This is a genomic window from Lysinibacillus sp. GW247-5R2A (assembly GCF_059424475.1).
In genome coordinates, this window is the sequence record NZ_JBWKZL010000002.1 from 115,343 (window position 1) to 173,013 (window position 57,671).

The following is a 57,671-nucleotide window of genomic DNA, read 5'->3' on the forward strand; positions in this document are numbered from 1 at the left end:
ATGCAAACAATTAAATCCGCCTGTTTGATACTTTAATAGTAAAGGTGTCGGTCTCGTTTGATTAAACTCCTCACAGGTTTTCAAAAAATCTTGAAGCTGTTCTGGATACTGCTCTGTTTTCTTTAAATAGCTCAGCCACCGATTAGCGGTTTTCGCTAATTCTAAATAAAAAGACTCTCTTAAATGCTGGAGGATGTCGGGTAATGGATACGAAAAATATTTGTACTCCCCATTTCCAAAGCGATATCTCGTCATATTGATTGTCGTTCTATAGGACTCTTCCTCCCCATACATTTCCATGAAAAATTCACATTCCTCTTTTGTTAAAATTGCTGGAAGCTTGGCAAAACCTTGCTCATCTAATTCATTTTGAATGGACTCCCAATCTAAGCTTTCGACACGTGCCTTTATGTCCTGTATCATGTTATCCCTCCTATTTGCATTCTTGATAATTAACACTATAACCCCATCAATCGAAAAAAATAAGGTGTTTAGAATGTAATAGCAAGATAACAAAATTATGAAAGGTGATGATGTGATAAAGTAAAAATGACAGCACTGTATTTTGTAAAGGAGAATGAAAAAATGATATGGCATGAAGTCAAGAATGGTATTGCCATTACCCTACCTGAACATTTCAACATGAATGCCAATCTAGGCTATCTATCAAGAGAAAAGAATGAATGCATGTATGAAATAGAGAACGATAGTATTACAAAAGTGATAAGTATCGGTGGAATTCGGTCCTTAGTACAGATAAACGTCATTAATAATAAACAAATGATTGTTCAATTCTTAAATGAATCTAGCCCTATTGAAAGGTGGCAACGCGAAGAGATTGTCAAATTTATTGATGAGTGGTTTGATCTTAATAACGATTTAACACCCTTTTATGAATTGGCAAAAGAAGATTCTTTACTTGAAGGACCTGCGCGAAGCTTCTATGGATTACGAGTAATTGGCATTCCTGATTTATTTGAAGCTTTATGCTGGGGAGTTTTAGGCCAACAAATTAACTTAGCCTTCGCGTACACCTTAAAGAGGCAATTTGTAGAAAAATTTGGCGATTTCATCGAATGGAATGGCAAAAAATATTGGGTGTTCCCATCGTATGAAAGAATTGCACAGTTAACACCCTCAGACCTTGCAGATATTAAAATGACGGTGAAAAAAAGCGAATATATCGTTGGCATTGCGAAATTAATGGCCAGTGGAGAATTGTCGAAGGAAAAATTAATGAAAATGGATTTTAAAGATGCTGAAAAAAGCTTAATTAAAATACGAGGAGTTGGTCCTTGGACAGCCAATTATGTTTTAATGCGTTGCCTTAGGTTCCAGACAGCCTTTCCAATCGATGATGTGGGTCTTATTAATTCCATAAAACTATTACAAAATATGAATCGAAAGCCGACGAAAGATGAAATCTCGGAATTATCGATGCCATGGAAAAACTGGGAATCCTACGCCACCTTTTATTTATGGCGTGTTCTTTACTAAATAAACTCTATTTGAGACCAATTATAAAAAGCATGCTTTGAACAAATGAATCAAAACATGCTCTCTGCGTCTTCGCTTCAAAGCTCAGAGTAAGGCTGTAAATCTTTCACACATTCCATCGTTGTCTTTAAAAACGCTTTCACAGCGGGAAGGGATTGCTTCTTTGATCGAGTAATAATGCTTATTTCACGGGAAGGTTCGGGTAAGAGAGGTTTTACAATGGTACCTTGTAAATTATAGGGTAAAGCTAGCTCTGGCATGATGGAAATGCCTAACCCTTCCCGTACCATAGCAATGATAGTTTGATTATCTTCCACATTAAACTGGATGTTTGGGGAAACTTCCTGTTCCTTTAAAAATTTCATTACACTTACCTCACATCCTAGCTTGGGCATAATAAAAGCCTCCCCTTGAAGATCTTCCACTTTTACTTGTTCCTTGATTGCAAGATGATGATGAATAGGTAATGTGAGGACTAATCTATCTCTTAATATAGGAATTGTCTCCAAATGATCCAAGTGGTTACTTAAAGACGTGAAACCTATATCCACTTTCCCCTCTTCTACCCAGCGCGTTATTTGATCATAGCTGCCCTCATAAAAGTTTATTTCAATGCCCTTAAATTCTCCTCTAAACCTTGATATGATAGTAGGCAACACTTTGGATGAGAAGCTTGAAAAGCTACCAATATTTATTTTTCCATTTTGTATACCTAAAATGGAAGCGGTTTCTTGTTTTATGCTTTCGGCTTCTGATAGGATATTTCTCATATGTTTTATAATCCGTTCGCCACTATCAGTTAATGAGATTCCATTTCTCCCTCTATTCAAAAGTGTAATACCGAGTTCTGATTCTAAAGAAGCGATATTATGACTGATTCCGGATTGTGTCATCGCCAATATTTCCCCTGCTCTTGTGAAGTTACCCATATCAACTACTTTGACGAATATTTCTATTTGCAACAGGTTCACAATAAAACCCCCATGTACGATTAATCTTTCCATTCGACTTCCTCATGTTGATGATCAAAAACATGAATTTTACTTATTAATTCTATCATAATACAATAATCTTAGAATAAAGGAGGAGATCGCCATGACTAAAAAGATAGAATTCTTTTATGTAGATGCTTTCACAACAGAAACTTTTGGAGGAAATCCAGCGGGCGTTATACCGAATGCAGAAAACTTAACAGACGAGGACATGCAGAAAATAGCGAATGAATTAAACCTATCGGAAACTGCCTTTCTTGTACCGACATCGAATGCTAATGCCAATTATAAAATAAGGTATTTTACACCTACCAAAGAGGTTGATTTTTGCGGTCATGCCACATTAGGTACAGCATGGTTAATGGCTACTAAGTACAATTGGATGGATAAGGACGATAAAATAGTCTTTGAATCCAATATAGGCCTAATTCCTGTAAAATGGCTGATGGAAAATAATCAATTAACGCGAGTATCTATGACGCAAGTACGTCCCCAAGTAAAAAGTATCGACATTAGCCCAGCAGTCGTTGCGGATCTTGTCGGTATACATGAAACAGACATTGATGATAGCTATCCAATAAAAATAGCGAATACAGGTGTCCCACATCTTATGGTTCCCGTGAAGACCCGTCAAGCAATTGACCAAGCAGAGCCTAAATTAAACGAGCTTAAAAAGATGAACAATGATTTTAACATATCAACCACCCACCTCTTTACTTTTGATACAAATGGGCAATTTGATATTTATACAAGAGATTTTTGCCCCAATATAGGAATTGATGAAGATCCAGTTACAGGTGCGGCAAACGGAGCATTAGGCGGTTATTTATATCTTGAAAATATACTAGCTCAACAAGAAAGACATCAATTAATGATTGGTCAAGGGCATACGATCAATAGACCTGGAATTCTTTATGTAACGATTACACCTGATGCCGAGAACGCTATTATTGAAGTAGCAGGAGCAGCAGTTGTTTCCATTGAGGGGATAATATTTGTATAAAGAGCACTATATGCATTATTTTCGGAATTTTTAGTATTTATTTTTTTAATAAAATAAACTTCTCTAAATGCTTCGCTTTTGCGCATTTAGAGAAGTTTTATTTTTTGTTGAAAACACATTTTAAAGTCAAAATAGGTACCTCAAACCATTACCAATCATATCAATGTGGTACTACTATAACTCTCCACAATTTCTAGACCCATCTCGAACAAAAAGTACACTTCATGATAAAGCCTAAACTTTTTGTTGCCAAGGTTTGATCAAATTGATATTAAAAAAAGAAAAGAGCATGTTTTGGACATAAGTTTGATCCAAACACGCTTTCACTTTGCATAATTTCACCATAGCTAGAGCGTCTCATCCAATTTCTGAATTTTGGAGTGGGACATTAAATAGACATTGCCTAAAATGTCGATGTTACCTTCCTTTACACGTACAGCGCAATCCTTGTTCGACGCATATATATTTATTTCTTCCGATAAAGCAGACAGCTGGTCTTGCACCAACTCCATGTTATTTTCAAGATCAAAATGCGATAGGACGGAAAAATTGTCAAGACCGATTCCGTCATATAAAGAGTTTTTTTCAACTGGATAGCCAAAGTTTTTCGAGCATAACCATTTAGCAGACATATTGATGGCTCCTGCGCTTGCCCCCATCACAACCGCTGTGCTTTTTTTGATTAAATCCGACAATTCATAGTCTAGTAAAAACTCATTTTGTTTAAGCGTATCTCCACCTAACAAAAAAATGGCTGACGCATTTAGTATAAAGGTTTGGGCATCTTCCTTCTGTACGTGATCATTAATTAAATGATAGTCATCGAATAGAATACCTGCTTGGTCAAGCCATGAGCGTTCAGTAGCACCCTCCTCTTCATACAAAAATGGATTCGAGCTAATCATAGCAAGCGATTTTCTATCAGTGATATCCTCCTGTAACACCCTGACTAGATTCTCTGGAAAAAAATCATTAAACCAACCTAAATAATAGTGTGTTTTCATATGTACCTCCGTTACTCATTCTGTTTCTTGCCACCTACACAATACGCTCAATATGTTCTGCTTGTGGTACTAATAGTAATGATTGTGAATTAATTTTATCAAATTATTCCAAATAATACATTCTCAGTTACCCGCTTCATAGGTACATCAACTATAACTCTTTGAAGCATATATGAATTCGGATTGGAAATCCGCCAACTTGCCATCCCCCTCACTAACAAGTTTAAGTAAAAAAGCTGCCAATGACAGCCACACACTTTAAACATCCGTTATGTTTAAGTAAATTATCGTCCGTCATACCATGCCAGTGCTTTTCGTTTCCTTTAAATCTCCATAAAGCTTTATTTCATTAGGATATGATGTTAAATAATCCCGAAAAGCAAGATGCCTTGTGATTTCACCGCTTCCAATCTGATAAAAATAAACGTAATGCGTGCGATGGTTCCCCCTTTTTGAAAGTATCTACGCGGTGCTATTCCATTTTCCCCTTTAGCAACATACCCAATTTTTTGCATCTCTAAATTGAATGTATCAACGAGATGAATATCATTCACAACAGCCATAATGTCTACGATTGGTTTAGCCTTTAACCCAGGAACAGTTGAAGCCATTGCTCATCGTACAAGCTGAAACTAGTTTTTGCAAAGTATTTCCTCCTAAACACTTCATTAACCACCACTTCATCCATAATGTTCGTGTTTTACATTAAATCAAATGTGTCCAGCCGATGAGCAAATCGCATTTACTCATTAAAAACACGAACGATTATCGATTATAGCATCATTATCGCGCGCTTTTCGTTCTCTTCATCGTTATAGTAGTTAAGCATTTATATGATCTTTTAAGAATTGTATAAAAGGTTGCTCAGCTAAATCGGATTTCCGCGAGCAAATAAATAAACTTTGCTGAATATTTGCCTGCTCAATATACACTTGAGCTAATTTTCCACTTGTTATACTTTCAGACACACTGTAGGACGGAGCTAAAGTCATACCGTATCCTGACTCCACTACTTTAATGGATTCATGTAAGCCCTGCATTTGAAGTCCTAGTTTAGGTAATGGAGCATTGAACGTGTAAAAAATAGACTCCAATAAATCGAGTGTCGAGCTGCCGCGTTCCCGATATATAAAATCTTCATTCGATAATTCATTCATGGAGACCGTTTGATTGGCTAAAGGATGTGAGGGATGAACGACAAACCAAAACGGGATATCTACTACCTTTTCAAACTGTAAATCGGTATGACCGATTTTACTTTGCACGACAAAACCAAAATCTACTTCATAATTCAGAACTTGGTCTTCCACAGATTGCACATTGCCTAACGATACAAAAAATTCAATATGAGGATGAGCAAGCTTGTACTTAGCGATGATAGGCGGAAGTATGTAATTTATAGGGATATAAGACGAGGCAATATGTATTTTGTCTGCCTTGGCTAAAAATTTACCAAGCTTTTCATCGATTTGTGCTTCTAAGTAAAATAAACGCATGCCTTGCTCGTATAAAAACTTCCCCTCTGGAGTTAATTGAATGCCACGCCCTTTGCCTTCAATCAATTTAGCCCCTATTTCATTCTCTAATTTCCGAATTTGTATGGTAACCGCAGGCTGACTGAGTAGCATACTATTCGCTGCTGCAGTAATTCCACCAAGTTTGGCTACATTCGTAAAGATTCTCAAAGCATGTAAATTCATGCCATTCCCACCTTTCTATCCATAAATTATATTTATGAATAAGCAATAAATATATATTTGTTTTATGTATAGTTTATCAGTAATTTAAGGATAGAGGTGATGAAATGGAAATTTTACTACAGGAATGGTTATCAATAAAAGGGTTTATTTTATTTACGATTGGTTTACTCGCGGCCATAATAGGAGTTCTGTTTGGTGCAGCAGGCTTTATTTTGATGCCTTCCTTATTACTCGTTGGCATTCCTATTCATACAACGGTCGCTGTTAATAAATTTGCGACAGGAATATCAGCCCTATCGAATGTAGTTTCATTTGTTATAACAGGACGTTTGTCTGTGAAAAAATACTTTTCTTTCATGATAGTTTCTTGCTTAGGAGGTGTCTTAGGTGCAATATTTGCAATCCTCTTATCGGAGCGAATCATGAACGTGGTTGCTTGTATAAGCTTAATTTTCGCATTTATGATGGTTCTTCGCAGTAATCAATGGATTGTAAAAGATGTCAAGGAAACGGAGGAACAACGTATTAACAAGCTTGTTCCATTTGCAATTTCAATATATGACGGAGGTTTTGGACCAGGCTCAGCACTTATGAATATAACCTATTTCTTAAAAAAACAACACCATTATTTAAAAGCAGTGGAATTAACAAGAATGATTTCGTTATCAAGCTGTACAGGCGCTTTCCTCTTTTATTACTTTACTGGCATTGTCAACTGGGGCATTGCTATTCCTGTTTCACTTGGCTCAATTGCTGGCTCTTTCTTAGGCTTAAAGATTATTCCCCATATCCAAACAAAATGGATTCAAATTATATTACCGATTATTTTTTTATTCTTAATTGTTCAAGTTGTGACGGATTTAATAAAATAAATGTACAAGTCCTACCCTTTATATCCAAAATTTAAGGACATAAAAGGCAGGACTGCCATCATGAATAAAATTTTAAAACAATGACCGTACCCTCACCAGGTGTACTAGAAGCAGCTATTTCCCCTCCATGGGCTACTGTTAATTGTTTAGCGATGCTCATGCCCAACCCCGAACCACTTGTATTTTCCTCTGAATTCGTACCACGATAGTAGCGTTCAAATAATTGATCTAACGTGGATGAATCCATTCCAATACCATTATCCTGAATACGAACAGTGAAGTAATGATCACTTTCCTTCTGCACAATAATAGCAATTCTCGTATTTGTCGGATTATGCTTAATAGCATTAGAAATCATATTATCAATAATACGCGTAAACCATTTCATATCAAGAGGGTATGATATCGGCTCATCAGAAGCATGAAATGAAATATCATAAGAAGTAAATTGCGGATCATTTATAAAATGAATAACGGCTCTTCGAATGACTTCGTTTACTTCTTGCGTTTGACGAACCATGGGCAATGCATTGTTTTTTAGGCGATACGTTAAGCTTAAATCATCGATTAATTCAGACATAAAGGTTGATTTTTCACGTAATGTTTTCCCAATCTGCTGAAACTCTTCTTGTGACCAATTGTAGGGGGCTGATTCAAGGACATGCGCATATCCATTTATAGAAGATAAAGGTGTTTTCAAATCATGAGAGACACCAACAATCCACTCTTCGCGAGTTTGTTCAATTTGTTTACGAAGCTTTTCGTTCTGCTTGAGCTGCTGGTTCAATTCATTCAAGGAATCATTAATTTCTCGAAATAACCGGAAGGACCGCTTCTTCTTACCACGACGATTTAGTGATTTATCTTTTTTCTTAACCTCTTGCTCGTGATAATTACCATCCGCTAATCGTTGAATAAAGTTAACAATATAGAGAACGGGTTGCCCAAAACGTTTACCGTACCAAAACGCTGTGGCGATGATAAATAAAATAAGGGCTACTCCATATAGAAGAAATGCTTTTCCTAAATAGGTATTATGCTTACCTTCCCCCACCTTTCCTGCAGCGAATGGTACTTCAATGACCCATGTCTGCTGTTTCTCTGCATCAAAATGTATATATTGGCTGCCATTATTTCTAAGCTGATCAGCCTCATCCCCAAGTAAATGATCGAGTGAAAGTTTTGCTTGAGGATTTTCCACATGCCCGTATTGTTGGAGGATCTCCCCATTCGCTGAATAAATGGCTAGCGTTCCGTGAGTTTCTTCCAATAGCCGCTCCCCTTGCTGAGAGAGGCGCTTTCCATCCCATTCAATTGGAAGTTTTTCTGCTAGCTGTCGTGCAGGACGTTTTTGACCAACTACAACAAAATAGGTTTGTCCACCCTTCTCCTCCTGGCTAATAATGAGCTCGTATGGGAACGGGATGCTTTTTTGCCAAAAGGCTATTAATTGACCAGCTTCGTAATGCGTTGGAACATCAGATGGTAGTTTGGAAGAGGCCAACATATTTCCGTGAGCATCGATTACTTGTAGCCATTCCTCACGCTTTTCTATAGCAGAAATTTTGTTAGCCTCTAACGACACATGGTCATTTTCAATTGAAAATGTTTGCCTTAAAGTACTATTGCTACTACTTGATACATGCTGTGTGTCAGGTTTACTTTCTAACTGCAATCCAACGTACACTAAAAAAATGATGGTGCCAATTGCTAAAGCTACTAATACAAAAATAATTTGTGAAATAAAGGTAAAGGCAAGTCGACGACTAATTCGATTCATACCAATCCCTCTTTTTGAATTAATTTATAGCCTAGTCCTCTAATGGTTAATAACAATTCGGGGTCCTTCGGGTCCTTTTCTATCCTCTCACGTATACGGCCAATATGTACGGTAACCGTATTATCATCCCCAAAGCTATGATCACCCCAGACAGCTTCATATAACTGACTTTTCGTAAAGATTTGATTGGGATGCTTGCAAAAAAAGAGTAGTAATTGATAGACCTGAGCGGGACAAGAAATGACTTGTCCATCCACCATTAATTCCCCTGCACGCTCATTCACCTGGAATCGGCCAAAATCATAAATGAACGTATTTGAAGATAGGTGCTGTGGTTTTTCCTCCTCATATAATTTAACGCGGCGTAGTTGTGCTTTCATTCGAGCGACTATTTCTAATGGGTTAAATGGTTTTGTAATATAATCATCCCCGCCCATCGCAAAGCCCGTTAATTTTTCTAAGTCTGAGTTTTTTGCTGTAATAAATAAAATCGGGGCATCTGTGGTCTCCCTAATAAATGGACAAATATCAAAGCCGCTCCTATCTGGCAGCATGACATCCAATAAAATCATGTCGTATGGCTTTTTATTACATGCATTTAACGCTTCTTGAGCAGTACTTGCACGATCAATTTGTCGAAAGCCCTCTTTCGTTAAAACCATTTGTAACATATCTAAAATAGCTGATTCATCATCAACTAGTAAAATGGCCACATCTTGTAAATTCATATTTAAAACCTGTCCTTTCCCGTCTAGCATGGAATTCATTTTAACATGTTTTTTCCAATGAATAATACTGCTAGTTTGTCACTACTACAAAGCGAATATAAACAGAACATAAACAACGTTCATAAAAGTTTATTAAGATGTCATCTACCGTTTCGGCTTACGTAAAAATCAGCCTTTATACTCTAGAGAGTGTTAAAAATATATTTCTATTATGGAGGAACCACTATGATTGCTATTTGGAAAAAGGAGTTTATTCAATCATTTCGCAGTATCTTTTCACTTATAACGATTGGCATTTTTATTGCCGTCTCCTATTATTTATCTGATTTTGTCACAAATAGTAGTCTCCTTACTGGCATTAAATTTGCTGAGGCTGGCTATGTAAGTGGACTGGTATTTCTAATTTATATAATGGGCTTTTTATTTATTTTTTCGTTATTTCACGACACCATTAATAGGGAAACGGAAAGTAGGACAATTCGGTTCCTAGTAACGAAAACATCCCGATCTTCTATTATTGTAGGCAAATTATTAGGAATTTTTTCATACTGGTTTATTTGCTTATTAGCGTCATTTAGTATTATCGCATTCTTTTCTCATGAATTTTATATTAAAACATTCGGTAGCTTATTTGTTATGCTAGCGTACATCGTGTCGTTATGTGTGCTACTATCCTGTCTCATTCCTAAGCGATCTATGTCCATGTTTATTGGACTACTAATTAGTATGGCTATTCCTACATTCGGTTTATGGAGCCTTTTTTCAGAAAAACTCTGGTTAAAAATCATTAAATATATGACTCCGTATCATTATATGCTTGAGGGCGGAACATGGGGATGGCTCGTTGTTCTGTTATTTGCAGCTATTATGGTAGGAGTCTCGATACTTAGTCTTCATAGGAGGGATTTGTAATGACCGTAATTGAAACAATGGATTTAAAAAAATCCTATCACAAGCATTTAGTTGTACGGGGCATCGATTTACAAGTACAGGAGGGAGAAATCTTTGGCTTCTTAGGAAGAAATGGTGCAGGGAAAACAACTTTCATTAATATGCTTACAGGGATTGTCCTTCCAACAAGTGGGCAATTTCGAATTTTAGGAGTACCTAACAATCAGCTGGATCGTGTGAAACACAAAGTGGGTGTTCTACCAGACTATACCGAGTTTTATGGCAATGATACAGCTCTGGAACATCTTCAATTTTTTGCAAAGTTACAAAAGCATAAGGTAACTAAACAACAATGTGTGGATTTATTAGAGCAGGTTGGCTTAAAGAATGCGGTCCATGTTAAAACAAAAAAATTCTCGTTCGGAATGAAAAAGAAGCTAGGGGTCGCTCAGGCTGTCATCGGAAATCCAGATTTAATTTTCCTAGATGAGCCTACCTCAGGGATGGACCCGGAATCTGCGTTAGAGATGCAAAAATTCATACGAACATTAGCCAGTCAAAACAAAACTATTTTTATGACATCTCATAATTTAAATGAAGTGGAAAAGCTATGCAGCCGGATTGCTATTATGAAAAACGGCATTATTTCAGGTCTAGGAACCATCGATCAATTACAAAAGCAATTTCAGACAACGATTGAAACAACGATTAAGCTCTTACCTAAAAATGACACGTTGTACCGTCATGCTCGCGAAGAAATCGAAGCTTGGACGACGATTAACTATTCGGATAACCAACATATTACTGTGGCAATACGCGATGAATCCGATATTGCTAGCATTGTGCATTCCTTATGTAAATTTGAAACGGACATTTTTGATATTCAAACGAATCGGCCTTCATTAGAAGAGATATTTATGAAGGACTAACAATACGTAAGCAACTGCTTTTAAAGGAGTTGCTTACGCTTCGTTCTTTCGGTATTTAATGGAGTCCAACAAAGCAGTACATGACTATAAAGATCAGCATAAAGGTTAAAACTGCTCCTAGTACATTTTGATTATACGTACTTTTTCCGTTTATTAGTTTCTTTAAAAAAGTAGTGAAATTTAAAAAATATAAAACTCCTAATACTGGTATGACAAACAACGGTATAAATAACATAACGTACTCCCCCTTTATCATGAAGAATTGCCTCACAAAATAATCAAATAAGCGATATCTTTAGTTTAATAAAAAATGGTCCCATACCTTTTCATCCACCCAGAAAAAACCTTCGTGCGAGCAAGCTGCAAATAAACATTGCTCATCTTCATAAAACATTAAATCCTCTGGTAATTCTGGCGTAATCCAACCAAAAAGTGAGTCGCTACGCTCCTTCAAAAATTGAGCAGTTGTATCGTTTAATAGAAAATAATAAACAAAAGCCGTATTTTCGCCAAGCGTTGTCGTCTCCCATTCATTTTGAACCTTTCTTTCGATAAGCTGATTTTTAATAGGAGCCAATAGCTCATCAACAGCCGCTAACCGTAATTTTTCATTTTCCATCAATTGTCTGTTCTCAACAAAGGCAAAGCGTTACATCGTTTCGCTAGTATATCGATAAGATGTTGATAGCGTTGCCCCATAATATTTTCAGTAATCATCATCAATTTTCATTCCTCCACCTTCTCTATACTCAATTCAAAGCGCTCTATTTCAATCAAATGCCCTAAAAAAAAAGAGCTGCGGGTAGCAACTCCATGATTTTGAAAGAAAGCCATTGTAAAAACACTAAGTGATTATTTTTCCTACCCTTTGCTTGTCATAACGAATGGATGCGAAATCATCAAAGCTTCTGTTGATTAATTCCTGCATCCATTCGTTCTTTTTAGAATGTGTAACGATTACACTTACCCACATCATCTGCATAAAATTCAAAAAACTAGGTCACATTTTTATACTCATGATAATACATGGAATACAAATCATTTAATGTCACTTTCCCAAATGCAAAATCCACTACATTTCTCTCCACTAAAAAAGAGGTAAGCGAACTTAATAAAGCGGCCTCAGAGCTTGGTAAATGAATTAATGTTATTCCATTTGTCAGTGTTTGAAGCTTTATGTTTGGAAACAGCTCGTACAGTTGTTTTTCAGTTGCACTCTCCATATTGTTCACGCGAATCGTTTTAATGTGCGCTTGACTGAAGCCTTCTATTATTTGATTCGTATCCACTAGTTTTCCTTCGTTAAATAAGAAAATTCGATCTGCATATTTCTCTAAATTATCGAGTAAATGAGAGGCAATAATAATAACCTTTCCCTCCGCCTTTTTCTCTACTAATATCTTCGAAATAATTTCTACATTATTTGGATCAAGTCCGTTCATCACCTCATCCATCATCATAATGTCCGTATCCGTAACTATTTGCATAGCAAAGCATAATCGCTGACGCATACCGAGGGAATACGTCCCTGTTTTTTTATTTACATAATGTCCCATATTCAATATTTCGATGGTTTCATCTATCAGTTTTAAATCGGATTGCCACATTGTTGCAAACATTTTTAAATGTTCGCGCCCACTTAAGTGATTATACAAGTCACTTTGGTCTGGCATCATCGACACAAAACTATGAATTTTTACTTCATTTGATTTATTCGAGTAGCAAAGTCCATCTTTAAATACTACTTTCCCTTTCATAGGCTTTACATAATTCATTAACACATTCATAAATGTGGATTTCCCTGTTCCATTTGGTGCAACAAGTCCAATCATTTCTCCTTGCTCAAATGTCATTGAAATATCATTTAACACTGGTTTTTTCGCAAATTGCACAGTAATATTTTGAATATCAATCACCTGTGTCCCCCCTATTTAATTAGCTTATAACGCCTATTCATAACAGTAAGCAGCATGAATAAAATGATGACTACAGCTAAGGCAAGTAACAACTGTAATCCTAAATTGAAATCTAAAAAATCGTTCATATAATAAAAATTTCGTTGTTTTGAAACAATTTGTCCGACTTGAATATAAGAAGTTGGGTAGATTTGAATATCCCAAAAGTAACCAACATATCGGCTGAAATAAAACTTCTCGCCAAAAATAAGGAGTAAGCCAATGGCAAAATTCATCATCTCATTACGGAATAGGATACTGCACAATAATACAACGTTGATGATGACCATAAACCAAGTTAAAAGCAAAATGAGAGTTTGTCCTAAAAACATTCCTAAAGTCATCGGTTCAAATTTACCTTCCTGACGCCACTCGAGATGAGGAGCATACATCGGAGATGGTAAATTGAAATTTCCAAAGCCGGATTGTAAGCCTATAATAATGAGCCCCACTATAAGGGGTACAAATAATACTAAACTCCCTAGTAGAACAACGACCATTTTCACTAATAGCTTTTTCCAATCGCTAATAGGGAATCCTTTGATAATGGATGGATGACGTCGATCTTTTGTGACAATATCAATGGCTAAAAGTAGGACACACACAATTAAAATAACAGGTAGTAATCCCTTTAATAAACGCTCGAACGTTTGAAGCGCTGTTCGCTGTTCGAAAATTTCCGTTGATAATTCATACTTTGCGTTCGCATACGTATCATAACGGGCTGCCTGCTCTAAATAAGCATAAAAGGCATCATCTTCTGCATAATCATTATTTTTTATAAAATACTTTGAGTTATAGGAGAATGAATCACTTTTGTATGTAATCGCATTCGTAAAGTAGTACCAATCACGAGTTACCTCTGCATATTTTTTTAGATTCCCCTCATCTAATGCTTCTAATCTCGCTTTATCTATTGGATTAATTTGCTTAAATATATCAATCGCAAAGATGATGGCCGGATGTAGTCTATATATGTTTTGACCCTCCAACGAATCTAAAAATTCCTGCCGTGTTAAATAGCGAGCCTCAATTTCTTCATATTCGACTTGTTCAATCGGATTATATGCGGGTGCTATTTTAAACACATAAAAGAAGGTTGCAAAAGCTAGCAAAAAATAGATGGCTAAGTTTTTCTTATTCGTAAAAAATTGTTTGAATTCAAATTTGAAATAACTCCACATGCTAATGAGTACCTCCCCTATGCCCTTTTGATTTTTCCTATTGAGAAGAACGTTTTAATAGCGAATAACATTAAAATAATACAGATCAACAATATGATTAATCCTAGATTCATCGTAATATCAACAGGCTGTGCTAAATCTACTGGTACGCCTCGTAAAATATCATTGAAGTTCATGAAATTGAAAGGATTATAGGGAAATACACTAATTAATGATGGGAAAATCATCGGTAAAAAGAACAAGATAAAGTGTACGAATAATGTTAAATACATATTTTTCAGTAATACATTTAATATAATCGACAGCAGCATGACAAAAATGGAGATGACGAACATATAGCCAAGGCTCATCGCGATATATTGGACGGAAGAGATTAATACAGCATCTCCTACGTAAATTCCTACAGGATCTAATGGGTTACCAAGACCATGTATAATCCATAAAGGACTAGCGCAAATAAAAATGAGTAAAAAGCTTGTTAGGATGGTTAATAAAGAAATCATACATTTGGATAAAATATAGGAATCAAAACGAACAGGAAAACCTTGAATTAAACTAAAATGCTCAAAATCATCTAGCAAAATAGAACTTGTTTGGAAGCTAATAAATATGTACCAGCCCGCACCTACATAACTAAAGAAAAATAATAAGAAAGGTATGTATTGAAATAAGTCGGTTATTGTATCCCTTCCCGCATCATTCATCCATTTAAAATAAAGATAGTCCATCGAATTTTGTAATTTAGAGGGTAATAATTCTGCGATATCATGGTATCCTTCTAATTGGAATGCCTCTTGTCTTAATTCAGCAAGCTGAAGGGAAGACTCATAATACATGGATTGTCTGTCCATCGTTAATGTGGCTATTTGCAATGCAATCTTACTTTTCTGCTTCGTTAAATTTTTAAATATGTCGCTGCCATCACCGGTTTCCGAAGCATCCTTTACTTGAAACTTTGATAGGATAGCCTGTGTTGAATAATAATCGCCCTTTTTCTCAATAAGCTGATTACCAACGGCTTGCGCCTTTATATAAAACATAAAGCCAAAAACGATCATTACAACAGCAATTAGTGCAACTAAATTTCTTCGATTTGCTCGCTCAATCACTAGACCTACTTTTAATGCTTTTAACACTGGCATCCTCCTCGCCTTTAATTGTGAAAGTCTTTAGAATACTATGATAATGCTTTGTGGATATTTTTTCAATTTTTTGTATATTAAAGGTTATGAATAGTGCGAATTAAAAGATGGCTATTTATGTTGGATGGATAGCAAATATAATATGAAACTAAAAACTCTCATTACTTTTTAATAGCTGAACTCTTTAACCATTCTAAGTATTTTTCTAGTTGCGTTTTTTAGTTTGTCATTTTAGTAGTAATGATCTAGTGTGTGCTTTTAATTAAAAACGACATAAATAAAAGGACTGCTGTTGACAGTCCTCAAATTTAAAATGGCTAGTTCATAGCCAGTATAATGAAACCTATTTCGGAACCCTATTTTTTCTGCAATTGCAATAGAAGGTTTGTTCATATCCATACAATCCCAATAGGCAATCTCTACGATCATCTGATTTCCCTACCTTTTCTACAATGAAAGTTCCACTGCTACATAGGCTACTCTGTTAATTATCTTCCACCACTAACATTTATAATCTCACCTAGAATATAATTGGCGGCATCAGAAGAAAGGAAGGCAATAACTTCTGCTACTTCTCTAGCTGTTGCAGCTCGTTTAATAGGTACAGTAGAAGACAGTCGCTCAAGACGATGATCGCCAGGAGCGAATTTATCGTGAAAAGGTGTCTCTACTATTCCAGGCGCTACCCCGTTCACCATAATTCCATAGTCAATTAGCTCTCTGGACATGCCAATTGTCATTGTATTTATGGCCCCTTTTGCAGATGCGTAATGGATACTTTCCCCTGCCCCTCCAATTCGTGCAGCCGCTGAAGAGACATTGATGATTTTTCCGGATTTTACGGGAATCATATATGTTAATACAGCTTGGGAGCATAGGAGAACACTAGTGACATTTAATTGAAACGTTTCCTCCCATAGCTCCTCACTCATATCCATAAATGTACTTTGGCGGATGCCACCACCTGCGTTATTTACTAACACATCAATTGTGCCAAAAGAGGAAACCGCTTGTTCAACCATTGCGTTCACTTCTTCTTTATTCCTAGCATTAGCTTGAATGGCAATCGCCTCTCCAGCCTTTTCATGAATACGTTGGACAGCCTCCATGGCCCCATCCACATTTGTATGATAATGAATAATTACTTTAGCGCCCCGAGCCGCCATTAACTCGGCGGTAGCAAGCCCAATACCTGAGCTCGCGCCTGTGATGAGAATAACCTTGCCAGATAAGTTATGCATAGCCTCTCTCCTAATAAATTTTTTACATAATTATACATCTTTTAAAGAAGGTGTCTCTATATAATTTGCCACAATAATTATCACTCTTTTATGTTTGGATTTGACATTAATTCCTTGCTTATCATTTCGATGTCTTGTGAAAAAGATTTTTCTTGAAAGGCATCTGAATAAGTTTTAAGATCTGAGGATGCAACTACTTGTCGCAGTTTTTCCTCATAGGTTTGTACTAGATTATCAAACGTTGGACTTTTCAATTTCAACGCTTTGGCAATCCCTTGTATGATTTTCACTCGATAATAATCCTCTTTTGGCATTCGGGGAACATCCCATTCGCCATTTTGATTAATAAAAATCCTCCGAAGAGGCACTGTTGAGAAATCAAAGTACTTTCCATCTTGATCTGGTTTAGAGAATGGATCAATTAACAAAGAGGCATAACGAATATAGAGCAAATATTCTTGATGGATGGGCTCCAGCTGATTAAAATTCTCTATTTCCTGTCTATCAATACTTTCCGGATGCAAAGGATAATTATCAACCACCATAAACTTTAATAGATTGAGTGGTTGAATATGGAGATAATTCACAACTGCCATCATTTCTTTCCAATAATTTAGCATATGACGGATTGTTGTATACGTGATAGGACCCTCAGGATAAAGTTTATACACATATTTTGGCGTGTTTAGTTCATCAAATATAGCTTGTAATGAAAAATCATTCATTAACAAAGGAGGGTGTACATATAAAGAGATATTTCTTGTTTCTGCTTCGAGCGGAGATGGAACTTTTTTCAATTGAATTCCCAATTGGTTAAATAATGTACATAGTTCATCTACTATTTCTGATGTTGAATGAGTGGAACCAATATAAACCTTTTTCTTTACCCCTGTTGTCACTACTTTATTGGAAGGAATGTCATCCAACCATCTAGTATCTCCATAATAAGTTGAAAAACTAATGACCTCGGCATGTGGAGATAGATTCTTTAGAAAATTGGTAATTAAATGACTAGAGCCGAATGTTGGTGAAATTAAAATAAAGCAGCTAACTTCCTTTAACACATCCGTCTCTATTTCGGCTAATACAGAAATATAGGAATCTGTCGTAACACATAAAACAACGGTATCCCACTTGCCATTTATGGAATGATAGCCCTTAAATAGCTCATCGACTGTACTTTCTCCGGCTACAGGCTGATGTTGGCTGTTTTGAACGGAAACCTGGAGTGTCAGCTGATGTTGTATGATAGATTCAAAGACCATATGAGAGCGTATAGATTGGCGACCTGCAATAGCTATTTTACTCATAAAATACTGTTTAAAATTTACAGCTAATTGAATGGCTGTTGGCCCAGTTCCTAACAGCAATACTCGATTAAAATACGTCATAGCATTCTCCTCATTTATCATGGTTATTGTACTTTTGGGAGGTTGTATACCTCTCTATGATTTGCCGTTTGGTCATGAACATGTCTAGCCTACTCCTATTTCAGAGGATAAAGTTCAATATATGCTGTATCCTTTACTACTATTTCAATAGCTCCTGTGGTAAATAATACAAAAAAACCACCTACTTTTGCTTGGGTAAGTGGTTTTGCTATGGAAGATTATAGTCTAATCTTAACTTCTGTACCGTCCTGAGCTTTAACATCTACTAGCACGATCCCCTTATAATTTTTCAATTCCCTGACGATGGGCTTAAGGGTTTTCTTGTCAATTTGCGGGAATGTAAAGTCGAATTTTTTTCTTTCAAAATACTCTTTTGTCCATTTATTCACATTTTTTTGTAGCAATTTTGAGGATAAAATGACAATAGCCATGTCTAACATTGCGTATGGAACGGGAAGTGTAAAACGAACGTCTTTTGCTTTTATTTTTACAAACATCATTCGTCAGCCACTACTCAATGTAAACTGCAACGGAATCACCGTTTGCTGATTTGATATCAACGATTTGTCCATCTAATTCATTTTCAATAGCTTCCATAATAAGATTGATATCTAAATCTTTCACGTATTTTTCTGATTGAGGGATACTCGCTGCAATGCTGTGACCAGCCATTAAAACAACTTTCACTAGCTTGATGGGTAAATTAACCGTTACGTTATCATTTTCAGTTGAAACAATACGTACTTTTAACGTTTTATCTAAATATTTAGCTGGTTTATCTAAAAGCTTATGTCCCGCGTCATCTTTACCTTGCAATACTTCAATTAGTTCAGAACCTTTTTCTGCATCAATTTTCCCTTCCTGAACCATCGTTAATACTCGTGCAATTTCCTCTTTCATGATCTATTCCTCCTATTCTTCTTTTAAAAGCTTAATGGCTTCTTCTGCTGTGATTTCGCCATTTTCTAGCAGGGTAACAACATTCTTTTTGTCTACTTCATTTTTCTTCTTCTTCTGCTCATATCCAAGGGATGAAATAATATCTGTTAGCTTTCCTCGAACCGTTGGATAGGAAATTCCAAGTTCTTTTTCAACATCTTTAATATTCCCTCTACACGCTAAAAATACTTCCACAAAATGAAGCTGATCCTTTGATAAGGATGCCAGTTTCGATAATTCAAATTCATTTTCAATCGTAGTGTGGCAGTGAGAGCACTGCAACTTGGTAATTTTTAAAGTTTCACTGCAAACAGGACAATTTGTGATTACTTGATAGGCCATAATGAAATTCCTTTCTTTCAGTTGATTTGATTATATACCAAAGAATTTAAAAAGGAAATAACAAAAATTAATATTTTGTTTATAAAAATTAAAAATGTTAATTCGGAGTTTAAAATAATTAAGTTTTTATTTTATATATCAATATTCGTTGTTATTTAGGGACAATTACCAACTTGAAGGATGTAAGCCATTAAGGGGAACCATTCCCCTTTTCTTTAAATGATTTCAATCTTATCTGCATTTTATCTTTATCTCAAGCAATTAATCTCTAATTTGTAGGTGAAGAAAACTTGTACAAGACTATGGCTTACAAATTAAAAAATCGAGAGGAAGATCAAAATGTTAAAGAAGGTAAGTATTTTTCTACTAATGGGGGCAATTGCACTGACTGCTACCGCCTGTGTAGATAACAAAAAAGGCATTACAACTCCAGAAAATGCGGAAAACAAAATAATTTCGGATGATTTTATGTATGATTCTATTTTCAAAAATAGTTTATTTGTAGGAGATTCTATTACAGAAGGATTTTTCAATCAAGAATTAATCGATGATACAAAAGTGATTGCCGATAAAGGAAAAATAACAGTACTAGCCTTAGAAACAGATGTTGATGATGTGGTAGCACAAAATCCTGACCATGTTTTTATGAACTTTGGTATTAATGATCTACTCATACGAATGGACCTTGACGGAAAGCCAGTCAATGACCCCATTCAGTTTTCAATTGATCATTATTCTGCATTCATACAAAAGATAAAAAAGGAACTTCCGAGTGCACATATTCATATTTTATCTGTTACGCCTGTGACTGAGGAAGCTTTACAGGAGTATCCTCAATATAAACATATTGATGCGTATAATACAAAACTTCAAGCATTAGCCCTCACTGAAGAAGTAGAGTTCATTGATTTGTCTTCAATATTTGAAAAACGGAGTGATTTACATGTAGAAGATGGTGTACACTTCAAAGCTGATTTCTACAAGCTGCTCCTTGAACAATTGAAAACTTTTGTTCAGTAGCATTTCCTATTTAGGAGGAGAGGAAATTTGGTATTTAGTAGCTTAATTTTTCTATATGTATTTTTTCCATTAGCACTATGTTTGTATTATCTATCGCCTAAGACTTTAAAGAACTTTGTATTATTTGTTATCAGTCTTATTTTTTATGCATGGGGAGAACCTGTTTATATCGTTATGATGATTTTCTCCACTGTATTTGACTATATAAATGGTGTTCTTATAGATAAATATAAAAATAAACAGATTATTAGGAAAGTACTTTTTATCCAATCCATCATCATCAATCTGGCGATACTAGGATTTTTTAAATATTATGGCTTTGTCGTGGACAATATCAATACTATTTTTCACTTGGATATTGAGGTTGAAACGCTCCCCCTTCCTATTGGCATCTCATTTTATACCTTTCAAACGATGTCATACGTAATAGACGTATATTTAGGGAAAGTTCGTGCGGAAAAAAATATTATTGCTTTTGGTGCTTATATCACGATGTTTCCTCAGCTTGTGGCAGGTCCCATTGTAAAATATAGCGATATTGAACAATCATTGCATGACAGAAAAGTAACATTCGATCGTTTTGGCGAGGGGATGGAATTATTCATTCGAGGTCTTGCGCTAAAAGTACTGTTAGCGAATAATATTGGACTTCTTTGGGTGAGCGTTAAAACCACTCCTTTGGATGAGTTGACTATTTTAACAGCATGGACGGGTATTATTGCCTTCGCCTTCCAAATTTATTTTGACTTTAGGGGCTACTCAGCAATGGCACAGGGCCTAGGAAAAATGATTGGCTTTGATTTTCCTGAAAACTTTAATTATCCCTATATATCTAAAAGTGTAACCGAATTTTGGCGGAGGTGGCATATTTCCTTAGGATCCTGGTTTAGAGAGTATGTATATATTCCTCTTGGTGGGAATCGGGCAGGTATACGCCAACAGCTTAGAAATTTGTTCATCGTGTGGTTTTTAACCGGCTTATGGCATGGGGCTAGTTGGAATTTTGTTATTTGGGGTCTCTATTTTGGATTATTGATCACACTTGAAAAGGTATTTCTTCTCAAATACCTAAAAGGCTGCTTCCCCATAATTGCACATGTGTATACACTTTGTATTGTATTAATTGGCTGGGTAATTTTCGAATTCGATCATTTATCCGTTGCCATTGGTTATATCGGTACTATGTTTGGTGTTAACCAATCCATTTTATTGGATCATACCACTCTCTATTACTTAACAACTAATTGTCTGCTTTTTATCATTTCCGTTTTTTGTTCAACCCCCTTCCCTAAAAGGCTACTTGAACAAATGAGAAGAAATACAAAATGGCTAGGTGCCATTGGAACTCCAATCTTTTATGTAATACTCGCAGTTCTTTCCACTGCATATTTAGTAAACGACACATATAATCCATTTCTATATTTTCGATTTTGATCTTAATTTAGATGGAGGTGAATCGCTTGAGCTCGTATGAAAAACTATACAAGCGCATATTGGCATGTTTATTGTCATTATTTATAGGTGGCATGTTTTGTATAAATGTATTGACGCCCAATAGAACCTATTCTGACTCGGAAAATAGAATGCTAGAACAATTTCCACCGTTCTCGATTCAAAATCTTTTAGATAAAAACTTCACGCCTACCTATGAAAAATATATTTCGGACCAATTTTTATACAGAGATTTTTGGATAAGCTTGAAATCAAATATCGATCGAACAATTGGAAAGAAAGAATTTAACGGAGTATATATAGGGAAAAATGATATTTTACTGCAAAAATTTATTAGACCAGAAAAACAAGATATGAATAGTAAAATAAATGCCATTAATACTTTTCAACTTGCCAATCCAGCTGTGAAAACGCACGTCATGCTAGTTCCTACAGCCATTAGTATGCTAAAGGATGCCCTCCCAAAATATATTTCTTCGGAAGATGAGCTTTTTTCGATTAATCAAGTGAGAAAATCTTTAAATACAGACATACATTTTATCGATGTATATCCGCTTCTAAGTTCCAAAAGACAGGAAGAACTATATTATAAAACGGATCATCATTGGACAACCAAAGGAGCCTTTTATGCATACCTTGAATTAAGCAAAAGTTTGAATTTCAATCCTCACAAAAAAGAGTCATTTACCATAAATAAAATAACTCATCATTTTTATGGATCACTCTATTCAAAAACAGGCTTCAGCCATATAAAACCCGATAGCATTGAATTATATGAGCCAAAGGAAGCGATTGATTATAAAGTAGCATACATGGATGAAGGAGTAACCTCAAATTCAGTTTACGAGATGGAAAACATTAAGAAAAAAGATAAATATTCAGTTTTTTTCAATGGAAACCACCCATTAGTGAAGATGACTACTGAAAATACTAATGGAAAAAAACTATTGGTGATTAAGGACTCGTATGCCAATGCGTTATTACCATTTTTACTTCCTCATTATAGTGAAATCCATGTAATTGACCTTAGATATTTTAATGAGGGCGTTGCTTTATATTTACAAAATAACAACATCCATGAATTGTTGCTGCTATACAATGCCATGACGTTTTTTGAGGACCCTTCCATAACGAATTTATCTAAATAAACGAAAAGGAGCCTCTACCCAATGAGATTTTTAAAAATGAACTCTGTTTTTACCATTATTATTTGCATGATGATGCTAGGTGTCTTAAATGGCTGTTCTAGCAATCAAAACACCTCCGATAAGCTGCCAGCAGCGATAGAAATCGGAAAACAAATGCAACAGGCCATTCACTTAGAAGAAATGAAACAAGGCGACCAAAAGATGCTTCAAAAGCTATACGGCTTACCTATGGATGAAGTGGAAAGCTTTGTCCTTTATACCGCTCCTACCAACATAAAGGCAGATGAAATTGTAGTGATTCAAGTAAAGGATCTAAAACATATCAATAGTATTACGGAGAAGATGACCCATCGAATTGCAACAAAATCGAAAAGCTTCCAAGATTACCTACCAGAAGAGCATTTTTTAATAGAAAAACATATCCTGAAAACAAACGATCACTATATACTGTTAGCCATTTCGAAGGACGCCAACGAACTTGTAAAAGTATTTGATAAAGCCCTTAAATGATGTAAAATTGAAAAAACTATTCTTTCGTAATATAAGAAAGAATAGTTTTTTATTTGTCTAATTAAAGTATTCGATAATTCCATCTACTATACCTTGTTGCGTCTTCGCTTGAAAGGTTGGTGAATTCATTAGCATCTCATCATCTTCGTTTGATATAAATCCTAACTCCATTAAAATGGCAGGTGCAGAATTTTCTCTGAGCACATGGAAATCACTTTCCTGAACACCGCGATCCCGTGTAGCTATGTTTTGATTAAAAATCGCTTTTTGTACCATTTTTGCTAATTGCTTGTCGTTGTTTTTACTCGTTCCATAATGGGTAGTAATCCCTCTCACAGTGGTATCATCAAATGCATCATGATGAATACAAATATATAAGTCAGCGGAATAATCTTTAGCTACTTTGACACGTGCACGTAATTCTTCTTTCTGATTCGTTTCTGGGAGTAAGCTATTATCATCTTCACGTGTTAAAATAACGGTTGCATTCGTTCTCCCTTCTAGTTCCTTCTTTATATTGTGAGCAACTTTTAAATTCAAATCTTTTTCTATTGTACCTAATACCTCTCCTCTTGCTCCTCTATCTCCTCCACCATGCCCTGGATCAATGACGATTATTTTATCGCTCAAATGAAAGTCTTGTATAGGCGGTTGTTTTTCCGCTTTCAGATGTAGCACACTAATTCCTATTCTCATTACTAACAAAACAATTACCAGCCATATTACTATTTTCTTCATTTAAAAATCTCCTTATCCGTTTTCAATTCATTGAAAATAGTAAGGAAGATTGATCAAGATTAAATGCAGATATAATCAATATTTAATAAAAAAACGTGTAGATATAAAAAAACTCTACACGCTTTTCTTTAAAGAGAAGTAAAACAGAACACCATCTTTCGTATTCGTGACGCCATATGGAACACCATGTAATTCTAAAATATTTTTGGAAATCGCTAAACCAAGTCCTGTTCCCTCTTTAGCTTGTTGACGAGAGATATCACCCCTATAAAAACGATCCCATATTCTTACTAAATGATCTGGAGCAATATGTGCTCCCTTGTTTTCGATACATATTTTCACATGTTCTTCTTCAACCACCATTGAAACGAAAATATCTTTCTTTTCAGGGGTATAACGTATGGCGTTGCTAATAAAGTTTGTTAATACCTGTTCAATTCTAGGTTGATTTGCAACAACCTGAATAGTAGAAAGGGATTGATGAACATGTAATTGCTTTTTCGAAATGTCTACCGATAATTGGTCGATGATATATTCAATTATTTCATCCATATAGAAAATGTCCATGTCCATTCTATACGTACCAGATTCAAACTTTGCAAGCTCTAGCATATCAATAATCAACCTATCCATTCGGTCTATTTCTTTTGCCATTGCTTGAAAGTAATATTCCTTTTTATTACTAGCAACTCCATCTTCTAAAATGGAAATACAACTTTTCATTATACTTAAAGGTGTTTTTAATTCATGTGAAACGCCAGCAATAAATTCCTTACGTGTATTTTCTAATTGTTTTTCCTTCTCTATATCTTGTTGTAATTCGACAATATAACTGTGTAAGGTTTTCGAAAGTGTATTAATATTTTGCGATAGATGACCGATTTCATCATTGGTAGTAACAGGGATCATTTCAGAAAAATCCAAATCCGCAATTTTTTCTGTTGTTTTATTTATTTGTAACAATGGCTGCGCAATTTTTTTAGAGTAATAAAGTGAAACCAACACAATAAGGAGTAATACAAAGATAATTAAGTATACGTAGTAATCCTTTATCATTTGAACAGCTTCATCCACTGGTTGTAAAGATGTCAACGTAAAAACATAATTGTTTTCACCCTTTGAATCTTTTATTGGTTTCACGATGATTTTATAGCTTACACCATTCTCTTTAAAATCCATAATTTCTGTGGAATTAAAATGATGAGAACTGTCATTGGTTATTAAATCTACTTGAAATTGTTTGATTCTGTCGATTAACACATGATTCGCATAAATAAAGTTGGCTCCTACCATTTGCTCTGGTAACTGTACATTTGTAATATGGCCAGTCAAATATAAGGGTGAACCTGAAGCTCGAGAAGTTTGCTTCCCATAAAACAGCTCCGATAGTTGCCTATTCTCTAGAACAACATTTTCTTTTTCAATTGTTAAAATAGCAGGAAGTATTGTATTTCCTTGTTGGGCACCATCAATAATGATTCGATTTCCTTGCTCCAAAAAGAACGCTACTCTCTCTACATCTTCTAAAGCGATAAAACTATATAAAGGAATCTGGATTAAACGACCCGAAAATTCATTGTTTTGAGAGGATGAATCTAATTGTATTTCTAAAAAGAAGTCTTTTGCATTTTTAATATTTCCAGAACTATCTAACGTAGTAATCCATGAAGTATGATGAAGATAGAAATTCTCTTCCATTTTTCGGATTGCTGGAGTGTCAGACTCATTCTTTTTATATTCATTTTCGAAGGTTTGAATACTTGCTTTCACATCATTGACTTTTCTGTTCTCATAATATTGTTTAAAAAATAGAGTTTGCCCAATAAAAATAATAGCTAAAATAAGTGTACATAATGCGGTGGTCAGCAAAAATAATTTTAATACGATGCCTTTTTTCATAAATTCCCCTCGAATTTATAACCACTTCGAACAACCGTTACAATACAGTTTGCTTTTTCACCAAGCTTTTGACGTAAATTACGGATATGACTATTCACAGTGCGATCATCACCTGCAAATTCATACCCCCAAATTTTAATAATTAATTGTTCTCTCGTCAAAATAATCCCTTGATTTTGCATTAAATACGTTAATATTTCAAATTCCGTATAGGTCAGATTGATAATTTCTTTCTCTACAGTTACTGTACGTGAAGGCATATAGACGTGAACGCCACCGCTCGATAAAGTATCTTCGTTTAAAACATTTTCTGTAGAACGGTGGCGACTCTCTATTAATCGCTTTACTCTAGCTAATAAAATGGGTGGACTATAAGGCTTTGTTACATAATCATCTGCTCCAAGCTCAAAACCAAGGAGGGTGTCATCTTCATCAACACGAGCTGTTAGCATGATAATAGGTACATTGGATGATTTACGAACTCTTCGACAAATTGACCAGCCATCTAGCTCGGGTAGCATAATATCTAAAATTATTAAATGAATTTCATGTTCTTCAAATAGAGCTAAAGCTTCTTTTCCATCTGCTGCTTCTAGCACCTCATATCCTTCATTTAGTAAATAATCTTTAACAATCTCACGTAAAATATCTTCATCTTCTACAATTAATATGGTTTTCTGCATGGTTTCTCCCATTTTTTCTATCATCATTTTTATATGTATAGTGTGTTTTTCCTTACACTCATTGTATCAGAAATCATCCATAAACTTTGAACTTCCATGTAGAAAATGAAGTCCTAGTATTTCTCCCCATCTATGGTGATTGAACAGAACTATAGTTCCAATCTCAAATTATATGGTACCCTAATAGAGGAATGTTTATCGGATAGTTATAATAAATAGGAGTAAAATTACAATGATTTCAAGAGAAACATTAGAAAAAAATCAAATTTCCCTGTATGTATTTGTTTTATTACTGGCAGGAGCTATAGGGTTATTTGCTCCTAATATAGGCACGCGCTTGGACTTTACCCTTTCTTTTGTTATTGCGCTATTAATGTACAGCATGTTTTCACAAATTCCTTTCAGCTCTTTAAATGAAGCTTTTGCTAATGGTCGTTTTTTGGGGGCATTGCTAACGGTCAACTATATAGCGGTACCAATGGTTGTATGGCTACTAACGTTATTTTTACCAAACCACCCACCTTTATTACTTGGTGTCTATTTGGTATTACTGACACCTTGTATTGATTATGTCATTGTTTTTACAGCACTCGGTGGTGGAAATGAAAAAGCTATGCTGATTTCGACACCTATTCTTTTCATTACACAAATGCTATTACTCCCTCTCTACTTGTGGATATTTATTGGACATGAAGCAGCGGAAATAGTTGAAGCGGGCCCTTTCCTAGAGGCATTTTTGGAGCTCATCGTCATCCCATTAGTCATCGCTATTATTGTTCAGCTACTTGCTAAAAAATCTGTAGTCGGTCATACAATCATTCAATTTTCTGCTTGGCTTCCAGTTCCCTTTATGGCATTGACGTTATTTGTTGTTGTCGCTTCACAAATCGGGAAATTATCGACATCCATTGATTTGATTGTTAAGGTCATTCCCGTTTACATGGCCTTTATGCTTATCATGCCATTTATTTCAAAATTTATTGGCAAACGATTTAAACTTGATCTTGCATCTGGTCGAGCTTTAATTTTTAGTGGTTCAACACGTAATTCGCTTGTCGTTCTACCCTTGGCCCTATCTTTACCAGATCCAATACATACAGTAGTGGCTGCTATTATCGTTACACAAACGATTGTCGAAATTATAGGAGAAATCATTTATATTCGTGTTGTGCCCCATCTATTGTTACGCGAACAATAGGCTGATTTGTAATTCAAGAAAAAATTTGGTACGATGAATATACAATTATGAGAGGACTGATGGATGAACAATGATGAACTAAACTATATTTTAAGTTGAAATCAATCACTTCAAACTACAAAATATAGGATTAGTCTGTCCATTTTTATCAATCAGTTTATACTTTTTTCGTCATTTTCCTATGGCAAAAAAGTCCTTTATCAATACCTGTAACCGACTAATCCTTCCAACGACAATTGGGGGGATTTTTTTATTCTCTCATAGTTACATCAAAATTCTAAAAAGGAGTGTGGAAAATGAGCGATTTAGACACAATTGTTACACATGTAAATCTCCGTATAAGTCGTTAATATCCATCCTACTTATGCGGAGACATGGATTCCAGATGGATATGCCGACTTTGTATAAAAGAAAGAATAAAGGATTCCTATACAAAGGAGGAGTTATCATGTCAATGATACAAGTTCAAAATTTAACATTTTCCTATCCAGGTAGCTTTGATTCAATTTTTGAAGGTGTTAACTTTCAATTAGATACGGATTGGAAACTAGGATTTATCGGTAGAAATGGTCGAGGGAAGTCAACATTCTTTCAGTTATTATTAGGGAAATATGAGTATAGTGGGAAAATTAATGCTTCAGTAGATTTTACTTATTTCCCCTACCCTGTTGCAGATCGGAACAAATATACGTATGAAATTTTCGAGGAGATTTGCCCGCAGGCAGAGGATTGGGAGTATCTTCGTGAAATATCGTATCTACATGTAGAAGCTGAGGTTATGTATCGCCCCTTTTATACATTATCGAACGGAGAACAAACGAAGGTTTTGCTTGCTGCCCTTTTCTTGACGGAGGGTCAATTTCTATTAATTGATGAGCCGACTAACCATCTAGATACAGATGCACGAAAAATTGTCGCTAACTATTTAAAGAAGAAAAAAGGATTTATTTTAATTTCGCATGACAGAACGTTTTTAGATGGCTGTGTGGACCATATCCTTTCCATCAATCGAGCCAATATTGACGTTCAAAGTGGGAACTATTCTTCATGGAAGTTAAATTTTGATAGACAGCAGGAACATGAGGAAGCAACAAACCATCGTCTACACAAGGACATTGAAAGATTAAAGCATTCCTCGAAGCGTTCGGCAGGCTGGTCCAATCAAGTTGAGGCTTCTAAAAATGGGACGACGAATTCTGGTTCTAAGCTAGATAAAGGCTTTGTCGGACATAAGGCAGCTAAGATGATGAAGAGAGCGAAGCATATTGAATCAAGACAGCAAAAAGCAATTGATGAAAAATCAAAATTGCTAAAAAATGTAGAAAAAACGGAGTCATTAAAACTAGAGCCATTGGCATTTCAGTCAAAGGAACTAATAACTTTGACTGATGTATCTGTTCGATATGATGACCACATGATTAATCAACCATTAAGCTTCAAAGTTGAACAAGGTGATCGTATTGTTCTTGATGGAAAAAATGGAAGCGGTAAAAGTAGTATTTTAAAACTTATTCATGGAAACGACATACAGCATACGGGTACCATCCATGTAGGCTCAGGTCTTATTATATCTTATGTTCAGCAGGATACTTCCCATTTGAAGGGATCATTATCTGATTTTATTGAAGAGCATGGGATTGATGAAACATTATTTAAATCCATCCTTCGTAAAATGGATTTTGATCGAATTCAATTTGAGAAGGATATTGCTCATTATTCAGGTGGGCAAAAGAAAAAACTTCTTATTGCCAAAAGCTTATGTGAGAAAGCTCATTTATATATTTGGGATGAACCATTAAACTTTATAGATATCTATTCCCGTCTACAAATTGAAGAGCTCATCCAGAGCTTTAATCCTACAATGGTGTTTGTAGAGCATGACCAAGTATTTCAGCAAACGGTGGCGACCAAAATTATTTCTATGTAGCTAAGTATGGAAGCTGAAAACTGATCGTTTGTAATCAGTTGCTTTCCAGACCTATCGCTTAGAATAATAAAGCAATATAAAAAAGAAATCCCAAGGAAAAGGTGACAACTGCTTTCCTTGGGATTCTCTATAGCCTTATACTAAATTTGCACTAGCTGTAAAGCCTTCTTTATATCCTGTATATCCTTTGTTAAAACATTCTTTACATTTGATCCAAACCATTCTAATGAAGCATCTATCTCCCCATTTGAATCTATTTCTGCTAGGAATTCACCGTAATCAATGGCCCCTTCAAATAATGGAACCATCCCTTCTCGAGTCCCTGATGCAGCATAGACATTGTGTGGAGCAAAAACATCCAGTTGTGTGCGAGAGGCAATATTTTTCAAGTGAAAATGTGAAATATAAGGACGAAGTTGCTTCATGGCGACAATTGGGTCCATCCCTGATTCCCATACATGTAAAACGTCAAAGTTAACTCGTAAGCTTGAGTGATTCGTTTCTTCGAGTAACTGAATGGTTGAGGGTAGATTATCTGTCAAAGTATTCGGATGAGTTTCAACAAGCAAGTATTGTCCTTTTGACTCGAGATAATCACAGATCAATTCAAGTCTGAAAGTAAGTTCTTCTCTTTCCTTCTTACTCGTTTCTAAGCTGCCCTGCTTGCCGACAAAAGTACGAATCTTGTTTGTTCCCCAGCGCTCTGCAAGTGCAGATAACCTCTCTGTTTCAGCCATCATTTCAGCAACCGGTGCCTCTAATGGTAAATAATCACTAAGCATACTCGTTTCCAAACCGAAGGATCTTAGCCAATCTGCTCCATAATGAAGATCATCTTCTAAGTTCTTTGCATGAACACCCCAAAGCTCAATACCATGAAAGCCTTGTGCTTTGGCAAAGTGAGCTAATTGATCTATTGAATGAAGATGGTGTCGAAACGAGATTGTACAAATAGATAGTTTCATAACGTGACCTCTTTCTTGTGCTGTAGTGTTAACCATGCTTGAAAGCATTCTTGTAATCCTTGCTTAATCTTGAACTCAAGTAGATTTTGTTCTTCTAGCTTCACATAAATATCTTCTATTAATAATGGATCATGCGTCATCGCAAGTTTCATCACTCGATATTGAACCGTTGTATAGCCCTTCACTAAACGCTCAATTTCATCACACCATATGTCAAAGCCTTCCTCAGCACGGCCAAGTGCTTCCCAAAAATATGCAAATGCATGCTCATATGCATATTTTCTTATCGCTATAACTGGCAATTGTTTTATGGCAGCCGGCAGTTTCGAGATACTTTCTTTGTCATTTTCTGCAGTATGCTCATTAATTATTTCAGCAATGGCATCTGTCAATGGATTACGCTGAAGCTTGATACATGTATGAAAATAGGCCTCAACTGTCTCTGTAGTTGGAGCAATGATTGTCTCGGAATCAAAATAATAACCTCCTCCGACAGTTGGCTCTTGGATGGCAGCTATAATTCTTTCCTTCGGTAATACCCCCTCCCAGCGAAAATCAGGGTCATACATAAACCACTCTTCTTCATTTTCTGTCGATTCTAGCATCACATAATGAGGGAATGGACTTTGATGAAATTTATTCTCTCGCTCTGGAAGCTTTGATAAATCTAACATCACCATTACATGTTGCTGGGGAGATTTATGCTCTATTAACGCTAGTAGCTTATTTATATTTTCGTGTTTTGTTTGATTTTCGTCATACCATTTGTGAAGCTTAATTCCATAAAGCATTTCATACCATGTTTGAAAGAAATCATGATCAATTTCATCAGAGTGGTATGTAAGCACACCATTATCAAGCACATCGAAATCCGCATCCCATACCCCAAAATAATAAGGCCTATGATCGACGCCTTTGGTCTTCTTAATAACCTCACAAACACAGCTTACAAAACAATGAACTTTTATCATTTTTAGCCTCCGATTATTCTACCTTTTGCTGTTTTTCTAAGAAGTTTGCTAGTGTCCCTACTGTTTTGAAATCTTTAGGAACAAGCACCTCATCAGGAATGGCAATGCCAAGGTCCAACTCTATATGAAGAATGAGTTGAAGGACCATAATGGAATCCATATACAAATCCTCATTTAATCGGGCATCTTCATTAAAAGAAGACAATGTCTGCAACTCTAATGAATTTTCCATAATATCATAGATGCTCTTGATCAGTTGTTGCCGTGTCATATGGGTATGCCTCCAAGTTTTTTTCTACTTATTTTTCCATTAGGTAGCTTTTCGATTTCATGAACAAACACGAACTCCACCGGAATTTGATGTGGAGCAAGAAATTTCCGACACCACTTTCTTAGTTCTATTTGATCGATCGGTTCAGCAGACACATAGAGTGCGCAAACTCGCTCTCCTGATAAATGGTCTTGTTTCTTATATACGACTGCTTCGATTATTCTTGGCTCATCCATTAACACGTTTTCCACTTCTTGGGGATACACATTCAAGCCCGCTACATTAATCGTGTCATCGATTCTTGCAAGAAAAGAAAGAATATTATTGTCTAGATAGCCAAGATCTTTCGTATAGATTGTTTGTGTAGATGTTTCAATGATAATCTCACTTGGTGTTTGTTTGTCACCAGCTGTCACCTTCACATGAGGAAGAGGATAGCCCATTTCTTTCGGATCTTCCACATTAGGGTGAATCGCAACACAGCCTGATTCGGAGCATCCATACTGCTGAAGGACTTGGTTAGATTTCTCTCGTAATGATGTTAACCAGCTATGTGGCATCACAGTCCCTGACGTCATCACACGATCAAATTGTTGATCACTCGGTAATAATCGACTTAATGTATAAAGTAATGCTGGGGCTCCATAGAGTATGTGCTGAGGATATTCTTTTAGCTTTTTCAACATATATTTAGGATTATTATTCGTAATAATAACCGGCTTTGCTCCTCTTCTTATACAAGCAAGGACACCACAAATAAAACCATAAGAGTGAGTAACTGGGCAAGCAACAATAGAATTTGTCAAGGAATCAACAGGTAATGTCTGAACATAGCTTTCAATCTCCTCGTCCACTGAGCTCCACGTTCGTTCAATGCATTTCGGATCTCCTGTTGTACCAGAGCTCATTTGAACTAATACCCCTTCTTGGTTATTGGAAAGATTGGATAATTCGATAAAATCATCAATGGATTGGAACAATAATAGATGACTACCCGCTGTCGAAGCGATTCTTATGGCCCCCTCTTTGGGCGTCGCTGGATGGATTGGGACAACTGACCCTCCTTTTTCACGAATGAATAAACAAAGAGCTATATATTGGAAAATATCATCCGTACAAATTGCTAATCTCCGATTGTTACATTCCTTTAGATGAGGTAAACGTTCATATATATCAAACTGTTTTTCAATATCTTCTACTGTATAAAATTGATCATTGACATAAAACATCATGATTTCCCCTTTTCATTCACTTGTGCCAACGCATTGTTGACGATATGGCGAAAATTACCTTCTTCTTGATTTTGCACTTTCTTTTTTAGTAAGGATTCAACATAAATAGGTGTGCTAGTATGCTGAAGCTGTTCATTTCTTGCCTGGAAAGATGGAAAGCGTTCAAAGTGCTTCTGTATGCCGCCCTTAATTTGATTCCAAAAGCGTTTTTCTTCATATCCATATTGCTCTTCTAGCAAATTAGATAGCTCACTTAAATGAAACACGAATAGTGTATCCATCGCTAACTCACGTAAAGCCTCTACAGAAGACATCCAATAATAATGATCGGCAGGTGCATCTTTAAATCGGTCATGGATCATTCCAAAATCGGGAATGAGGTTTTGATCTGCTATGAATTCTTCCGTATATTCGATACTGTCATGGAAATCTCTCAGTACAACCCGAGTCGGCCACCCATTTTCATGCAATAAAATCATATTTTGCGCATGGGCCTCCACTGCAATTCCGTGAGCGACAAGTAGGTGCCATACTGGAATAACACTCACTTCAATCAAGCGTTTTATCCACGCCTCCGTTCCATATCGGCATAGCCAATCATCAATAAACGGACGACCATCTAACTCCATCATCATGAGTACCGTAAAGGGTACTGCTTCCTCTTCCTCCTTCATATACACACGCACACTTTCCCGCCATATGGTGCCAAGCTGACCTTCTAATTTACTACTATGCTTTGTGGCATGCGGTTCAAAAATAATGCCTGCATATTCTTCCAGGACAATAACAGTCTTTTGCAAATAGTCATCTGCTTGAAGTACCTGTTTAAGCCATGCAGAAATATGAGGAGCAGCACAAACAGCATGAGCATGTAACTTTCGTAATGAAGAGGTATTCACCATATTCATTGAGCATTTTAATTGCGCCTTTTGGGGATGTGAGGAATTCCATAATGTACGCACTGATTGAGTTGCCCTATAGTAATCTCCATTCACATCTAAAGGTATGAAATCTCTTTGTTCCATTAATTCAGCAAGCTCCTGTTTCATAGTACGCCATTGCCATGGATGAACAGGTAAGAACGTATAGTTTTCGAATGTGACATTGAAACTCGCAAGCTTGCTAAGAAGGTCGTCCCACAGTAAATGCCCTAGCTCTCTTTTCCAAAAGGTCTCTTCTTCTTCAAGAACAGCGATTCGTACATAGCATCTTCTCACTGCCACCCATTGAAGGGTGAATGATTGCTTTCCTTCAGGGCCATAGTCTATATGGTCGTCAATCGTAAAACCAGTTCTAGATTTAAAACAGGGATGATACGGATGTCCTTCCATAATTTCAGATTCTAATTCCTCATAGCTTGAATGTCTTCTCGATATCGGCATTTGGAGATGTCTATCATTCCAATCGCAAAGATTACTCGTTAAATGAAGCTCCTTCAGTAACCGAACTTTATCTTGACGACTCGTCAGTAATTCATCGACTAGTTCCTCAAATGTTGCCTCCTGTAACGTCTCATCCTTGCTTACTAGAAAAATATGATCTCCCTTTATTCGGATGCGATCAAATGCCATTCTTCTTCCCTCACAGCGAAAGGTGTATGTCTGTCCAATAAGAGTAAAAATTGAAGTCCATTGATCCAAATGTGTTTCTTCATAGTTGATTAGTCCCTCAAAGATCATCGCTTCTACAAGCTGCCGTCTAACACGTAGCTCTCCTCTTTTAGAAGCTAAAGGCTGTAGCTGCTGCATAATCTGCCTCCTCATACTGGCGAACAAATGGGTTTGGAATTTTCGTATATACGGCTTGTTCAAGTTCAGCTTCAAGTTCATCTACATCATGAAACCTTGTTAAAAGGTTTGCTTTGAAGGCAAGCTCTTCTTGATTTAGAATGTTCTGAACAAATACCTTCCCGAAACCTGTCAATTCGTTTTCTAATAAGTGCAGTTGTTCGATAGACCACTTCAAAAGAACATTTTCGTTAATAAGCTGATCCGCTCCAAATCGAGAAATAACAGGAAACAGTTGATTCATAAATAAATAATACGTAAATCTATCTTGAATAAGAGCATCTTCGTAAAACAGCTCTTCTGTTTCATGTAAAGATGGCTCTATTGCAAGAAGTACATCTTTATAGGCTTTTGATAAGTAATAACCTTGGTTATCGCGATAATAATATGTGGTTGGATAACCGGAAGAGATGTTTAATAGACTGTTTTGCTGATGGGCTTCGAGAGCGATCCCATGCTCATCATATAATCTTAATAAGGGTTCAATCGCACATGTCCAATAATCTTTAAACCAATCTAAACTGACACTCTCTAATGACCGGCGTTCAGATTGAGCAATTTTCATGATGAGCTGACATAGCTTTGATTTTTCTTCTAGCAGGGGCTCTTGCACAAGCGTAGCGATCATGCAGATTCCTTCATCTTGACCTGTAGGAAATACATTTGAGCGAAAAATAACCTCAAACCCTGATTCCGTCTGGTTTGGAAACTCGACAGTCATATAAGCAGGGTCATGAATCATCTGAAAGGATGGATGATTTTCTAAAAAATCTATTTTATTCATTAATCGAGCCATAGCAATCCCAGCTTTAAGTTCGTGAGTTCTATTGACCCTCAATGAATTTGTTATTTTGACAGGGATTGAAAACTTATACATCATTTCTTCCTGTGAGTTATAAACCGTTCTGATTGAAGAGGTTGCTGTATAAAAAGCGCCTAGTGCACCCTCGTATTGTATGAATCCTTCAGTAATCGCCTTTTTTACATATTGTTGCTGTAGAAGCCATTGTGCTTGTAGTGGGTGGACAGGAATGAAACAATCCTTCACTGACGCAACAAAATTAGGCTGTGATGTTAGTAACGATTGAACAATGTGATCACTCGCACTTTTTTCTAATACGGAGGCCTCCTTCACCATTTTACGGTCGACACGAAAATAGTGAAGTTGGAAAGAACCTTGTAACTCTGGAGCAAAACTGGTTTGTTGCCAATCTGCCATCCCTTGTCTACTTTTGGGTGTTGGATGAAGCCAATGACCGAGTAAGAGAGACTGCTCCGCTTCAATAAACGTACCGCTAGCTCCAGGTTGCTTATCACCTTCCAAACTCTTTTCAATATAATTGGCCATCGTTTGATAGCTCTCAATTATGCGAAGAATGAGTTCGTCAAAATGGGAAGAAAGATTAAGACTGCTATCCCTCTTAGCCATCCAATGTAGTTCCTGAATGAGCGTAATAAGGATCGATAATTTATCCTCGACAAGCCATTGTTTCTGTTTGGTACAATACTTCAACGGCGTACCAATTACCTGTCTTCCGACAAGAGATTTATATTCCACACCAAAGGCAAAACGAATGTTTTGTCTTGGTAACTCAAGCTCAAATATATGTGCCTCCGTAATCAGTGCTGATAGTCGTTGTTCTTTAATCCACTCCTCCTTTTTGACCCAATGCCCGCTTCTCACCTCTCGTATATAACAATTTATAAACGCCTGAAACGTTGCATTTTCTGCAATCTGCTTAGCAATCTGTTGCATGAAATAAACCAATCCTTTCACAGAGCCTTTTTACTATTAATTGATAATCATTATCACTCATTGTTAAAAAAATGAGTCTCCCTTATTAGAAAGACTGAGAAGTAAATGGAAACATTATTGAATACAATTGATAATGATTATCGTTTTCAATAATAATTACATATTATAGGTAATTTGGAAATGACTCAACTGTCTAAAGACCTATATGGCAATATAAACCATCGAAATAGGTAAAAGTATAGAAAATTACGTCGTTTTTTGTACCAGCAATAAAAAATTATTACTAATTAAAGGGTTTTAATGATAAAATATTACAAAGAAATAGAAAGAAGAGCTTCATTTCGGAATGGTTCTTATGGCTTGAATGTTTTTATTTTTACGAGCGATGGTATCTAGATGTTCATGCAGAAAAATATTAAGTATGTATAGAAAAATGGCAGAAATGTTGCGATATCAACGTTTCTGCCATTTAAAATTTAAATGAGTGTTTTTGTCATAATTAAATCTATTTGTTCTTCCTCACCCATGAAAAAGCTGTGCGCTCCAGTTTGAACAAAGCCTATTTTTTTATAAAAGCCAATGGCATTGTCATTTTTATCCCAAACCCCTAACCAGATGCTACTTTTATTTTGGGCTTCAGCTAATTCGATAGCCTTGTTCATCAGATATTTGCCAAGACCTCTTCCTTGAAATGACTGCCGAATATAAATACGCTCAATTTCAAGGGACTCGTTCCCCATTTGTTCGGATTGAGCATCATTGACATTCACCTTTAAGTAACCCGCAATGACATCATTGTCATAAATTAAATAGAATTCTGAAGCTTCATTACATAATTCCTTTTCCAGCCGATCCTCTGTAAATGCTTTTTCCAAGTAAGCAGTCATATTTTCAGGTGAATTCTGATCTTTAAAGGTATCATTAAATGTTTCAATACTCACCTCTTGGAGTTTTTTTAAATCACCTAAGCTACATTTTGCTAATTTGATTGACATTGATTACACTCCTTTAAAACTCTTTATAGATTTTATATTGCAAATGCAACAAAAAGAGTATATATTGAATGTAACTTAATTTTGTTGTATATGCAATAAAAATATGAAGGGAGGTTGTAAAAGTGAAATATGTTTTTTATGTCATAGGCATTTTTATCTTAACGCTGGGCATTTCTTTAACTATTCAATCCAATCTAGGTACTTCCCCTTTCGATGCTCTTTTAGTAGGACTATCTAAAAATATAGGGCTGACAGTTGGTAGCTGGGAAATTATATTGGCCATTATTTTAATAGGCTGTAATGCTATCCTAACTAAACAAAGTCCCGAATTTTTGGGCTTTATTACAGCTTTTATTACGGGAATTGGGATTGATATGTGGTTATCTTTGTTACACAATGAGTTAACACCTGTAGCTTGGTATAGTCAAGTTGTTTGTTTTGGTGTTGGTTTAGTTGTAATTGGGTTAGGGACTGCCACCTATTTACATACGAATTTTGCACCGATTCCTGTTGACCGATTAACCTTAATAATTAAAGAGCTAACGAAAAGGAGCATCTTTTTTGCAAGAACGACTATTTATATCCTGTTTTTAGTGCTGGCGTTAATAGTGAAAGGCCCAATTGGCTTTGGCACAATCATAACGGTTTTTTTGGGTGGGTTCATCCTCCACTTCTTTATGCCGATTACTGGTAGAATACTAGATAACATCCTACACCGCTCTACTCCATCTGAAAATGAAGAGCTCAAAAGCTAGTATTCTTGTTTTGAATAGGGGAATGTCATTTGATAATTTTTTTTTGCCTAGTAGCTGGCAGTTCCCCCATTTCTTTCATAAAAAAATCCTGCTACTAACAGGATTTTTCAACGACATCTATAATGTTACACTGTTTTCTTGAAAAAACTTTTTCTTATCCTCTTCTGTGAATTCTTCTAATGATTGATAGGTATAATGAGGATTTCGATCCTTATCAATGACAACGGAGCGCACACCTTCATAGAAATCCCTATGTCTTAAAAAGTTTCTTGCCAAAATGAAATCAGTCTTAAAGCATACTTCTACTGTTTTTTCACGAGCGTCAATAAGCTGCTGTAACGTAATTTTTAAAGAGGAGGGTGATTTCGACAGAAGCAAGTGCTTCGTGTCACGGGCAAATTCGCTTTGGTCTTGGTCTAAGGATTGTATGATTTCCTCTACTGTATGTTTTGAAAAATGGTGGTTTATTACTGTTTGAAGCTTCTCAAGTTCACTGTTCGCGGCTGGCTTACTAGAATATTTCTTTATTAGTTGGGTTAAGATTGCGTTTATATTGTTAGAATGCCAGTCCGTCTGTTTTACACTTTGAAGGAAATCAAATAGCTTATCACTCGTCATATAATGATCTGCCCCTTTAGCAAAAAGGACGTCTGCTGCTTTAATAGTAGACGCAGTTAATGCTAGGTAGTAACCAATAGAACCTGGCGCTTTGTTTAAGAAATAGCCCGCTCCAACGTCTGGAAAAAAGCCAATATTCATTTCCGGCATCGCCCATTTAGTCCGCTCTGTAACGATTCGGTGGCTTGCACCATAGGTTAAACCGACTCCACCTCCCATAACAATGCCATCAAGACAAGCAATAATGGGTTTAGGATAATGATAGATTGCCAAATCCACTTCATATTCTACTTCGAAAAAGTTTTCAGCCCCTTGTAATGCATCTTGACTGGATTGTGCTTGATAAAGTGTTTTGATGTCACCCCCAGCGCAAAATCCCTTCTCCCCAGCCCCTTGTAGTACAATAAGACAGATTTCATCATTCGCTTCCCATTCTTTTAATTTTTCTCTAATAGGGTTAAGCATGTCCGTGGAAAGAGAATTTAAAGCTTTAGGGCGATTCAATGTAATGGTTGCCGCTCCTCCATCTTCGACCGAAAATAGGACTTCATTTGCCATGTTGGACCCCTCCTTTAACAATGTTTAAAGTGTGGCTGTCTTTTTTCAATAAATGCCTGCACACCCTCTTTAGCATCATTTGTTAACAATAGCTCAGCAAAACGCGTTCGTTCAAGCTCTAGTCCTTGTTGTAAATTAACCCTCATGCTTTGAATTACACATTCAATTGTACGAGAGACACTTGTCATACTTTTACCCTCAACAAAGGACTGCGCAACAGTCTTAGCCGTCATCAAAAGTTCCTTAGGTTCTATTACTAGTTGGATAATACCGAGCTCTAACGCCTCGTCTGCATTCAATTGTTTACTTGTTAAAATTAATTGGAGCGCCGTTGCTTGATTTGTTATTCTGCTAAGTCGTTGAGTCCCCCCGAATGTAGGAAGTAGCCCAAGCTTTAATTCGGGTAAGCCGAGAATGGCTTGATTCGAAGCAATTCGGAAATGACATGCTAACGCTAGTTCGAGTCCTCCCCCAAGGGCAGGTCCATTAATGGCGGCAATAACTGGTTTCTTCATGGCTTCTACTTCATCGCATAGCGCTTGCCCTGCTTGAGCCATTTGCAATGCTTTTTCCTGTTGGCCAAAGGCTGAAACAAACTCCTTTATATCAGCCCCAGCGACAAAAAATCGGCCAGTACCTGTAATAATAATGGCACTTGTATCTTCATCCTCCGCTAGCTCTTGGAAAATACGACGCAGGTTTTCAATAGAGGCTGACGACAAAGTGTTTGCAGGTGGATGATCTAAATGAATAATAGCAATAGACTCCTCTTTCGTAACGTTTGCCAATGTATTAATCATGTTGCTCCTCCTAACTAATCATTTTTGGGTTGTCAATGAATGTTCTCGCAAGTACCCTTTTTTTCATAAATAGATTTTGCTGTAGTGTAATATTTAACTGTCGAATACTATTTAGCAAGCTTACTCGTTTTTGCTCATTGCTTTCAGCGGCCGTAATTATAGTAATCGCACTTTCTTCTATTTTGCGGTAACCCTCCTGGCATAATATGTCTGTCATCAATTGTTTTGTTTGCTCATGTACAGCTTTTTTCGACCTCAACCAAGCAGATTCCATGACATAGCTTTCCATGGCTATATCCGCCAACAAACGCATAAATTCTTGCTCCTGCTCGAGTTGAATCTGTGCATTCGTAATGACTGTAATTGCAAGTTGCATCAAATGCTTGGAGAGAAGGATATAATGGTGATTATTTTCTAATGGCTGACCGTGCATAAAATCATCTGCTATCGCGGTTGTTTGTATATTTTTTTTCCACAGCATTTTTGCCAATGTGAGGCGATTGATTTCATTTGTCCCTTCGAAAATACGGCTAATTCTTGCGTCCCGATACAAACGTTCCACATCATAATCTTGCATATAACCATATCCGCCATGTATTTGGACAGCTTCATCAGCAATTTTTCCAAGTGCTTCGGAACAATGTACTTTATGGAGTGCGCATTCGAGTGCAAATCCGGATATTTTCTGAACCACCGTTTCCTTACTTCCTGATGCAATAGCCTCATCCATTTTTCCAGCCGTTCGGTATGCAGCACTTTCTGCTCCATAAATCAAAACGGCCATGTCAGCAAGTTTTTCCTGTATCATTGTAAAATCAACGATAGATCGTTCAAATTGTCTCCGTCCCTTTCCGTAATTGACTGCTAATTGAAATGCCTGTTTGGCCGTTCCTATATTGGAAAAGGCAAGCTTTAGACGAGCCATATTCAAGATGTTCATAGCGACGATATGCCCTTTGCCAACCTCACCAAGAACATGATCGATTGGCACCATAACGTCTTCTAAAATGAGCGTTGCCGTTGAAGAGCCTTTAATGCCCATTTTCTCCTCTTCCTGACCTACAGATACCCCTTTAAAGGAACGTTCGACAATCAACGCAGTCATTCCATTATGCGTCTGGGCAAAAACAACGAAGACGTCTGCTAGCTGAGCATTCGTAATCCATTGCTTTTCTCCGTTTACTATCCATGCTGTACCATCCTCTGTTAATCTAGCATTCGTTTTGGGGCGCAGTGCATCAGAGCCTGCATCGGACTCTGTAAGGGCATAGGCACCAATCCATTCTCCAGATGCAAGCTTTGGTAAGTACCTCCGCTTTTGCTCCTCATTGCCAAAATAGACATAGGGTAATGTGCCCACCCCAGCATGGATATTGTAGGATACGCTGAAAGAGCCCCCAAAGCCCATTTTCTCTGCTACAAGACCGGAAATTGTTTTATTGAGCTCGAGTCCTCCATAGGCCTCGGGAATTTCAATAGCCAGTAAACCAAGATCACCTGCTTTTTGAAATAGTTGACGAGTAATCGCATATTGTTGCTGTTCAATAGATGAAATATTCGGTGAGACATCCTGTTTAATGAAGAGCTCAGCAGTTTTTGCAATGAGCTCTTCTTCATCATGAAAATCCTCAGGTGTAAAGATCGTCATATTGTCTTCTAGTTGATCCATATGAGTCCTCCTTGAAAGAAAGTACAGAAAAGCTATTCACCTCTCCTACTTTATTTCCTCCTTAGGTAAGATGGTTTTCGCTAATTCACGATCTAAATCCTCGAATTGATAGTAGGAAATCGTTTCATATAATTCGCTTCTTGTTTGCATATCCTCAATTGCTTCTTGTTGTGTTCCCGTATTTTTTATTAATTCAAACACACGCTCGTATGCTTTCGCTGCAACTCTCATAGACGTAACAGGATAAATGACCATCGAGTAGCCCATTTTTTCAAATTCCTTAGCGGTATAATAAGGAGTTTGACCGAATTCAGTCATATTGGCTAATAAGGGTGCATCTAACTCATGGGCAAATTGTTTAAACTCTTTGTCAGTTTGTAATGCCTCTGGAAAAATAGCATCTGCCCCAGCAGCAACATATGCTTTGGCTCTTAGAATAGCCTGCTCTAAGCCTTCAACAGACCTTGCATCCGTGCGAGCAATAATTACTAATGTAGGGGCTAGTTGTTTAATCGTTTTTATTTTTTGTATCATTTCCTCAATTGAAATAAGAGTTTTGCCATTTAAATGTCCACATTTTTTAGGAAGATTTTGGTCCTCTAGCTGTACGGCAGCAACCCCTGCCTCTACCATTTCACGAGCAGTACGGGCAACATTTAATACACCACCAAAGCCCGTATCAATATCCACTAGCATAGGTAAATTAGTAGCCCGAATAATATCACTAGCACGCTGAGCGAGTTCATTTGAATAAATCATTCCTAAGTCTGGTAGGCCTCTACTCGCTGTATAAGCGGCACCCGAAAGATACAATGCCTCAAAGCCAACTTTTTTAGCCATTAAACCAGCCATCGCATCATGTGCTCCTGGTATTTGCAAAATAGATGAACGAGCAATAAGAGCTTTAAATTGTTCAGCTAATTGTTTTTGTGTCTTCGCTTCTTGGACAATCCACGCCATTTTTAAAAACCTCCTCTTTATTGCATTTGTAATCCTTTTAAATTAAATAAATAGATTAATAAATTCATGGACAGCAATTTGTTCAAGCAGCTCTTTATTTGCACAAACCTCATTTATGGTATCGAGTTGTTTTTGAGAATAATGCGTACGAATGTTTTGCTGGAATTTATTAATGATCTGAGGGAATGCTTCCTCACGGCGGAAACGATGCCCTAAAGGATATTCACACTCAATTTGCTCGGATGATGTACCATCTTTGTAATAAACTTGAACAGCATTCGCAATGGATCGTTTATCAGGGTCTAAATAGTCGATTGTATATTGGCTTTTTTCCGCGACAACCATTTTATGTCGCAAGTCATCAATGCGCGGGTCTACAGCCACCTCATCTTCGTAGTGATCTGCTGTAATGTCACCATAAATAAGACCAATAGCTGTAATGTATTGAAGGCAGTGATCACGATCAGCAGGATTATGAAGTGGCCCTTCTTTATCGATAATTCGTATGGCTGATTCATGCGTCGTAATGTCAATGCGGTCAATTTCAGCTAGGCGATTTTTTACTTCAGGATGTAAATGAATAGCACATTCTGCAGCCGTTTGAGCATGAAATTCTGCAGGGTAAGACACTTTAAAGAGGACATTTTCCATAACATAAGATGCAAGTGGTCTCGCAAGCTTTAATGCTTGCTTATTAAAGAGCACATCTTGGAATCCCCAGCCTGGTGCAGACAATGCAGTTGCATAGCCCATTTCTCCCTTCACAGCCATCATTGCTAGTTGTACGGCCCTGCTTGTAGCATCGCCAGCAGCCCATGATTTTCTAGAGCCCGTATTAGGAGCATGTCGATAGGTTCTTAAACTTGAATTATCAATCCAAGCATTTGATAAGGCATTGACAATTTCTTGATGAGTGCCACCTAAAGCCTTTGTTACTACAGCTGTTGTCGCTATTTTGACAAATAAGACGTGATCTAAGCCAACACGATTTAAGCTATTTTCGAGTGCAAGTATTCCTTGTATTTCATGAGCTTGAATCATCATTTCTAAAACGTCTTTTATTTGGAGAGGTTCTTGCCCTTCCGCAACACGTACACGACTCAAATAATCGGCTACAGCTAAAATACCACCTAGATTATCAGAAGGATGCCCCCATTCTGCTGCCAACCAAGTATCGTTATAATCCAACCAACGGATCATACAACCGATATTAAAGGCACCTTTTACTGGATCGAGGACATAGGATGTTCCTGGAATACGGGTACCATTTGGAACGACTGTACCTGGCACTACAGGACCTAGAAGTTTTCTACATTCAGGATATTGTAAAGCTAAAATGCCACAACCTAACGTATCCAATAAAACATATCGAGCCGTTTCGTAAGCTTCTTCGCTCGTAATCTTTGTGTTTAATACGTAATCCGCAATATCAATAAGAAGCTGGTCTGTCATCGTTTTTTCATTCGTTTTAATCATCTATATCTTCCTTTCAAGGTATGAATTTGATATACTAGTATGCTGATGGGCATTGGTCAGAATGTCCATCAGCTCTATGGCGAGTTGTTAAAACTTGATTATACCGACAATTCTTCAAGGTTATGACGCTCGCCTATATAATGAACACGAGGTCTAAATAATCGATTATTGTCATGTTGTTCGATCACATGTGCACATAAACCGATCGTTCGAGAGCTAAAGAAAATAGGCGTATATAATTCAATTGGTAAGCCCAGCATGTAGTACACTGGCGCAGCGTAATAATCTAAATTTGGATACAGGCCTTTTTCCTCCACCATCACTTTTTCACCAGCTTCACACATGTGATATAAGCGGTCATCCCCTTGCTCCAAGCATAATTTATATAAAGCTTCTTTCATGATCTGCGCTCTTGGGTCCATTTTTTTCATATAGACCCGATGGCCAAAGCCCATTATTTTTTCTTTATTTTTGAGCTTGTTTTTCAGCATCGCTTCAAAGCCTTCCACAGTCTTAGCTTCAAGCAGCATATACATGACTGCCTCGTTCGCCCCACCATGCAAATTTCCTTTCAATGATGCGACGGCACCAGTTAGAGCACCATACAGGTCAGATTGTGTGGAGGCAATAACACGAGCAGCAAAGGTCGAATTCGGCATTTCATGTTCACTATATAAAACAAGTGATTGGTCAAAAATTTCCTCTTCTAATGGTGTTGGTTTTCTTCCAGTAATCATGTAATAAAAATTAGCACTATATGAAAGCTCACTATCCGGTTCTACTACCTCTTGACCATTTAATACACGGTAGCTATTCGCAACGATGTTGGGCATGCCACCTAAAAGTCGATATGCTCGAGTTACATTTCTTTCAGTCGATCGATCATTGATGTGCTGATCATACCCTGCTAACGCTGAAATTCCCGTTCTAAGGCCGTCCATAGCATGTGTCCCATTTGGTAATAAGTTGAAAATTTGAACAAGCTCTTGCGGAACGTGATAGTTTTCTTTCAATCTATCCTGTAAGTCAGCTTGTTGCTCAGTAGTTGGTAGGTTTCCTTGCAATAATAAATGGACAATATCTAAATAGGAATATCGCTGAGATAGTTCAATCAAATCATAGCCTCGTATAACAATTTGGCTTCCTACTACGTCTAAGAAAGACAGTTTTGTTTCCGCAGCAATAACTCCATCAAGACCTGGTGAATACGTTAACTCCATGGATTACAACCCCTTTGTTTAATCATTCTTGTAAGCGTTACCATTCAAACTCGAAAGAACAACAAAAAACAACTTCTACCCCTTTAGAAGTTGTTAATCTACAAAAGTATGACAGAACAAAAAGCAGTGAACTGACATCCATTCACAATCATCATACAGTAGCTAACACCTCCCTATCCTCGTAGGTCAATTGATGCTTATTTAGCGGCAGGTCTCCTGACTTATCATCAACATTCCTATAACACCTTCCCGTTTTGATGAACAAAACAGTGGCCTCGTTATGGAACTCCTACATACAGTTGCGGGACAGTGTTGGACTCACACCAACTTCCCTTTTAATCAAATGGAATCAAACCCATTTGAACCACCAAAATTTAGCATATTCAATTTGTCTATTTACCTTAACATAGAGGTTTCCAAACAATCAATATAGGTAAAATTCAGAAAAGACTGATTATAAAAAGCTATTTTTCATTTTTGACGAACTATTCTGCATATTTAAGCATTATTTCGCTCAAAAAAATATTGTTAATCAATCCCAATGGAGCTATATTTATGAAGTCTGCTTAAAAAAAGTGATTTGCTTGGCATTACGATGAAACAAGGAGTGACGGGATGGGCTATATAACAGAATTAAGAAAACTTATCGGTAATAGACCGATTATAAGCGTCGGTTCGACAGTTCTTGTTGTTAATGATGATAAGAAGATACTCTTTCAACATCGTTCAGATACGTTGGACTGGGGATTACCTGGCGGCTCAATGGAAATAAACGAAACATTAGAGCAGGTTGCTGCTCGTGAACTTTATGAGGAAACTGGACTCGTGGCTAAAGAGTTTGATTTTATCGGTGTTTTTTCAGGACCTGATTATTACTACTGTTATCCGAATGGCGATGAAATCTATACAGTCATTCACCTTTATAGAGCTAAACATGTAAGGGGTGTATTGGAAATGAAAGATGGTGAGAGCTTAAGCCTCACTTATTTCGGTAAAGAAGAACTTCCGAATAATATGGAACAGAGGACGGTCGCTCTCTTAAACAACCTTGAGGGCCAAATATGGGGGTTCGAAAGCTCCTTTACGAAGCTTTCCACATAACAATGTAAGAAATTTAATAAGGACTTTCTTCGCAAAGACATTCCAATTCATTGTAAAGTATTCTTGTGAATTCTTTGGCGAGGATGAGTGGGTAGAATCGCGTTGTATAGCTCAAGTGATGCAGAATGCTTAAATGGTTCACCTTTCATACTTTCTTCTACTAGCTCACCATTTTGCATGACTAGGATGCGATCTGAAATAAAGCGTGTAGCCTGTAGGTCATGAGAAATGAAAATGTAGGCAAGTTGCAAATCCTTTTGCAATGTCTGTAGTAATTGAATGATATGTTTTTGCAAAATCATATCTAAACTACTAATGGCTTCATCTAAAACAATTAATTTTGGATGTAAGGCAAGCGCTCTTGCAATGTTCACACGCTGTTGTTGTCCCCCACTCAGCTGGGAAGGATACTTTTCGGCAATAGATTTTTCTAACTCTACATGATCAAGTAATTCCTTTACGTTAAAATGTCTCTCAGCTGAGCTATAATGCTCGAAATTTAGGTACGGTTCGTCTAAAATTTGAAAAATGGTGTGCTTTGGATTTAAGGAATGATAGCTATTTTGAAAGACTGCTTGTAAATCTCTCCGTATCATTTTTTTCTGTTGGCTAGTGGCATCATAAAGATTAACCCCTTGAAATAGAACCTCCCCGGCTGTTGGCCTTTCCATTCCTAATATAATTCGGCCCAATGTGCTTTTTCCTGAGCCACTTTGTCCAACAATCCCTAAGCATTCCCCCTCCTGAAGTGAAAATGATACTTTCTGTAAGACAGGAGCATCCTGTCTTCGCTTGAATATGAACGGTCTATGTGCATAGCACTTCTCAATATTTCTCACTTCTAGTAGCTTCAATTTTTTCACCTCTAAAACATAATTCGGGATTGTAATAATTTCTTTGTATAAGGATGCTGAGGGGCATCAAAAAAATCATAGACATTCGCTTGTTCAATTAGTTTCCCCTTATACATCACGGCTACATCATCAGCAAGTTCAGCAATAACGCCTAAATCATGTGTCACAAGAAGGATGGCAGCCTGTGTTTCCAGGCGAATACGATCAAATAAAGTCAATACCTGCTTTTGATTGACTGTATCAAGAGCTGTCGTAGGCTCATCAGCTATGTATACCGAGGCTTGAATTGCCAATGACAAAGCAATCATCACACGCTGTAGCATTCCCCCACTTAATTGGAATGGATAATAGTGTAAAAGGCGCTCGGGATTAGGTAAATTAACTTTTGCCATGCTTTCAATAGCAATTTGTTTTATTTCATTTTTAGTGATAACAAAATGAGCCTTTAATGATTCACGAAAATGACCTTCAATGGTTTGAACACGGTCAAAGGCAGCCGAAGGATTTTGCATAATAATGGAAAGATGTCTACCACGATAAGCTCTCATTTGAGCAGCAGTTACCTTCAATAAATCCTGCTGATGGTAGAAAATTTGCCCTTTGGTAATTTGTGCACTAGTCGGCAAGGCTTGCATGATAGCTTGGCAAAGCATTGTTTTCCCACTACCGCTTTCCCCAATAATTCCTAACACTCGGCCTTGATAGGCTGTTAAATGAATAGAGGATAAAATATTCTGTTCTCCAATTTTGACCGATAAGTCTTTCACTTCTAAAATTTTCTTCATAGCTACCCCTTTACTGATCAGGCTTCTTCAAACTACTTGCTAAAACATTACATACTAGGACAACAAGGACAATAGCAAGCCCAGGATATAGCATTAATTCAGGATGTTGGCGGATATATTGCTTCCCTTCATTTACCATCATTCCCCATTCAGGGGTGGGAGCCTGCACACCAAGCCCAATAAAGGAAAAACCCGCAATCTCTAAAATGACCTTCCCCATATCTAATGCCACAATCGTTACAATTGGTGGCCAAACATGAGGGAGGTAGTGACGAAAAATTAATTTCGCACCTGTAGTACCACTGATTCTTGCCGCTAGAATAAAGTCTTTTTCATTCATACCAATAAATAAACCTCGGATTAGCCTCGAATAATATATAAGCTGTGTCAAACTAAGGGCAATTAACACATTTTTCAAGCTCGGTCCTAATACACCTAAAAGCCCAAATGCTAGTACAAGTGTTGGAAAAGCTAATAAAATATCGCAAACCCGAATAAATAGCGCATCTATTATACCTCTTTTTAAGGAGACCCATGCGCTCAATAATATCGCTACTAGAATAGCAATTATTTGTATGACGAGCGCCGCACCTAAAGAATACCGAATCCCTAAAAGCAATCGGGAGAAGACACATCTTCCTAAATGGTCTGTTCCTAATGGATAGTCCCATGAGGGTGCTAGAAATTTCTTAGAAATATCGACTGCTAAAGGGTCATGAGGCATAATAAGTGGGGCTAACAGTCCTAGTAAACCAATGATAATCAGTAAGGTGAGACTACTATATCTTCTCATATGTATACGTCCTAAGTTCACTTTACTCTCTCCTATCCTTCATCATCAGATGAGGATCCAATAAACGATGCAATACATCTGTGCCTAAATTGGCGAGCACATAGATAACAGCAATCACCAACACATAGCATTGTACAACGGGGTAATCACGATTCGTTATGGATTCTATTAAATATCGACCGAGCCCAGGCCAACTAAATACTTGCTCAACTATGACAGCACCACCTAGCAAATTTCCGAGTGTCATCCCAAACAAAGTTGATATCGGTATAGCAGCATTCCTCCCCACATGTCGGATGAGAATGACCGATTTTTTCAGGCCTCTAAGCTGTGCATACTTTACATATGGCTGCTCGTATTCTTCCATTATGGCAGAGCGGATAAACTGTGAGAACAATCCGATTGTGGGTAAAGCTAAGGAGAAGGCTGGTAAAACTAGATGTGCTACCGAACCTTTTCCATTTGTCGGAAAAATGCCAAGTTTTAAGCTGAAAAGATAGAGTAGGATAAACCCTAACCAAAATGTTGGGATGGATACACTTAGGACTGTAAATAATCGAATGATTTTATCGATAAAGGAATGCTTAAATAATGCGCTCACAGCCCCTAATGGAATACTAAAAGTTAAAATTAGGATAAATGCTACTAAAGCTAATTCAATGGTAGCAGGTAGCTTAGCAAATAGCTCATGTGCCACGGGTAATTTACTAACAAATGATGTCCCAAAGTCTAGCTGTAAAACGCCTTTTACCCATAGCAGATACTGCATGATAAAAGGCTTGTCTGTCCCTAATTCTTCTCGTAAAGCTTGTATAGCCTCTGGTGTTGGGGCTATTCTTGAGAGTCGAAGGATGACCTCTGCCGGTTCTACGGGTACGAAACGAATAAACACAAAGGTCAGAATAGATACGCCTACTAATACAAATGGTAGAGTGAGAATTCTTTTTACACAAAACATCCAAGTCGATTCGTACATGCCGTCACTTCCCATTTCATCCGATGATAAAAAGAGAGTTGTCATAGTTCGACACACTCTCTCTTTCATACTTAGTTTTCTTTATCCATTTGTGCATATGGAATGTCATATTCAGAAGCACGTGGTGCAAAATCCTTCATATATGGTTGATATATAACATTATTCGTTTCATACGATATTGGATAGAATAAAGCTTGATCGTGGAACATTGTTAAAATATCCGTATATAGCTGCACACGTTCCGCTTCGTCTTTACCGACTAGTAGTTGATGTATGTTTGTATCGATCTCCTGAGCATTTGGTAAGCCTAATTTTGCTTCATATACACCACTAGCATTTGGTGTAGCTGATTCATTTGCAAAGCTATGTGGATCAGTCGGCGGTCCATTTGTCCGCCAGAAGTTAATATCAACCTGATCATCCATTAATTTTTGCAGACCGACCATTACATCTGCGCCTTCAATATTTAACTGTACCCCTATTTTTGCTAGCTCGCCTTGCATTAACTCCGCCATAGGTTTTTGAATGGCATCAGTAGCAATATAGATTAAATCTAATGTAAGGGGTTGACCATTTTTCGAACGAATTTTTTCACCCTTCTGTAGCGTCCAGCCTGCTTCATCTAGCAATTTCTGCGCTTTTTCAGGATTATATAAAATGGGCGCCAAATCAATATTGGCATAAGGAATTGCATCCCAGAATAGCGTGTTTGCCACTTTTTCTGTACCATGTGTAATACTGTCTACCATTTGTTCTTTATTGATAGCATATTGAATAGCTTGTCGAACCTTGAGCTCAGCTAACGGTCCAGACTGTGTATTGAGCAGTAATGCTTTCGTAGACAACGGCTCAGATGTAGCAGTTTTATATTTGCCACTATCTCTTAAATACGTATAGTTATCTAAGCTAATAATCCCTCGACCATAAATGACATCTAATTCTTCATTTTCAAAGGCTAACGAAAGAGATTCCGAATCTGGAATAATCTTAACCTTTATTTTATCTACGAGTGGTTTTTCACCCCAATAATGTTCGTTACGGCTAAATACTGCATATTCATCTTTTTTATAGTCAGTTAATACCCATGGACCTGTGCCAATAGCTGATTGGATGGAATCATTTGTTGCATCGCCGTCTGGGAAGCCATTATCCCCTAAAAAACGGAATGGTCTAACAAAGGCTAATTCGTTTAACACAGGGTAATACGGTTCATCTAATTGCAAACGTATTGTTGAATCATCTACTTTGACGACCTCTTTTATATGGTTGACCATACCCATCCAGGAATGCATGTCACGATTCGCTAATACGGCATCAAAATTGCGAATCACATTATCAGCATTAAAGGCAGTCCCATCCGAGTAGGTAACATCCTTGCGTAAATGGAACGTATAAGCAGTTTTATCCTCTGAGATATCCCAACTTTCTGCTAGCTTTGGTGTAATTGTGCCATCATCGTTATACGCCACTAGAGATTCATAAACCATGGCTTGAGCAGTAATCTGATTTGGTAAATATGTATGGGGATTTAATGGCCCTACATCTAATGGCCATCCAATCGTAATCATTTTTTCATCTGTTTGTTCTGTTGATGCTGAATTTCCTTTGTCCTTTTCTGAGCTTGTACAACCTGCAAGAAAGCTCAAGGTCAAAACAAGCAGGAAAGGCAGTAAATACTTCGTCCATCTCATTTTTTGTCTCCTATCTCTATTCCCTGTTCATATCTACAAATTGAATAGAAAGAAGGCATAAAAAAACCTTATTCCACAAGAATAAGGACAGATAAACTTACAATACATAAGCTTCCATCCATCTCCCTATCTTTCGTAGATCATCAATGAATCTTCTTACAAGCAGGCATTCTGGCTTATGAATCATCATTTTGCTTCACCTTCCCAAGATAGAACTTAGTGGTAATTTAAACAAAACTCCTCATTTACAGCTGCGGGACAGCATGGGATTTACACCCATTTTCCTTTTAATTGAATGAAAAATACTTTCATTCAAACTTGTAATGCAATATTTGAAATTAGTAATAAACATAACATGCTGAAATGTTCACGTCAATTTTATTTTCTGAATATAATAAAACCTCCATACAAAAAGACCAGGTAGATAACCTGATCTTTCTTTAACTCCTTTTATTTTATTATTTTCGTTATCTTGATATAGATTCCTTCACTTCCTGACGTAATATTTTAGTAGCAGCTACCATATTAGCTAAAGCCGCGATTGTTTCTGGCTCTTTCCTTGTTTTTAAGCCACAGTCAGGATTAACCCAAAATTGATGTTTGTCTAGAACTTGTAAACTATCTTTCATAATGGTTAACATTTCGCCTTCACTCGGCACACGTGGGCTATGAATATCGTAAACACCTAATCCGATTCCTTTTGTATAAGGATTTACTTGAAGGGAAGAAATTAGCTCTCCATGGCTACGAGATGTTTCAATGGAAATCACATCTGCATCTAGCGCGCTAATGGGTTCTAAGAAATCGTTAAATTCGCAATAACACATATGTGTATGAATTTGTGTTTCATCCTTAACACTCGATGTAGCAAGCTTGAAGGCATTGACCGCCCAATCTAAGTAAGCCCCCCATTCTTCTTTACGAAGAGGTAACCCTTCTCGAAGTGCTGGTTCATCCACTTGAATAATGGAGATGCCTGCCGCTTCAAGTGCTTCCACTTCCTTGCGAAGTGCTAATGCAATTTGATAAGCGACATCTTTCCGAGAAATATCATCACGTACAAAGGACCAATTTAAAATGGTCACTGGTCCCGTCAGCATCCCTTTGACAAAGCGCTTCGTTAAGCTTTGAGCATACGCAGACTCTTTCACGGTAATGGCTGAAGACCATGCAACATCTCCATAAATTATCGGAGGCTTCACACAGCGAGAGCCATATGAAACGACCCATGCTTTTTCAGTAAAGGCAAAGCCCGTCAATTTCTCACCGAAATATTCGACCATATCTGTCCGCTCAAATTCTCCATGAACTAGTACGTCCATATCAAGATCCTCCTGCAAGTGAATCCAGCGCTTTGTTTCCAGTTCAATAAATGCTTCATAGTCATCATTCGACAATTGCTTCTTTCGCCAAGCATTACGATTTCTCTTCACCTCATCAGATTGAGGAAAGCTGCCGATTGTCGTTGTTGGGAATAGTGGCAGACCTAACGCCTGCTGCTGTATTTTTTGACGTTGACTAAAATCACTATGTCGCTCAAAATCCTTTGTTGATACGGATTGAGAGGCTTGCTGGATCATTTTATTTTGACGAATCGAATGATTTTTTAGTGCTTCAATGGCCTTCATACTTGCTGAGAAATTATGACGTAGCGTTCCGTCTTGATTTTTTCTATATTTAGTGAGCTCCATAATCTCTTCCATTTTTTCATCAGCAAACGCCAGTGCTTGTTTGAGAACAGGGTCCAGCTTCTTTTCAAGTGAAGTAGATATTGGTACATGTTGAAGGCTACTTGAAGGTTGAATCCACAATTCCTTCGCATCGCTAAGCTTTTCAATAGCTTGAATCGTGGCGTTAGCCTCCGCTAGGTTCGTACGCCATATATCACGACCATTAACAATACCTATAGCTAAAACTTTATCCTGAGGGAAACCAAATTGTCGAAGTGACTCCATATTCCCTTTATAGCCATGTACAAAATCTAAACCAAACCCTTCGACAGGCAAAGTAATCAATGTTTCATAGGAGCATAATGCTTCAAAATATGTTTGTAGCATTATTTTTGCTGCTGGAACAGTTGTCGCTAACTGAGCATAGATTTCCTGTACTAGCTTCCGTTCTGCTGAGTCAAGTGTCGTCACTAAAGAAGGCTCTTCTAATTGAATCCACTGAGCTCCTGCATCTACTAATTCTTGAATAATCTGAGCATAGAGAGGTAATAGCGCTACTAAATATTCAACCTGCGTTAATTTATTGTAGCCCTTAGTTAGCTTATAAAATGTATAGGGGCCAATAAGTGTCGGCTTCGCAATAATACCGAACGCTTCTTTTGCCTCTATAAAGTCGGCCAATACCTTATTTTCTGTTAGTTGCAACAGTTGCCCTTCATATTCAGGAACAATGTAGTGATAGTTGGTATTAAACCATTTGGTCATTTCACTAGCTACTGCTGAAGGATTACCTCTCGCTACACTATAGTAGGTATGTAAATCTACCCTTCCACCTTGCCAGTTAAAGCGCTTGGGTACTAAGCCAAACATTAAGGCTGTATCCAACATTCTATCGTACAATGTGAAATCTCCCACTGTCACTATATCGATGCCAGATTGTAGCTGCTTTTCAATCCGAGATAACCGAATACTTTTTAGGGTTGCCTGAAAATCCTCTTCCATTTGTTCTTGACGCCAAAATGCTTCTAACGCCTTCTTCCATTCACGATCATCTCCGATATATGGATAGCCAATGAGTGTACTAGTATAAGTCATATTTAATCTCCCCTTCATCAATAAGTTTATGGTTACTGGCTCTTACAAATTTGTGTCATCCCATGCTAGATTCAGTGGCTCTATATGAAAACCAGTGGATTTTGCTTTGGAATACAGAATAGTAGCATGAAAAAAAGCCATTCCCCTTCTCGGAAAATGGCTGCTTGGTAAAATTATTAAGACAAAAACAATACGAAAAAGTAGAATTTTCGCAAAATCTTTTGTTATCGCACAGTGCCTTTTTGGTCACTATTCACCACCTATTTCCACGTAGGTATTTGGTGTGTACTAGAAATTGGCAGGTCTCCTGGCTTCTCATCAACACGCCTCACAGCCTTCCCGGTTTCCCAGTGGCCTTTGTGATTTGCTCCGAATTACAGTTGCGGGACAGCGTCGGATTTGCACCGACTTCCCTTTTAAGCCAGACTTTCATCTGGCACCATTTCTTACACTCTATTCAGTTATGCCCCTACTATACCATATATTTCAGAATAGTAGAAATTGTTTTTACATAAAAATTTATCTATTTACTCTGTTTTAAATTGCCAACAATTTGGATCTTAGTGAAAATGCCTTATATTAATTGAACTAATTCCACATTAATTGTGCAAGCGAACTATTTATAATCTTTAATTCCAGCTTCAAAAGCCTGTCTATCTCCATTTTCAATCCCGTGCAATGCTTCTTGTAAAGCAAATGTACTTTTATAAAATTTAACTCGTTCAGATATTTCATGACCATTAGGGTATAGGTTAATACACATATCAAAAAAATCCTCACCATAGCTAGAAAGTATTCCAGCAAAGTCATACGCTGGATCTCCTAAACCCGACCCACCAAAGTCTATTATCCCAGAAATCATCCTTGTTTCTGGATCCCACAAAATGTTAGATGCTCCGAAATCTCCGTGTATAAGTGTTATATCTAAATTGGAGAATGCCTTCCCATTTAAAAACGTTTCAAAAGATTGTGAGATTTCCTGTTGAGCGTCTTTTCTCATAAAAGGAAATAATTTATTTTGAATCTTATTATACAAGTTATACATCTCTTCATGAGGATTACGAACCTTTAGTTTCAAATCTCGACTTGCTTTTTCTCCTGATATAGAATGAAGTTCTACAAGAAAAGAAACAAGTTGCTTTGCCAACCCTTTAACTAAATCAACACGCTTCACACCTATTAAACTTTCCTTCCACAAAGGAACACCATCTATTAGATGATATCCGGTGAAGACTTTACCTGGTTCTAACTCTTCAAAAGATTGATAAATTGGATTCGGAATAGGAGTTGAAATGGTACCTTTAATGTATTTTAAAATTTCCGTCTCTCTTTTTAATTGATTGATTCCAATTTTATATTTTGGAAACCTAAATACCAAAGATTTGTTTACAATAAACACATCATTATTCTGTCCAATTTCATTAGGATAAATGTCTTCAATGGAAAGGTCCGAATAAAGCGATTGAATGTTTTCAATAAAGTTATTAATCATTAGTAATATTCCTTTCAGTCTCTTTCTAGCTTTTTGATACGTAAACTCTTGTTGAACTATCTGTTCCTTTAGTTTAAAAACAATTCTTCACAAACTCAACTATACTTTAACAAAAAAATCCAAATCACTTAACAAGATGCTCCACAATCTGGCCATTGCCATGAATATAGACGCTTTCCTTATTACGAAAAGCGCCTGATTGTTGAATAAACAGTGATGAGTTTATCTCCAACTCAATATTCAAAACTCAATATTGGCTTTGGTCGTTTATTCCAATTAAAAATCTAATTATGAAACTATCTTCTACTTTCTTCGTAAATTAATTAAGTCAACTATTTCTAGAGGTGATCATAATGTACGAATACCATTTCGTTAAAGTGGAACTAAATGCTTGGGGTAGTAAACCAAAAGAAGATTATCAAAATATAATTCACCAATACGCATCTGAAGGATGGAGATTTGTTCAAATTTTTGCTCCTTCAACTAAAGGATATGGTTCCGCAGCTTATTTTGAATTAATTTTTGAGAGACCCCTTAATTAGATGTGAGGGGTTTTTCTATTTGGGGAAGCATAAATATCCAACCCTCATTTATATGTGTTATTCACCTATTTACCCCTTTTCAGTAATAAAGAAGCTGATTTGTCTTTTGCTTGTTAAAGTAATACATACTATTAGCTGAATACATATTTTATTTTTTCGGTGTAAAGTTCCTTCTCACTTATTTTAGGACGATACCTAGCAACCTTCTGCCCATTAGCCATATTGCAAGACCAGTTCCCCACAAGATCAGGGCAGAGCCAAAGCCCACTACAGACATAAATGCATTGATCTGATGTTCCCCCAGTGTGACTGTTGCAGGTACAAATAACCATGTCATAATAGCAAGTAAACAAAGGAGTGTGCCGGTAAAATAGTAGAGTCTAACTTGAAACAGAGGTGCTAATGGGAAAAAATGAACACCGACAATAAGAGCTATTACGACAGGTATAAGTTCAGGGTGACGAGTAACGTTAC

At 36.9% G+C, this 57,671-nt stretch carries 57 protein-coding genes and 3 riboswitches (2 of these 60 running past the window's edge); of the genes, 14 read left to right on the forward strand and 43 right to left on the reverse strand.

Annotated elements, in window-relative coordinates; translation table 11 throughout:
• Window positions 1–423, reverse strand: partial view of a 2OG-Fe(II) oxygenase gene (locus AC07YC_RS04200; RefSeq protein ID WP_494918454.1) — the 5' portion only. 291 nt of this gene lie to the left of the window's left edge; the window shows 423 of its 714 coding nt (coding positions 1–423); its start codon is at window positions 421–423; its stop codon lies off the left edge, out of view.
• Window positions 424–585: 162 nt separating this feature from the next.
• On the opposite strand from AC07YC_RS04200, the gene AC07YC_RS04205 reads away from it, so the two are divergent.
• Window positions 586–1,497 carry a DNA glycosylase gene (locus AC07YC_RS04205; protein ID WP_494918455.1) on the forward strand — a complete coding sequence of 304 codons (912 nt, stop codon included), beginning with the start codon at window positions 586–588 and terminating at the stop codon, window positions 1,495–1,497.
• Between the two features lie 77 nt (window positions 1,498–1,574).
• Here the strand turns inward: AC07YC_RS04205 and AC07YC_RS04210 are convergent, their stop codons facing one another.
• Window positions 1,575–2,501, reverse strand: coding sequence for a LysR family transcriptional regulator (locus AC07YC_RS04210; protein ID WP_494918457.1), 927 nt, complete (start codon window positions 2,499–2,501; stop codon window positions 1,575–1,577).
• Window positions 2,502–2,592: 91 nt separating this feature from the next.
• On the opposite strand from AC07YC_RS04210, the gene AC07YC_RS04215 reads away from it, so the two are divergent.
• The gene (locus tag AC07YC_RS04215; protein WP_494918458.1) at window positions 2,593–3,492 is read left to right on the forward strand and encodes a PhzF family phenazine biosynthesis protein; all 900 of its coding nucleotides are present in this window, start codon (window positions 2,593–2,595) and stop codon (window positions 3,490–3,492) included.
• A 347-nt stretch (window positions 3,493–3,839) separates the two neighbouring features.
• Here AC07YC_RS04215 and AC07YC_RS04220 read toward each other — a convergent pair whose 3' ends face one another.
• The 4 genes from AC07YC_RS04220 to AC07YC_RS04235 form a co-directional block, all read right to left on the reverse strand.
• On the reverse strand, window positions 3,840–4,496 hold the full coding sequence (locus AC07YC_RS04220; RefSeq protein WP_494918459.1) for a Type 1 glutamine amidotransferase-like domain-containing protein: 657 nt from the start codon (window positions 4,494–4,496) through the stop codon (window positions 3,840–3,842).
• Window positions 4,497–4,790: 294 nt separating this feature from the next.
• A complete protein-coding gene (locus tag AC07YC_RS04225) occupies window positions 4,791–4,907 on the reverse strand; it encodes a hypothetical protein (protein WP_494918690.1) in 117 nt (38 codons plus the stop codon).
• Window positions 4,859–5,107: a GrpB family protein gene (locus AC07YC_RS04230; RefSeq protein ID WP_494918460.1), complete on the reverse strand. Its 249-nt coding sequence runs from the start codon at window positions 5,105–5,107 to the stop codon at window positions 4,859–4,861. The genes AC07YC_RS04225 and AC07YC_RS04230 overlap by 49 nt, the downstream gene beginning before the upstream one ends.
• A 210-nt stretch (window positions 5,108–5,317) precedes the next feature.
• On the reverse strand, window positions 5,318–6,196 hold the full coding sequence (locus AC07YC_RS04235; protein WP_494918461.1) for a LysR family transcriptional regulator: 879 nt from the start codon (window positions 6,194–6,196) through the stop codon (window positions 5,318–5,320).
• Between the two features lie 104 nt (window positions 6,197–6,300).
• Between AC07YC_RS04235 and AC07YC_RS04240 the strand changes: the two genes are divergently transcribed.
• On the forward strand, window positions 6,301–7,068 hold the full coding sequence (locus AC07YC_RS04240) for a sulfite exporter TauE/SafE family protein (protein WP_494918462.1): 768 nt from the start codon (window positions 6,301–6,303) through the stop codon (window positions 7,066–7,068).
• Window positions 7,069–7,126: 58 nt separating this feature from the next.
• Here AC07YC_RS04240 and AC07YC_RS04245 read toward each other — a convergent pair whose 3' ends face one another.
• Both AC07YC_RS04245 and AC07YC_RS04250 read right to left on the reverse strand, forming a co-directional pair.
• Window positions 7,127–8,848: a sensor histidine kinase gene (locus tag AC07YC_RS04245; RefSeq protein ID WP_494918463.1), complete on the reverse strand. Its 1,722-nt coding sequence runs from the start codon at window positions 8,846–8,848 to the stop codon at window positions 7,127–7,129.
• Window positions 8,845–9,576, reverse strand: coding sequence for a response regulator transcription factor (locus tag AC07YC_RS04250; protein WP_494918464.1), 732 nt, complete (start codon window positions 9,574–9,576; stop codon window positions 8,845–8,847). The genes AC07YC_RS04245 and AC07YC_RS04250 overlap by 4 nt, the downstream gene beginning before the upstream one ends.
• Window positions 9,577–9,801: 225 nt before the next feature.
• Between AC07YC_RS04250 and AC07YC_RS04255 the strand changes: the two genes are divergently transcribed.
• Both AC07YC_RS04255 and AC07YC_RS04260 read left to right on the forward strand, forming a co-directional pair.
• Window positions 9,802–10,488 carry an ABC transporter permease gene (locus AC07YC_RS04255; protein ID WP_036125970.1) on the forward strand — a complete coding sequence of 229 codons (687 nt, stop codon included), beginning with the start codon at window positions 9,802–9,804 and terminating at the stop codon, window positions 10,486–10,488.
• Window positions 10,488–11,396 (forward strand): ABC transporter ATP-binding protein, encoded by a 909-nt coding sequence (locus AC07YC_RS04260; RefSeq protein WP_494918465.1) that lies wholly within the window; start codon window positions 10,488–10,490, stop codon window positions 11,394–11,396. Before AC07YC_RS04255 ends, AC07YC_RS04260 begins: the two co-directional genes overlap by 1 nt.
• Window positions 11,397–11,691: 295 nt before the next feature.
• Here the strand turns inward: AC07YC_RS04260 and AC07YC_RS04265 are convergent, their stop codons facing one another.
• From AC07YC_RS04265 to AC07YC_RS04315, 11 genes are all read right to left on the reverse strand, one after another.
• The gene (locus AC07YC_RS04265) at window positions 11,692–12,015 is read right to left on the reverse strand and encodes a stage III sporulation protein AH (protein ID WP_494918466.1); all 324 of its coding nucleotides are present in this window, start codon (window positions 12,013–12,015) and stop codon (window positions 11,692–11,694) included.
• 225 nt (window positions 12,016–12,240) lie between these two features.
• A complete protein-coding gene (locus tag AC07YC_RS04270) occupies window positions 12,241–12,378 on the reverse strand; it encodes a hypothetical protein (RefSeq protein ID WP_494918467.1) in 138 nt (45 codons plus the stop codon).
• 13 nt (window positions 12,379–12,391) lie between these two features.
• Window positions 12,392–13,312 carry an ABC transporter ATP-binding protein gene (locus tag AC07YC_RS04275; RefSeq protein WP_494918468.1) on the reverse strand — a complete coding sequence of 307 codons (921 nt, stop codon included), beginning with the start codon at window positions 13,310–13,312 and terminating at the stop codon, window positions 12,392–12,394.
• A gap of 11 nt (window positions 13,313–13,323) precedes the next feature.
• A complete protein-coding gene (locus tag AC07YC_RS04280) occupies window positions 13,324–14,535 on the reverse strand; it encodes an ABC transporter permease (RefSeq protein ID WP_494918469.1) in 1,212 nt (403 codons plus the stop codon).
• 17 nt (window positions 14,536–14,552) lie between these two features.
• Window positions 14,553–15,677 carry an ABC transporter gene (locus AC07YC_RS04285; protein WP_494918471.1) on the reverse strand — a complete coding sequence of 375 codons (1,125 nt, stop codon included), beginning with the start codon at window positions 15,675–15,677 and terminating at the stop codon, window positions 14,553–14,555.
• Window positions 15,678–15,935: 258 nt separating this feature from the next.
• Window positions 15,936–16,106 carry a GNAT family N-acetyltransferase gene (locus AC07YC_RS04290; protein ID WP_391538720.1) on the reverse strand — a complete coding sequence of 57 codons (171 nt, stop codon included), beginning with the start codon at window positions 16,104–16,106 and terminating at the stop codon, window positions 15,936–15,938.
• A gap of 59 nt (window positions 16,107–16,165) precedes the next feature.
• On the reverse strand, window positions 16,166–16,918 hold the full coding sequence (locus AC07YC_RS04295; RefSeq protein ID WP_494918472.1) for an SDR family NAD(P)-dependent oxidoreductase: 753 nt from the start codon (window positions 16,916–16,918) through the stop codon (window positions 16,166–16,168).
• An 80-nt stretch (window positions 16,919–16,998) separates the two neighbouring features.
• Window positions 16,999–18,309: an opine metallophore biosynthesis dehydrogenase gene (locus AC07YC_RS04300; protein WP_494918473.1), complete on the reverse strand. Its 1,311-nt coding sequence runs from the start codon at window positions 18,307–18,309 to the stop codon at window positions 16,999–17,001.
• Between the two features lie 218 nt (window positions 18,310–18,527).
• Window positions 18,528–18,809, reverse strand: a complete 282-nt coding sequence (locus AC07YC_RS04305; protein WP_036227172.1) for a hypothetical protein — start codon at window positions 18,807–18,809, stop codon at window positions 18,528–18,530.
• 10 nt (window positions 18,810–18,819) lie between these two features.
• Window positions 18,820–19,209: an SHOCT-like domain-containing protein gene (locus AC07YC_RS04310; protein ID WP_494918475.1), complete on the reverse strand. Its 390-nt coding sequence runs from the start codon at window positions 19,207–19,209 to the stop codon at window positions 18,820–18,822.
• Between the two features lie 12 nt (window positions 19,210–19,221).
• On the reverse strand, window positions 19,222–19,590 hold the full coding sequence (locus AC07YC_RS04315) for a DUF2089 domain-containing protein (protein ID WP_008177755.1): 369 nt from the start codon (window positions 19,588–19,590) through the stop codon (window positions 19,222–19,224).
• 339 nt (window positions 19,591–19,929) lie between these two features.
• On the opposite strand from AC07YC_RS04315, the gene AC07YC_RS04320 reads away from it, so the two are divergent.
• The 4 genes from AC07YC_RS04320 (at window position 19,930) to AC07YC_RS04335 (ending at window position 23,720) form a co-directional block, all read left to right on the forward strand.
• Window positions 19,930–20,610: a GDSL-type esterase/lipase family protein gene (locus AC07YC_RS04320; protein ID WP_494918476.1), complete on the forward strand. Its 681-nt coding sequence runs from the start codon at window positions 19,930–19,932 to the stop codon at window positions 20,608–20,610.
• 27 nt (window positions 20,611–20,637) lie between these two features.
• Window positions 20,638–22,044: an MBOAT family O-acyltransferase gene (locus AC07YC_RS04325; RefSeq protein ID WP_494918477.1), complete on the forward strand. Its 1,407-nt coding sequence runs from the start codon at window positions 20,638–20,640 to the stop codon at window positions 22,042–22,044.
• A 263-nt stretch (window positions 22,045–22,307) separates the two neighbouring features.
• Window positions 22,308–23,210, forward strand: a complete 903-nt coding sequence (locus tag AC07YC_RS04330) for a DHHW family protein (protein WP_494918479.1) — start codon at window positions 22,308–22,310, stop codon at window positions 23,208–23,210.
• A gap of 21 nt (window positions 23,211–23,231) precedes the next feature.
• Window positions 23,232–23,720 carry a DUF4358 domain-containing protein gene (locus AC07YC_RS04335; protein WP_494918480.1) on the forward strand — a complete coding sequence of 163 codons (489 nt, stop codon included), beginning with the start codon at window positions 23,232–23,234 and terminating at the stop codon, window positions 23,718–23,720.
• A gap of 57 nt (window positions 23,721–23,777) precedes the next feature.
• Here the strand turns inward: AC07YC_RS04335 and AC07YC_RS04340 are convergent, their stop codons facing one another.
• From AC07YC_RS04340 to AC07YC_RS04350, 3 genes are all read right to left on the reverse strand, one after another.
• Window positions 23,778–24,458 carry an N-acetylmuramoyl-L-alanine amidase family protein gene (locus AC07YC_RS04340; RefSeq protein WP_494918481.1) on the reverse strand — a complete coding sequence of 227 codons (681 nt, stop codon included), beginning with the start codon at window positions 24,456–24,458 and terminating at the stop codon, window positions 23,778–23,780.
• 114 nt (window positions 24,459–24,572) lie between these two features.
• Window positions 24,573–26,357: a HAMP domain-containing sensor histidine kinase gene (locus AC07YC_RS04345; RefSeq protein ID WP_494918482.1), complete on the reverse strand. Its 1,785-nt coding sequence runs from the start codon at window positions 26,355–26,357 to the stop codon at window positions 24,573–24,575.
• Window positions 26,354–27,040, reverse strand: coding sequence for a response regulator transcription factor (locus AC07YC_RS04350; protein ID WP_494918692.1), 687 nt, complete (start codon window positions 27,038–27,040; stop codon window positions 26,354–26,356). Before AC07YC_RS04350 ends, AC07YC_RS04345 begins: the two co-directional genes overlap by 4 nt.
• A 232-nt stretch (window positions 27,041–27,272) precedes the next feature.
• On the opposite strand from AC07YC_RS04350, the gene AC07YC_RS04355 reads away from it, so the two are divergent.
• Entirely contained in the window at window positions 27,273–28,238 is a 966-nt protein-coding gene (locus tag AC07YC_RS04355; protein WP_494918483.1) for an arsenic resistance protein, read from the forward strand.
• A gap of 448 nt (window positions 28,239–28,686) precedes the next feature.
• Window positions 28,687–30,165: an Lsa family ABC-F type ribosomal protection protein gene (locus AC07YC_RS04360; protein ID WP_494918484.1), complete on the forward strand. Its 1,479-nt coding sequence runs from the start codon at window positions 28,687–28,689 to the stop codon at window positions 30,163–30,165.
• Window positions 30,166–30,305: 140 nt separating this feature from the next.
• Here AC07YC_RS04360 and AC07YC_RS04365 read toward each other — a convergent pair whose 3' ends face one another.
• The 7 genes from AC07YC_RS04365 to paiA all read right to left on the reverse strand — a co-directional run bounded on the left by AC07YC_RS04365 (window position 30,306) and on the right by paiA (window position 38,142).
• A complete protein-coding gene (locus tag AC07YC_RS04365) occupies window positions 30,306–31,130 on the reverse strand; it encodes a sugar phosphate isomerase/epimerase family protein (RefSeq protein WP_494918485.1) in 825 nt (274 codons plus the stop codon).
• Window positions 31,127–32,101, reverse strand: coding sequence for a DUF6005 family protein (locus AC07YC_RS04370; protein WP_336634571.1), 975 nt, complete (start codon window positions 32,099–32,101; stop codon window positions 31,127–31,129). The genes AC07YC_RS04365 and AC07YC_RS04370 overlap by 4 nt, the downstream gene beginning before the upstream one ends.
• Before the next feature lie 13 nt (window positions 32,102–32,114).
• Window positions 32,115–32,372: a petrobactin biosynthesis protein AsbD gene (gene asbD / locus AC07YC_RS04375; protein ID WP_008177745.1), complete on the reverse strand. Its 258-nt coding sequence runs from the start codon at window positions 32,370–32,372 to the stop codon at window positions 32,115–32,117.
• Window positions 32,369–33,601: an AMP-binding protein gene (locus AC07YC_RS04380; protein ID WP_494918486.1), complete on the reverse strand. Its 1,233-nt coding sequence runs from the start codon at window positions 33,599–33,601 to the stop codon at window positions 32,369–32,371. The genes asbD and AC07YC_RS04380 overlap by 4 nt, the downstream gene beginning before the upstream one ends.
• Window positions 33,601–35,352 (reverse strand): IucA/IucC family protein, encoded by a 1,752-nt coding sequence (locus AC07YC_RS04385; RefSeq protein WP_494918487.1) that lies wholly within the window; start codon window positions 35,350–35,352, stop codon window positions 33,601–33,603. Before AC07YC_RS04385 ends, AC07YC_RS04380 begins: the two co-directional genes overlap by 1 nt.
• Window positions 35,324–37,147 (reverse strand): IucA/IucC family protein, encoded by a 1,824-nt coding sequence (locus AC07YC_RS04390; RefSeq protein ID WP_494918488.1) that lies wholly within the window; start codon window positions 37,145–37,147, stop codon window positions 35,324–35,326. The genes AC07YC_RS04385 and AC07YC_RS04390 overlap by 29 nt, the downstream gene beginning before the upstream one ends.
• A 476-nt stretch (window positions 37,148–37,623) precedes the next feature.
• On the reverse strand, window positions 37,624–38,142 hold the full coding sequence (paiA, locus tag AC07YC_RS04395; RefSeq protein ID WP_426760946.1) for a spermidine/spermine N(1)-acetyltransferase: 519 nt from the start codon (window positions 38,140–38,142) through the stop codon (window positions 37,624–37,626).
• Window positions 38,143–38,264: 122 nt separating this feature from the next.
• Here paiA and AC07YC_RS04400 point away from each other — a divergent pair, with 122 nt between their 5' ends.
• Window positions 38,265–38,897, forward strand: a complete 633-nt coding sequence (locus tag AC07YC_RS04400; protein WP_494918489.1) for a YczE/YyaS/YitT family protein — start codon at window positions 38,265–38,267, stop codon at window positions 38,895–38,897.
• A 117-nt stretch (window positions 38,898–39,014) separates the two neighbouring features.
• On the opposite strand, the gene AC07YC_RS04405 is transcribed toward AC07YC_RS04400, so the two are convergent.
• From AC07YC_RS04405 to mmgD, 6 genes are all read right to left on the reverse strand, one after another.
• Window positions 39,015–40,073 carry an enoyl-CoA hydratase/isomerase family protein gene (locus AC07YC_RS04405; RefSeq protein ID WP_494918490.1) on the reverse strand — a complete coding sequence of 353 codons (1,059 nt, stop codon included), beginning with the start codon at window positions 40,071–40,073 and terminating at the stop codon, window positions 39,015–39,017.
• A gap of 14 nt (window positions 40,074–40,087) precedes the next feature.
• Entirely contained in the window at window positions 40,088–40,873 is a 786-nt protein-coding gene (locus tag AC07YC_RS04410; protein WP_494918491.1) for an enoyl-CoA hydratase-related protein, read from the reverse strand.
• 10 nt (window positions 40,874–40,883) lie between these two features.
• Entirely contained in the window at window positions 40,884–42,542 is a 1,659-nt protein-coding gene (locus AC07YC_RS04415; protein ID WP_494918492.1) for an acyl-CoA dehydrogenase FadE, read from the reverse strand.
• Between the two features lie 45 nt (window positions 42,543–42,587).
• Window positions 42,588–43,502: a methylisocitrate lyase gene (gene prpB / locus AC07YC_RS04420; protein WP_494918493.1), complete on the reverse strand. Its 915-nt coding sequence runs from the start codon at window positions 43,500–43,502 to the stop codon at window positions 42,588–42,590.
• A 42-nt stretch (window positions 43,503–43,544) separates the two neighbouring features.
• Window positions 43,545–44,978, reverse strand: a complete 1,434-nt coding sequence (locus tag AC07YC_RS04425) for a bifunctional 2-methylcitrate dehydratase/aconitate hydratase (RefSeq protein ID WP_494918494.1) — start codon at window positions 44,976–44,978, stop codon at window positions 43,545–43,547.
• Window positions 44,979–45,076: 98 nt separating this feature from the next.
• Window positions 45,077–46,198 (reverse strand): citrate synthase, encoded by a 1,122-nt coding sequence (gene mmgD / locus AC07YC_RS04430; protein WP_494918495.1) that lies wholly within the window; start codon window positions 46,196–46,198, stop codon window positions 45,077–45,079.
• Between the two features lie 189 nt (window positions 46,199–46,387).
• A riboswitch (cobalamin riboswitch) is annotated at window positions 46,388–46,582 on the reverse strand.
• A 231-nt stretch (window positions 46,583–46,813) separates the two neighbouring features.
• Here mmgD and AC07YC_RS04435 point away from each other — a divergent pair.
• On the forward strand, window positions 46,814–47,299 hold the full coding sequence (locus tag AC07YC_RS04435) for an NUDIX hydrolase (protein WP_336634559.1): 486 nt from the start codon (window positions 46,814–46,816) through the stop codon (window positions 47,297–47,299).
• Between the two features lie 47 nt (window positions 47,300–47,346).
• Here AC07YC_RS04435 and AC07YC_RS04440 read toward each other — a convergent pair whose 3' ends face one another.
• From AC07YC_RS04440 to AC07YC_RS04470, 7 genes are all read right to left on the reverse strand, one after another.
• Window positions 47,347–48,162, reverse strand: a complete 816-nt coding sequence (locus AC07YC_RS04440) for an ABC transporter ATP-binding protein (protein ID WP_494918496.1) — start codon at window positions 48,160–48,162, stop codon at window positions 47,347–47,349.
• 2 nt (window positions 48,163–48,164) lie between these two features.
• Window positions 48,165–48,938: an ABC transporter ATP-binding protein gene (locus tag AC07YC_RS04445; RefSeq protein ID WP_494918497.1), complete on the reverse strand. Its 774-nt coding sequence runs from the start codon at window positions 48,936–48,938 to the stop codon at window positions 48,165–48,167.
• A gap of 10 nt (window positions 48,939–48,948) precedes the next feature.
• Window positions 48,949–49,731, reverse strand: coding sequence for an ABC transporter permease subunit (locus AC07YC_RS04450; RefSeq protein ID WP_494918498.1), 783 nt, complete (start codon window positions 49,729–49,731; stop codon window positions 48,949–48,951).
• A gap of 22 nt (window positions 49,732–49,753) precedes the next feature.
• A complete protein-coding gene (nikB, locus tag AC07YC_RS04455) occupies window positions 49,754–50,752 on the reverse strand; it encodes a nickel ABC transporter permease (protein WP_494918499.1) in 999 nt (332 codons plus the stop codon).
• Window positions 50,753–50,778: 26 nt separating this feature from the next.
• On the reverse strand, window positions 50,779–52,398 hold the full coding sequence (nikA, locus tag AC07YC_RS04460) for a nickel ABC transporter substrate-binding protein (protein ID WP_494918500.1): 1,620 nt from the start codon (window positions 52,396–52,398) through the stop codon (window positions 50,779–50,781).
• Between the two features lie 144 nt (window positions 52,399–52,542).
• Window positions 52,543–52,735, reverse strand: a riboswitch (cobalamin riboswitch).
• A gap of 130 nt (window positions 52,736–52,865) precedes the next feature.
• A complete protein-coding gene (gene metE / locus AC07YC_RS04465; RefSeq protein ID WP_494918501.1) occupies window positions 52,866–55,163 on the reverse strand; it encodes a 5-methyltetrahydropteroyltriglutamate--homocysteine S-methyltransferase in 2,298 nt (765 codons plus the stop codon).
• Window positions 55,164–55,443: 280 nt separating this feature from the next.
• A riboswitch (cobalamin riboswitch) is annotated at window positions 55,444–55,622 on the reverse strand.
• Window positions 55,623–55,779: 157 nt separating this feature from the next.
• Window positions 55,780–56,655 (reverse strand): aminoglycoside phosphotransferase family protein, encoded by an 876-nt coding sequence (locus AC07YC_RS04470; protein ID WP_336634552.1) that lies wholly within the window; start codon window positions 56,653–56,655, stop codon window positions 55,780–55,782.
• Window positions 56,656–57,008: 353 nt separating this feature from the next.
• On the opposite strand from AC07YC_RS04470, the gene AC07YC_RS04475 reads away from it, so the two are divergent.
• A complete protein-coding gene (locus AC07YC_RS04475; RefSeq protein ID WP_008177708.1) occupies window positions 57,009–57,197 on the forward strand; it encodes a DUF4177 domain-containing protein in 189 nt (62 codons plus the stop codon).
• A gap of 178 nt (window positions 57,198–57,375) precedes the next feature.
• On the opposite strand, the gene AC07YC_RS04480 is transcribed toward AC07YC_RS04475, so the two are convergent.
• On the reverse strand, window positions 57,376–57,671 hold the final stretch of the coding sequence (locus tag AC07YC_RS04480) for a DUF7010 family protein (RefSeq protein ID WP_494918502.1). Its footprint extends 322 nt past the window's final position; the window shows 296 of its 618 coding nt (coding positions 323–618); its start codon lies off the right edge, out of view; its stop codon occupies window positions 57,376–57,378.

What these genes read in the sequence shown, in the direction of transcription:
- AC07YC_RS04205 (WP_494918455.1), top strand. Translation starts at nt 586, where the DNA reads ATGATATGGCATGAAGTCAAGAATGGTATTGCCATTACCCTACCTGAA.
- AC07YC_RS04210 (WP_494918457.1), bottom strand. Translation starts at nt 2,501, where the DNA reads ATGGAAAGATTAATCGTACATGGGGGTTTTATTGTGAACCTGTTGCAA.
- AC07YC_RS04215 (WP_494918458.1), top strand. Translation starts at nt 2,593, where the DNA reads ATGACTAAAAAGATAGAATTCTTTTATGTAGATGCTTTCACAACAGAA.
- AC07YC_RS04220 (WP_494918459.1), bottom strand. Translation starts at nt 4,496, where the DNA reads ATGAAAACACACTATTATTTAGGTTGGTTTAATGATTTTTTTCCAGAG.
- AC07YC_RS04230 (WP_494918460.1), bottom strand. Translation starts at nt 5,107, where the DNA reads ATGGCTTCAACTGTTCCTGGGTTAAAGGCTAAACCAATCGTAGACATT.
- AC07YC_RS04235 (WP_494918461.1), bottom strand. Translation starts at nt 6,196, where the DNA reads ATGAATTTACATGCTTTGAGAATCTTTACGAATGTAGCCAAACTTGGT.
- AC07YC_RS04240 (WP_494918462.1), top strand. Translation starts at nt 6,301, where the DNA reads ATGGAAATTTTACTACAGGAATGGTTATCAATAAAAGGGTTTATTTTA.
- AC07YC_RS04245 (WP_494918463.1), bottom strand. Translation starts at nt 8,848, where the DNA reads ATGAATCGAATTAGTCGTCGACTTGCCTTTACCTTTATTTCACAAATT.
- AC07YC_RS04250 (WP_494918464.1), bottom strand. Translation starts at nt 9,576, where the DNA reads ATGAATTTACAAGATGTGGCCATTTTACTAGTTGATGATGAATCAGCT.
- AC07YC_RS04255 (WP_036125970.1), top strand. Translation starts at nt 9,802, where the DNA reads ATGATTGCTATTTGGAAAAAGGAGTTTATTCAATCATTTCGCAGTATC.
- AC07YC_RS04260 (WP_494918465.1), top strand. Translation starts at nt 10,488, where the DNA reads ATGACCGTAATTGAAACAATGGATTTAAAAAAATCCTATCACAAGCAT.
- AC07YC_RS04265 (WP_494918466.1), bottom strand. Translation starts at nt 12,015, where the DNA reads ATGGAAAATGAAAAATTACGGTTAGCGGCTGTTGATGAGCTATTGGCT.
- AC07YC_RS04270 (WP_494918467.1), bottom strand. Translation starts at nt 12,378, where the DNA reads ATGCAGATGATGTGGGTAAGTGTAATCGTTACACATTCTAAAAAGAAC.
- AC07YC_RS04280 (WP_494918469.1), bottom strand. Translation starts at nt 14,535, where the DNA reads ATGTGGAGTTATTTCAAATTTGAATTCAAACAATTTTTTACGAATAAG.
- AC07YC_RS04285 (WP_494918471.1), bottom strand. Translation starts at nt 15,677, where the DNA reads ATGCCAGTGTTAAAAGCATTAAAAGTAGGTCTAGTGATTGAGCGAGCA.
- AC07YC_RS04290 (WP_391538720.1), bottom strand. Translation starts at nt 16,106, where the DNA reads ATGATCGTAGAGATTGCCTATTGGGATTGTATGGATATGAACAAACCT.
- AC07YC_RS04295 (WP_494918472.1), bottom strand. Translation starts at nt 16,918, where the DNA reads ATGCATAACTTATCTGGCAAGGTTATTCTCATCACAGGCGCGAGCTCA.
- AC07YC_RS04300 (WP_494918473.1), bottom strand. Translation starts at nt 18,309, where the DNA reads ATGACGTATTTTAATCGAGTATTGCTGTTAGGAACTGGGCCAACAGCC.
- AC07YC_RS04305 (WP_036227172.1), bottom strand. Translation starts at nt 18,809, where the DNA reads ATGATGTTTGTAAAAATAAAAGCAAAAGACGTTCGTTTTACACTTCCC.
- AC07YC_RS04310 (WP_494918475.1), bottom strand. Translation starts at nt 19,209, where the DNA reads ATGAAAGAGGAAATTGCACGAGTATTAACGATGGTTCAGGAAGGGAAA.
- AC07YC_RS04315 (WP_008177755.1), bottom strand. Translation starts at nt 19,590, where the DNA reads ATGGCCTATCAAGTAATCACAAATTGTCCTGTTTGCAGTGAAACTTTA.
- AC07YC_RS04320 (WP_494918476.1), top strand. Translation starts at nt 19,930, where the DNA reads ATGTTAAAGAAGGTAAGTATTTTTCTACTAATGGGGGCAATTGCACTG.
- AC07YC_RS04335 (WP_494918480.1), top strand. Translation starts at nt 23,232, where the DNA reads ATGAGATTTTTAAAAATGAACTCTGTTTTTACCATTATTATTTGCATG.
- AC07YC_RS04340 (WP_494918481.1), bottom strand. Translation starts at nt 24,458, where the DNA reads ATGAAGAAAATAGTAATATGGCTGGTAATTGTTTTGTTAGTAATGAGA.
- AC07YC_RS04345 (WP_494918482.1), bottom strand. Translation starts at nt 26,357, where the DNA reads ATGAAAAAAGGCATCGTATTAAAATTATTTTTGCTGACCACCGCATTA.
- AC07YC_RS04350 (WP_494918692.1), bottom strand. Translation starts at nt 27,040, where the DNA reads ATGCAGAAAACCATATTAATTGTAGAAGATGAAGATATTTTACGTGAG.
- AC07YC_RS04355 (WP_494918483.1), top strand. Translation starts at nt 27,273, where the DNA reads ATGATTTCAAGAGAAACATTAGAAAAAAATCAAATTTCCCTGTATGTA.
- AC07YC_RS04360 (WP_494918484.1), top strand. Translation starts at nt 28,687, where the DNA reads ATGTCAATGATACAAGTTCAAAATTTAACATTTTCCTATCCAGGTAGC.
- AC07YC_RS04365 (WP_494918485.1), bottom strand. Translation starts at nt 31,130, where the DNA reads ATGAAACTATCTATTTGTACAATCTCGTTTCGACACCATCTTCATTCA.
- AC07YC_RS04370 (WP_336634571.1), bottom strand. Translation starts at nt 32,101, where the DNA reads ATGATAAAAGTTCATTGTTTTGTAAGCTGTGTTTGTGAGGTTATTAAG.
- asbD (WP_008177745.1), bottom strand. Translation starts at nt 32,372, where the DNA reads ATGACACGGCAACAACTGATCAAGAGCATCTATGATATTATGGAAAAT.
- AC07YC_RS04380 (WP_494918486.1), bottom strand. Translation starts at nt 33,601, where the DNA reads ATGTTTTATGTCAATGATCAATTTTATACAGTAGAAGATATTGAAAAA.
- AC07YC_RS04385 (WP_494918487.1), bottom strand. Translation starts at nt 35,352, where the DNA reads ATGCAGCAGCTACAGCCTTTAGCTTCTAAAAGAGGAGAGCTACGTGTT.
- AC07YC_RS04390 (WP_494918488.1), bottom strand. Translation starts at nt 37,147, where the DNA reads ATGCAACAGATTGCTAAGCAGATTGCAGAAAATGCAACGTTTCAGGCG.
- paiA (WP_426760946.1), bottom strand. Translation starts at nt 38,142, where the DNA reads ATGTCAATCAAATTAGCAAAATGTAGCTTAGGTGATTTAAAAAAACTC.
- AC07YC_RS04405 (WP_494918490.1), bottom strand. Translation starts at nt 40,073, where the DNA reads ATGGCAAATGAAGTCCTATTTTCGGTCGAAGATGGAGGAGCGGCAACC.
- AC07YC_RS04410 (WP_494918491.1), bottom strand. Translation starts at nt 40,873, where the DNA reads ATGATTAATACATTGGCAAACGTTACGAAAGAGGAGTCTATTGCTATT.
- AC07YC_RS04415 (WP_494918492.1), bottom strand. Translation starts at nt 42,542, where the DNA reads ATGGATCAACTAGAAGACAATATGACGATCTTTACACCTGAGGATTTT.
- prpB (WP_494918493.1), bottom strand. Translation starts at nt 43,502, where the DNA reads ATGGCGTGGATTGTCCAAGAAGCGAAGACACAAAAACAATTAGCTGAA.
- AC07YC_RS04425 (WP_494918494.1), bottom strand. Translation starts at nt 44,978, where the DNA reads ATGATTAAAACGAATGAAAAAACGATGACAGACCAGCTTCTTATTGAT.
- mmgD (WP_494918495.1), bottom strand. Translation starts at nt 46,198, where the DNA reads ATGGAGTTAACGTATTCACCAGGTCTTGATGGAGTTATTGCTGCGGAA.
- AC07YC_RS04435 (WP_336634559.1), top strand. Translation starts at nt 46,814, where the DNA reads ATGGGCTATATAACAGAATTAAGAAAACTTATCGGTAATAGACCGATT.
- AC07YC_RS04445 (WP_494918497.1), bottom strand. Translation starts at nt 48,938, where the DNA reads ATGAAGAAAATTTTAGAAGTGAAAGACTTATCGGTCAAAATTGGAGAA.
- AC07YC_RS04450 (WP_494918498.1), bottom strand. Translation starts at nt 49,731, where the DNA reads ATGAGAAGATATAGTAGTCTCACCTTACTGATTATCATTGGTTTACTA.
- nikB (WP_494918499.1), bottom strand. Translation starts at nt 50,752, where the DNA reads ATGACAACTCTCTTTTTATCATCGGATGAAATGGGAAGTGACGGCATG.
- nikA (WP_494918500.1), bottom strand. Translation starts at nt 52,398, where the DNA reads ATGAGATGGACGAAGTATTTACTGCCTTTCCTGCTTGTTTTGACCTTG.
- metE (WP_494918501.1), bottom strand. Translation starts at nt 55,163, where the DNA reads ATGACTTATACTAGTACACTCATTGGCTATCCATATATCGGAGATGAT.
- AC07YC_RS04470 (WP_336634552.1), bottom strand. Translation starts at nt 56,655, where the DNA reads ATGATTAATAACTTTATTGAAAACATTCAATCGCTTTATTCGGACCTT.
- AC07YC_RS04475 (WP_008177708.1), top strand. Translation starts at nt 57,009, where the DNA reads ATGTACGAATACCATTTCGTTAAAGTGGAACTAAATGCTTGGGGTAGT.